Consider the following 57,671-nt stretch of genomic DNA (forward strand, 5'->3'; position numbering starts at 1 on the left):
ATTGCCAACATCCCAGGCTTGGTTGCTGCCAAGTCCATCGGCCAAACGTTTTTCCTAAACCTTACGGAAGCCCAAGCCACTTGTGGGTCTGCAGACTCAGTCGCCACTGCGGATGAGCCATGCAGTAGTCGATCGCTAGTGCGGTGTTGCGCTCCCGGTCCGGCCCGTCCATCGGTTGCAGCAGGAAGTGGTCGAAGTCCAGGTCAACGAAGTGCTCGGGTTCGGCATCGGGCTGCGGATAGACCAGCTTCAACTCGTTGCCGGCGCTCAGCTTGAGCGGTGCCGACGCCTTTGGGCTCACGCAAACCCAGTCAATACCTGCTGGAGCCGGCTGGGTGCCGTTGGTCTCAACGGCGATCTCGAAACCCTGCGCGTGTAAGGCTTCGACCAACGCTTCGTCAAGCTGCAGTAGGGGCTCACCACCCGTGCACACGACAAATCGTTGAGCCCGCTGACGCCCAGCGGCCTGGGGCCAGATGGCGGCAATCTTTGCGGCTAACTCAGCCGCTGTTCGATAGCGTCCACCACCCTCCCCGTCGGTGCCACGGAAATCGGTATCGCAGAACGGGCAGATCGCCTTGCTGCGGTCCTGCTCACGCCCTGACCAGAGGTTGCAGCCAGCGAAGCGACAAAAGACGGCAGGACGGCCGGCCTGTATCCCTTCGCCCTGCAGCGTGTAGAAGATCTCCTTGACGCTATAGGTCATGTCGGCAAGGCCGGTCCCTCGTCACCCCAGCAGAGCACCGCGCCACAGCCGGGTGTCTGCTGCAGATCGATGCGATCCAGCGGCGGCAGCAGCGGGGCGACCTGCTCGCGCAGCCATAGCGCCAGGTTGGCCGGATCAGCGCCGTTGAGCTGAGGCAGGTCGTTGAGGAGATGATGGTCCAACTGCTGGTAGATCGGCTTAAAGGCTTCCTTGACATCGCCGTAGTCGACGGTCCAGCCGAGCACCTCATCGAGCGGTGCGCTGAGGTGCAGCCGCACCAGATAGCTATGACCATGCAACTGTCGGCGTGGGTCGCCGTCAGGTGCCGTCAATAACCGCAGCGCACTCTCGAAGCGCTGCTCTTTCCAGATGCGGTACTGCGCCCCGTTGTAGTGGCAACCGGCGGTCAGGGTCTCGTAGACGGTCACCCAAGACAACGCTGGTAGCTCCGGCTTGATCCGGCGCCAGAGCCAGGCGGCCAGCATCTCGCTGGTGGGGATCTCAAGGCCCGGAATGTCGTTCAAACAACGATAGTGCAGTGCCTCATGCAGGGGTGCCCAGAGCGCCGCGAGCCGGTCGAAGTCGACGCCCATGTCTTGGTCCGCCAGGGTCTGGTTGGCGTGCAGGATGACCTCGAAGCCATGACCGTGCATCCGGCCGCATTGGTGCCCTTCAGGCACATTCGGCAGTTGATGGGCCGCCTCGAAGCGAAACCGACGCCAGACATGCGCCTGCTCCTGGTCGTCCAGGTCGGCGCCCTGATGGCGGGTGCTCTGAATCCCCACGGATTCGATGCCAGGGACGTCGAGACCCGCGCGCACCCAGCGCGCGAGGTTCTCATCGGTCGGCACCGGCAACTGCTCATTCAGATCCCGATAGTCGAGGGTGGAGACGCAGTGGCTCAGCGCTGAGGTCAGCGCATCCGTTTCACCACCTTGGAACGGCGCCCAGCCGGTGGGCAGCTCGGCGCGGACACGGGCCAGGAAGCTGTGCCCGTGCAAGCGTCGGCAGGGATGTCCGTCGGGTAGGATGGCGACGCGCCGAGCGGCCTCGAAAGGCGCCGCGGCAACGTGAAAGAGTCGCTCGCTCATCTGTTCTTCGCGGAGGCGGTCTGGAGTCCATATTTGATGCACAGTGGGTCGTCGAGACCGGCCTCGCGGAAGCCCTTCTCGCGGAGGAGGCAGGAGTCGCACTGGCCGCAGGGGCAGCCATCGGGGCCGGGGTCGTAGCAACTGCTGGTCAGCGCGTAGTCGACTCCGAGTGCAGTGCCCTTGGCAATGATCTCGGCCTTGCTAAGCTGGATCAGTGGGGTGTGGATCTTGAGCCGTTGCCGTCCTTCAACGCCGGCTGCGGTTGCTAGATTGGCCATCCGCTCGTAGGCAGCGATGTATTCGGGGCGGCAGTCTGGGTAGCCGGAGTAGTCGAGGGCGTTGACGCCGATGAAGAGGTCGCTGGCCGCGAGCACCTCGGCCCAGGCCAATGCAAAGGAGAGAAAGATGGTGTTGCGGGCCGGGACGTAGGTGATTGGGATGCCCTCGCCCATCTGTTCGAGCGCGCGCTGTTTGGGCACCGCAATCTCGGCGGTCAGGGCCGAGCCGCCGAAACGGCGCAGATCGATGTCGGCAATGATGTGCTCCGCCACCCCCAGCGACCGCGCAACGCGCGTGGCGGCTTCAAGCTCGACCTGATGGCGTTGACCGTAGCGAAACGAGAGGGCATAGACGGCGTAGCCCTCGGCTTTGGCGATGGCCAGGGCGGTGGTTGAGTCGAGGCCGCCACTCAGTAGAACGACTGCGTTCGCCATGTGTCCCCTCATCAGTCATCATATGGATCGGGCTGGTCCGACGCTGGTGGATCGATCGGTTCGATCCGGTGCGCGAACTGCTGGATCACTCGCACTTCGGCCGGCGTGTGTAGATCACCTACGGCACGTCATTCGATCGGCGCCTGGCGGATGTGCGTTAGCGCTGTCGAAGTCATGCACGCTAGTCTGGAAGAAGCCGTCGGATGGGTCAAATGGCCTAATGAACAGTCTCCATGCCAGCTCGCTGCTCAAAATGGTCTCGACTTCATCGCCTGAAGTTCACCGCCGGCCCATCGGCGAGTAGCTCGCGAATCCGCCAGGGTCGCCCATCCGCGTCCAACTCCACCAGGCCGATGCCGCTGCCATTGAGCAGCCGCCGACCACTCGCCGCGCCCTCGGGCTTACGCGGCAGGATGCGCAGTCGCCGTCGACGGGTGAAGACATTCAGCGGTGAGCTGGGCGCAAAGAGCCAGTGATCGAGCCGATCGAGCACGGCGAGCAGGCGCTCCGGGAAGGCATTACGCACGCCGCTACTGGTGATCTGCCAGACCTCCGGTCCTTGGCGGCGTCCGCGCAGCTCGACATCGTAGACGAAGGAGTAATGCACATCGCCCGAGAGGATGACGAAGTGCTCTGGCGTCTGCGGATGGCGGAAGATGTTCAACAAGGTGTGCGCCGCGCCCGGATGCGCCATCCAGTTCTCGGCATCGACCATCAGCGGATAGCCGAGCCAGGTGAAGACGCGCTGGATGCTCTCGATCAGCTTGACGCCGAAGATCGGCGCCGGCGAGACCAGCAGCACCGCCGGCAGGCCACGCAGGCGTTGCTGCAGATCGGTCAGCGCCTCCCAGTCGAGCAGACCCGAGGGCTTGCTCGCCGCCGACTCCGAGCGCCAACGATGGGTGCGGCTGTCGATCACGACCAATGGCGGCGTGGTCGGCCAGTCATAATGCCAGTCGCCGAAGCGCAACAGGCGCTGCACGCAGGCCTCGTGCTCGGTGCTGCCGGGATCATCGAGGCTGCGTTGCAGGTCTGCGAGCAGGTCATCGCTGAAGGCCTCGGGGCGGTTGCCCCAGCCCTGATGGATCAGATAGCCGATCAGGGCGTTGCCGATCACCCGCCGCGAGAGCGCATGACCATAGGCCACCTCCTCCCAGGCGCGGCTCAGGTTCCAGTCATCGGTGACGTCGTGATCATCGAAGATCATCGCGACTGGAAGATGGGCGAACAGCCGACGCACGGCCGGCAGCGCGGCGATGAAGGCGTCGAGCGTGGCACGCTCCTGCGCGAACCGTGCCCGTTGCGCTTTGGTCAGACTGGCGGGTGGATCAAGATCGAGCCCTTGCCAGGGCGCGGGCGAGAACACCAGCAGGTACATCGCCAGCATCTCGCCGAGGCTGATCAGATGATTGTGGGCATTGGCGCTGGTGAAGATCGGCTTCTCGACGCCGCCGAACAGCACCTCGAGCAGGGCCGCGTTCTGGCGCTGTCGCGGCAGCAGCCGCTCGCGGCGATAGTAGCCGTCTGGATGGGCATAGAGCGAGCGGGCATCGACCACCCCGCTCTGGGTCAGTTCCGGCAGCGCCTCGTCCGGCAGGCCCAGGCGCTCAATCAGCGCATGGATCGCGCGCAGCATCGGGCCGGCAACATCGTCCAGGTAGACCTGATCGCCGGAGAGCATCAGTAGCGATGGCCAGGCGGGCGCGGTGTCTGCCTGCTGCGCTGTAGCTGACGCTTGCGCGCTGCCTGACTCCTGCTCGGTGTCGTTATCTCGTGCGCGGGCGGATGCTGGATTCAGTGCTGCACCCTGAGGCTGCGCTGTCGAAGTCGATGACGCCTCGGTCGCCTCCTCAAGCGTCAATCCAGCTGTGTTCTTTTCCGTCCAGTGTGATCGTTCCGAGATGAGGTCCGCCGCGGGTGGTGCCGTTGGATTCGCTGTGGTCGGGTTTGGCGACCCAGCCAGCAGATCGGCCAGCCACTGATCAGCGCGCGCCAGTCCATCGCCACCGGGATGATGCGGCTTGCGGCAGGACCCATGCAGCAGCGAGCGGACCTGGGCCGGCACCTTGAAGCCAGGCGAGGACTGTCCCGGATAGCAGAGATCCGGCGCCCAGTCGGCGCTGTCCTGCCAGGGTTGTTCGGGTTCCGCGAGCGGCTTCAGGGCCAAGCGATAAGCAATCCAGTGCTCGACGGGCAGCGGTTGCGTCAACCTCAGATCGATGAAGACATAGTGCAGCTCGCTGCCGGCGCGGAGCAGGCGGCAGGATGGATCGCCAGACGCTAGGATGTAGGTCTGCGCTGAAGGCTGACGAGCGTCGGGTTCCAGAAGCGATTCCCGTTCTGCTTGTGGCTCCCAAGCCAGCTCCAGGCGCACAGACACCGGCTCGCGCACCGCGAGCCAGAGACTGATCCGATCAGGGAGCAGACGACGCAGGATGGGCCCGGCCCAGACCAGCGGTAATGCGACAGGATTCGGCATGAACGGCACGTCGTGAGATCGGCGCCGGGCGGATGTGCATTGGCGCTGTGGGAGTGATGCACGCTAGTCTGGAAGACGCCGCCGGATGGGTCAAATGGCCTGATGAACAGGCTCGATGCCAGCTCACACGCGCTTCTGCGTTTGTGTGACTAACGCCGCAAGTCAACCGCGCGACCATCTGGTTCATCGCGGTACATGTAGCCAATTTCCGGAAAGCGTTCTAGAATTTGCGTTTTTTCATATATTCCTTCTATTACGTTCTGAGCAGCAACGGGGTCGTCTTCCGATATGTAGTCGTAGATATTTTGAAGCCACTTTACAGCTTCCTCTGTCCATCTTATTTCTGCCATGCGCTAAGCCTGCGCTTCATTTCGTCATTTGAAATTGTCTTCCCCTCTCTCGAGTCTCTTAATCCCGACGCGATCATTTGCTCAAAGGCGAGCTCTCTGAGGATTTCTTCATACGTTGAATCTTCAGGCTGATTCTGGATCACATCAGCCATTTTTTCTTTCACGGCGGACATGGTTCACCTCTTTGTGTTTCTGGCATAACGCCAAGCTCAGCCGAGCCGGTTGAGCGAGAGCGAAACCGGCTTCGGCTGGAGCGCCGTGTTAGGCTTATTTGACTTCCAAATCAATCGCTTTGACTCCAACTGGCGTCGTGCCGCATCTTCAGCGATGGCGGCAATGCTCCCACCAAATCGTTCAGAAATTTCTTCGCGCGTTTGGTGTATTTGTTCGATTACTGAATCAGAGTCACAAAATGTCATCGCCCAATAACTCCTCTGGAGTACAAATTATGGGTACTGGAATACCCTGCCTTACAAGTAACTCGTGAATACGAGGAAGTATTTTTGCATTTGCGATGTGCTTACAGTTCCAAGTCAGTAAATACTGTATCTCGTGATATGCAACAGTCGCGATGTGAAGAGCGTCAACTTGGGCTTTTTCGGGTAGGACACCAAGCGACATGATTTTATCTGCAAGTGTCACAATTTCAGGTGCATGTGGCAAAAGCGGAATGCCATCAAGCAGCAGCATACGTTCTGCTGCGAGCGTGGAGTTTCCTGCTGAAGCTTCATCAATCACATATTGCGAAATGACAAGCTCGTATTGGCTGCGCTCGTCATTCCACCAGCGATGCGTCAGAAGTTGACGTGCTGCCGTTACGATTTGGCTACTTGGCTTTTGGCGCAAGTAGCTAACAATTGATGTTTCAACGTAAACGGTTTGCATGTTGCTAATCTTTTGCGCCTAACGCCAAGCTCAGCCGAGCCGGTTGAGCGAGAGCGAAACCGGCTTCGGCTGCAGCACTGTGTTAGGGGATTTTTTCACCGTTTTGCCAAAGCTCATATTCGCTAATGTCGATTTCTGAGTTCCATGAAACAGCGTGACCGCCAGGCTCAACGGATACATGTCTAAAGAACGCGGGATTCTTGAGTGGCAGGAACATCTCGCGTTCAGTAAGCTGATTTATGTCGTATTTTTTCCTTTCTCCATTTGAGAAAAGCACAACAAGAAAATGTCCTTCTTGAGGTATCACGCTTTGAATTTTTGGGATATTCATAGCTATTGAAGCGGCGGCAGTTTCTTGAATTCCTGTGATTTCCACATTTCTTGAAGATCAGATTGATACAAATTCGCCCACTCAACTACAAGCTTTCGTGCTCTTGAGGGGAGATCACCCTCTATCATTTCCAAGTTTTCTATATTGAAGACGGCGTTGTGCTCTCCATAAACCGCGTGAAAATGCGGTGGCGGATGATCGCCAAAGAAGAGTTTGATGATGATTCCGTAAAAACGTGTGATTTCGGGCATATTGTCCCGCCATTTACTATGCGGATTAGCAACTTCTTAATATCATCACCAAATCAGCTGGTTGCAAAAATGAGGCTGTCCGGATAATTGTTAAAGGGACAATATATTTTTACTCTCTTTTCGTGTGCCCTAACGTTCGGGCTGGCGCGGCGCCCGTAGCCGCGCCGTCCGCGAAGCGACGGCGTGGCTACGGGCGGTCGGGCCGAGCCGCTTGTTAGCCTTGCTTTAGGCCAAGTTGTGCGGCCACGTCTGCCAAAGACGTCGTGGGTGCGGGACCTTCGGCTTCCTTTGCACGGCGAAGGTCTTGCAAATCCGCGTAGTCTTCCAAGGTCTCGGTCAGTGCCCGAAACTCTTCGATTGGGAGGACCACGTACTCCTCCGAGCCCTCTTGGCCTATGAACTGAGGATGCAGGTTCATCGCTTACCTCTTGGCGTAGACGTGCTTTCGATGCATTACACGGTAGACCACGACTGTATCCTCCTCTACCTCAAAGAGTACCCTGTAGTTGCCGACGCGAAGCCGATACTCAGGTGTGAAATTCGTGAGCCGCTTGATGTCGCCCTTAAGCCCGTCTTCCAGTTCGCTGAGCCGTCTTGCGATTCTGGCCCCATCCTGCTTCTGGAGAGATTGCAGGTCCTTTACTGCTTGTGGCTTGAGTTCGACCTTCATGCGGCTACTGGGCAACCACGGATCTGTTCTTGGCTAACCGTTGATTAGACAGAATGTGGTTCGGGTGTACTAGGCAGATTCTGTCTATCTCGGTTAGCATAGAATCCGCCTAGTTGACCCAGAGCCTGTCATGAACCGTGCCCTGCACAGGCTCCGCCGAGCCTTCCGTTCGCCAACCTAAAGCTATCAATCGTTACTTCTGACAGCAAAGAAAAAGTCGCCCTTGATCACTTTTGAGTTCAGTTTATTGACCAGGCGCAGATGAATGGCGTTAAACGGCCTACCTGACGCTGGCACGCTCATCATGCTGAGGCCAACCTGAAAGCATTTCCTGACGAACGCCTCGCCGCTACAACCTTCAGGATGTGACGGCTAGCTGGAACAGCTAATCAGACTAGATGGAATCGTTGACTGACAGTCGCATCTGGGGTCGACCGAGGCGACATCAGCAACTCGAAGATCGCAAGCTTGCGAAGCCGACAGGATTGTCTCGCAGGCGCTCGCTTCATGCGCTTGTGGCTGAGTCCAAGCAGGCGGCATGGATTCGCCCTGATCACGCAGTTCGCGGTGCGATCCGACATCAGGAGCGAACGATGTAAACGCCTCAGCCGCCGATGGATACACCACCGAGATCGCAAACGGCTCGGCGGGATCTGAGGTCAGGCTCACCCAAACGCCACCCAGGAATGGGGAGCCCGGGACCTCGAGACGCCACAAACGCTCGGCGCCTTTCACCGTCGACCGATTGCGCAGCAGCGGCTGATTGAACTGAAAGCGATGGGTGTCGCCATGGATGGCCAGCACCGGCCCTGAATAGCTGCTAAGCAACACCTCCAGATCGGCCATGAACGGCGCGAAGCCTGGCGATGCCGGTGAGCGCTCGAACAACGGATTGGCATGAAACAGCAGCACCATCGCCCGCGCCTGTGACTGCTGCGCAACCTCAGTCGCCTCGCGCAGGAGGCGGCGATTGGCCTCCGAGCGTTGCCGCCATTCGGCCATCGCGGCACTGTTCTTCGCGCGATGATTGTTGTCGCTACCGACCACATGCAGCAACACCAGCATCACACCATCCTTGAGGGTATAGGCGTTCTCTGGATAGGCCGGATCTGGCACCCGCAGTTCAAGCGCCGCGTTGTGCAGCACCTCGGGGTCGGCAAAGAAGCGCGCGCGCAGCGCTGCCAGGCGCTCGAGCGGATCGAGCCCGCCGGCCGCTTGGCGATGACAGTCGGTCCACTCGTTATCGCCGGGGGTGTAGAGCATGGGCACCGGTTGGGCTTGGAACAGCCCGGCGATGCGGCGATTGCGCGCCTCGGTACAGGGCTCGCCGCCACCTTTGATATCGCCGACATGGACGATGAATGGCGGACCTTGCTCAGCGGCCTCTTGCAACAGGCGTTCGAAGGGCGCGTACTCGGCATTGCCATAGGGCGCATCGCCAACCGCGAAGAAGCGTAGCCCCGTCTCGGGCTGCTCCGAACTCTCCCGGGACAGCGCCGCGCCGTGCCCCCAAAACAGACTGACTAGCAGCGTCAGCAGCGCGAGACGCCACAACCGAGGCAACGGCCTGCGGGGTTCAGTAACGGCCATGCGACCGGGTCACATAGTTGCGCAGTGCATCGGACTCCTGATTCGCCCGCATCAGGTTGCTGTGGGTGATCCGGAACAGCGCCCGCATCACCTTCAGCACCAGCAGCGGATGCTGCGCGAGCAAGGCCTCGAAGTCATCCGGCTCCAGCGTCAGCACCACGCAGTCACCGGCCGCGCGTAACCCCGCCTTGCGCGGCGAGCCGTCGACAAAGGCGCGGGTTCCGGCACATTCGCCCGGTGACATGCGATAGACCGCCGAGTCCGTGCCCTGATGGTCATGGAGCACATCGAGACGGCCCTCGACCAGCACAAACAGGGTGCGCCTGGCGTCGCCCTCCACCACCAGGGACTCTTGCCCCGCGAGCCGCGCGACGCCCATCGCCCGCGCGAGGGTCGTGACCTCGCTCGCATCCAGCTCGTCGGCCAGTACCGAGGCCTGCAGCCAGGCCGTCTTTTGTTGATCAATGGTTTGATCAGTCATCAGCAGTCTTTACCTTTTGGGATCACGGATCGATGATGTGAGCAGCCTAGCAGACCCCGATGACGCTCCGCTGTCAATGATCCGAGGATGATCAAGTCCTCATCGGGCATTGCTCGCGCGGCGAGGCATGCCAGGGCTTAAACTGGGACGCTTCACTGCCCGTCCCTTGTGCATCGACCAGAGCGATCCTGCCCCATGCCCGATCTCAGCACCCCTGTTCAAGCGCCGTCCTCTCAAGCTGCGGCCGCAGGCCCGCGACCCGTCGCCGAACGCACCGATTTCCGCGAGGAGACCATCTATTTCCTGCTCACCGCCCGCTTCTACGACGGGGACCCTTCCAACAACTTCTTCTGCCGCGATCGCATCCGCTTCGATGACCAAGGCAACGCCATCGACCCACATTGGCGCGGCGACTTCAAGGGCCTGATCCAAAAGCTCGACTACATCCGCGAGCTGGGCTTCAGCGCGATCTGGATCACCCCGCCGGTGGAGAACCGCTCCGGGCTCGACTATCACGGCTACCATCCCTACGACTGGACGCGCATCGATCCCCGGCTGGAATCGCCCGACGCCACCTATCAGGATCTGATCGACGCCGCCCATGCCAAGGGCCTCAAGATCATTCAGGACGTGGTGGTCAACCATTCCTGTCAATACGGCATTCGCGGTCAGGTCCATATCGACCATCTGCCGATCAAATACTATGTGCCGCAAGGCTCGGAACCGGGTCGGGTCGATCATGGCCCCTACCAGGGCAACCTCGGCAACTATGCCTGGCCGAATCGCGATGACATCGATAACCCCGTCGCCCCCGACTGGTATCGCGAGCGCCACGGGCGCGATCCCGAGGGCCTTGAGCCCTTGGTCGACCCCAAGACCGGTGAGACCGTGCCCAAGCCGGGCTATGATCCGGGCCGCTTCTTCGGCATCGACGCCCAGAGCCTGGACCCGAACTGGTACCACCAAGACGGCTTCATCTGCGGCGGCGACTGGGAGAGCGCCCATCCACTGCAGCAGAAGCATCTGGCCGGTGACTGCATCGATCTCGCCACCGAGCGCCAGAACGTCAAGGATTACCTGATCGGCGCCATCAAGCGCTATCTCGACATGGGCGTTGATGCGCTGCGCATCGACACCGTCAAGCACGTCGAGCGCGACAACCTGCTCGAATACGTCAATGCCTGGAAGGCGCACAAGCCGGGCCTGTTCGTGTTCGGCGAGAACCTGGTCAAGGGCTATGGCTGGGGCGATCTCGGCGGCGGCGACAATGGCCCGAGCGAGATCCGACCCTGGTGGTACACCCGCCTCGGCCATGACCCCCGCGATCCGAACAGCGGCGGTGATTCCGGCTTCCCACAGCTCGACTTCGGCCTATTCTCGACCTTCCGCGACTCGGTCAGCAAGGGCACCTTCGCCGGCACCGCGCAGGTGCTGTCGATGGATTGGATCTACGGCGATGTGACCAGCCTGGTCACCTTCCTGCAGAACCACGACGTCGGCCCCGACAACGACTTCAAATACCGCTTCAAGGGCGAGGACTGGATGGCCGCCGCGGCCTACAACCTGCTCTGGACCGCGCGCGGCATCCCCTGCCTCTACTATGGCGAGGAGATCGCCTTCATGCGCGGCGCGCCGCAGGATGTCGAGGGCGAGAAAGACACGCTCGAGAGCACCGGCCGCGCCTACTTCGGCGACCATCTCGAGGACGATCGCATCGCCGCGACCCAGGCCCATCCGCTCTATCGCCACATCCAGCGGCTGAATCTGATCCGGCGCGCCATCCCCGCGCTGCAAAAAGCCCAGATGACGCAGGTGAACGAATGGGGCGGCGGCATGAGTTTCGTCCGCGACCTCTCCGCCGAGGGCTCCTACGCGGTGGTCGGTCTCGCCATCGGCGGCGATCAGCAGGTCGAAATCGGCGGCATCCGCCCTGGTCTCTATCGCGATGCGGTCAGCGGCGCCGAGCGGCACAGCGACGGCCATCTGTCCTTTCGGGTCAAGGGCAGCTCGGCCGGGATCTGGGTGCTGGATGGACCCGGTCAGATCGGCGAGGATGGTCCTTATCTACGATGAGCGCACGTCTGACACCCTCGCCCCGGCGATGCCCATGCTTGCTCCTTCATGTTAGATCTATCGCCGCACCGGGCACCCACTGGTGACCGCAGTTGCTAATGCTCTGGCATTTGCGATTGCCATCACATCAAGCTTCGCGATTGCAGACTAAGATGCTTGAGTTTAAGCCCGGCTCCGATGGAGCTTGTCATCGCCAGAAATCGCATCAGGTGGTGCACCCTGACCCATTGATGCCGATCTCGGCTGTTCTGCGCAGGATCTCTCTCGATGGCCCAGCCCGACCCAACACCGTCTGCCCCAGCGCAGCCTCTCTCCGTAGACCCGATTCCAACTGAGCCGTCCGAGGATAAGGTCATCGTCGACACCAGCGCTGGGCAAGGGCACGCGAAGACGCTGCGCATCCTCCAATTTACCGATCTCCATCTCTACGCCGAACCAGAACGTCGACTACTCGGCCACTGCACTCGCGATCGCTTCGAGGAGGTGCTTACCCAGGCGCAGGCAACCGATTGGCCGCCGGATGCGATCCTGTTCACTGGCGATCTGGTGCACGACGAACGGCCTGAAGCGTACCGCTATCTTCGCCAGCGCATCGAGAGCTTCGGCTGTCCCTGTTTTTGCATCCCTGGCAACCACGACCGCACCGATCTACTCGCCGCAGAGGTCGAGCCGGGCGCTGATCGAGACTTTCGTGTCGAACGCCTTGGCGCCTGGGACCTGATCCTGCTCGACTCGACGCGACCAGGCTCCGAAGCGGGGCAGCTTCAACCTAGAACCCTCTCGGCTCTCGAGCAACACCTGCAATCGGCTCATCAGCGCCCGGCGCTGGTCGCCCTCCACCATCAGCCGATCCCCATTGGCAGCCGCTGGCTCGACACCATGCAGGTTGAGAATGGTCAGGATCTGATCACCCTCGCCGAGCGATACCACCAGCTGAAGGTGATCCTCTGGGGCCATATCCATCAAGCCTTTGACCGCCAGATCCATCAGACCCGACTCCTCGCCACGCCCTCGACCTGCTCACAATTCGCGCCGGGCAGCGATGATTTTGCCCAAGACAGCCTACCTCCCGGCTATCGATGGCTCGAGCTGGAGCCGGATGGCACCCTACGCACTGGAATCGAACGTCTCCGCGAAGGCTCGCTAGCGTCGCGTTAACCTCAAACAATCGTTTCATCTACCGAGTGGGGGTGGCGAGGCGTCATCCATCTTGGCCGGATCTTTAAAGTGGGCATCTTAGCCATTTCTTGGCCATTACCGCAGCAATAGGCAATCTGTCAACGTGTCGAGAAGTCGCTCAGCGGTCGATAGTCTTGCGTCTCGCAGGCCACAGCGGACACCGCCGCCGCCGCGGGGCCGCGGTGCAGCCAGCTCTTGAAGGTGTCGAGCGCAGCAGCGTCGCCGCAGGCGAGCACCTCGACGCGCCCATCGGGCAGGTTGCGGGCGTAGCCGGTAATGCCGAGCGCTTGCGCCTCGTGGGCTGCGGATGCACGAAAAAAGACGCCTTGCACTCGGCCACTGACAAAGCAGCGGATGCAGCGCGCACCGGCCCACCCGGAGCGTTGCTGGGAATCAGTCATCGAGCCCTCCTCTAGGCACGCTCAGATAGACGTGTTTGCCCACCTATCGAATGAGGGCGGCCTGCTGGTCAGCGTCGCGCTTGGCACGCTTGTATTTGGTGAAGGTGGTCTCTTTGTAGGCACCTTCGACGACGTACTGACCCAGCAGCATGAACTCCTCGCTATCACCCGTGGCTCCTGTGTAGCGAGCAACCATGTTGCCGTCGAGGTCGAAGAAGGCAAACACCGGCGTTGCACGAACCCTGAACTGCTTCAACGCAAAATCCTTTTGGATATCAGGATTACCTTCGAAATCAACGATTTCAATGTCGCCCTCGACATCCACTGGAAAGATCAGAAAGTGCTCGCGGAAGTAGTCTTGCACCGCTGGCTGATTGAGCACCCTGGTCTTCATGCGATGGCAGAACGGGCATTCATCCATCTCGAACATCAACAGAATCCCGCTCTTGCCCTCGTCACGCGCGGTCTCGAGCTCTTCGCTGAAATCGCCGAAGGTCTGATTGAAGAAGTACTGGCCCGGATCACGCCCGGGGTCAGCAGCAAGCGCTGATCCGCTGAGTGCAAGCAGGATTAGCGCCAGCAGGCGCAGTGGTGACGAAGGGGACAGGTCAGGCATCAGAAACATGGATGATTCCTCTCAGTGTAGTCGTGACGTGCGAGGGCATTTCACTCAGATTGCAGTAGCGCCCGCCAATCTGGGACTGACGCGATTGTGAGAACAAAGCGGATGCCATTGCAATGGCTCTGTCCTCGAGCCGATTTGCCGCTCAGCCTCCGAGACCCGGCTGAGGTAGACTATGGCCTATGACCATCGCCGTCGGCCAACTACTTCAAGGCACCCTGGGTGTCGCAGTCTTGTTGCTGCTTGCATGGCTCGTCAGCGAGAACCGACGCCGCATCTCGGCCCGAGTGGTGATCACCGGGCTTGGGTTGCAGATTGCGCTGGCCGCACTGCTGCTTGGACTTCCGCAGATGCGCTCGGTCTTCATCGCCGTCAATGGCGTCGTGGTCGGATTGCAGCAGGCTACCGAGGCCGGCACCGGTTTCGTCTTTGGCTATCTGGGCGGCGGGCCGGCGCCGTTCGATCTGGTTGAGCCGGCCAACAGCTTTATCCTCGCATTTCGTGCCCTGCCGCTGATCCTGGTCATCGGCGCGCTCTCGGCGCTGCTCTTCCATTGGCGTGTTCTGCCGGTCGTCGTCAACGCCCTCGCCTGGCTGCTGCGCCGCAGCCTGGGCATCAGCGGCGCCCTTGGGCTGGGCACCGCGGCCAACATCTTCATGGGCATGATCGAGGCTCCGCTGATGATCAAGCCTTATCTCAAGGCGATGAACCGCGGTGAGTTATTCGCGCTGATGACCACCGGCATGGCAACCATCGCCGGCACCGTGATGATCCTGTATGCCTCGCTGATCAGCGAGGCGATCCCGAACGCGCTTGGGAATATCCTCACGGCGTCGCTGATTAGTGCACCGGCGGCGCTGCTGATCGCCGAGATTCTGGTCCCATCGCATCCGCGCGCGAGCGCAACCACACCGCTTCCAGAGATCGAGATCCGCTCAGAGGGCGCCATGGACGCGGTCACCCGCGGCACGCTCGATGCCATCCCTCTCCTGCTGAACATCATCGCCATGCTGATCGTGATGGTGGCGTTGGTAACGCTGGCCAACGAGCTACTCGCGTTTCTGCCGCCGGCGGCAGGTGCACCGCTCACGCTAGAGCGCATCCTTGGCTGGCTGTTCGCGCCCGTGGTCTGGCTGATCGGAATCCCCTGGCACGAAGCCGCAACCGCCGGTGCTTTAATGGGCACCAAGACGGTGCTAAACGAGCTGCTGGCCTACATCGCGCTTGCCGACCTGCCGCCGCAAGCCCTCTCCGAGCGCAGCCGGCTGATCATGACCTATGCGCTCTGCGGCTTCGCCAATCTCGGCAGCCTCGGCATCATGCTCGGCGGTCTGGGATCGATGGTGCCGGAGCGCCGCCCAGAGATCGCCGCACTCGGCTTCAAGGCGATCCTTGCTGGCACCCTGGCGACGCTGATGACCGGCGCGATCGCTGGCCTGATGCTGACGCTGCTGGGCAGCTAAGCATCAACACCCGCTGCTGCGGCTTCCAAATCAGGTCATCTCTTCCGTGAAACAAGTGCTTCGTCACCCGAGGTGACCGCAGGCGATTAATGTTAGCCCAGCAGCCGAAATTGGCACTCGGCCTGGGCCAGATCGACCTCTGCCAGCGCCAGCGGCACACATTGGTCCAACGCCAGCCCCTGCTTGGCGCGAATGCGTGTCTCGAGCGCAAGCTGTGGAATCAGTAGCACCGCCTTGCGCTCCTGCAGCTCGACCACCACGCCCTCGCCTTTCCACCGCGGCTGCTGTTTCAGATACACCAGCTTCCAGTGCAGGTTGGATTGTCGCTCGGCGCGGCGAACGATGATCCCGCCTTGGTCGGCCTCACCGGCACGCTGACTGACCTGCTCGGCACTCAGCGGCTCGCTGCCGCGCAGATACTGACGCAGCTGTTGATGAACCAGCAGATCACCATAACGGCGCAGCGGGCTGGTGGCGCGTGTGTAGGCATCGAGCCCGAGCCCGAAGTGGCGACCCGGCTCGCCGACGACGGTGCGGCTCGGTTTGAACAGGCGCCGATAGGCGTACATGCCGGCCATGCTGCTCGGCTGGTCGATCCGCTCCGGAGTCGGCTGGGTTGCATAAGGGATCGGCAGCTCACGCGCCTGACAGTAGCGGGCCGCCGCCTCGCCCGCCATCAGCATCAGCTCGGTGACCATCGAGCGCGAACCGGTGCGCTCGAGCGGACGGATCAAGACCTGATCCTGGTGTAGCCGGACGCTGACCTCGGGCAGATCGATCTCGGCCGCGCCTTGGGCCAAGCGACGCTGACGGTAGCGATCGGCGATCTGCGCTAGGTCCGCCAGCGGCGCCTGATCGAGCCGGCGGTCAGCCTCGGCATAACTCAGCCGCTGCACCTGCACCAGCGTTGGCTGGATCTCGATATCGCTGATGTCACCCTGCGCATCCAGTCGCAGGCCGAATGAGAGCGCCGGCGATTGGGCCTGCAAGCCAAGCCCGAGCTGCTCGGTGATAGCCATGGGCAGCATGTGGATGATGCCCTCTGGAAGATAGAGGTTGGCGCCGCGCGCCCTGGCCTCGCGATCGAGTTCGGAATCTGGCTGCACCAAGGCGGCGACATCGGCAACATGCACCCAAACGCGATCGCCATCCAGGCTGATCGCATCGTCTGGGTCTTGATTGCCTTCGTCATCGATCGCAAAGGCCGGCAGATGCGTCAGGTCGAGGCGTTCCGGCTCGCCGACGCGCTCTGCCGCCGAAGCCAGGCTCGGGATCGGCAGCTCCGGATTGTGCAGCGCCGCCCCGACGCGGGTCGGATAGGGGTTGTGCGTCGGCGGCCAATAGCCCACCGAAACCAGCAGCCGATAGGCCGCGATCGGTGTCTCCTCATAATTCAGCGCCTTGAGGATACGGCTGTGCTCCCCCTGCAGATTCGCCAGCCGCTCGACCTCGCCGAGTGCGTCTCGGTCCTCAGGCTCGATCCGCCCCTGGCGCAAGCGCTCCAGCATCGCAGCCCAGGCTTGATCCGCCTTGGCCTTGGCCTCGCGCTCGGCGCGATCGCGCTCGATCAGCTCGCCGGCACGCGGTCTTAACGCCTCCGCCGTGCCTTCGAACCAAAGCCCTTCACTGAGTCGCTCCCAAGCACCCCAGGCAGCGCCCGGGCTATGCTCACCGTACAGCAGCTCCGCGAGTTCCTTGAGATCGGTCTCGGTACCCTCGAGCAGCTCCCAGGCCTCTTGCGGATGGACCTCGGGTGGACGCAGCTCGGCGAGACTGGTCACCGGCCCGGGATGCAACGAGAGGATGTCCTTCGGCCGCACACGCTTGGTCTGCCCGCCTTCAATCTCGATCTCGATCTTCTCCGCCGCGGCCAGCACCCGCGCCGGTCGGCTCTTGTAAACGACCAGGCTGCCGGTTCGGGGAATGGCTTGATGGGAAAGCAATGCGTTGTTATCTCCAGTACAGGGCAGTCAGTAAGGGCGTTCATCTGGGTCAAGATGGCGCAGGATTGGCATGCAGCCTAACCGGACACTATATCAGCTGTGCGTACTCAGCTGTGCTCAGGCAGCGGCCCGATCCGTTATCATCGCGGCTTCGCTGCAAGCCACCGATCCGGCACACTGCCCCCAGACCCACGCTCCGGCGGGCCTATTCGCTAGGCCGGACATCGCACGAGATCTTAACTATGAACACTGACTGGCAAGCCTTTATCGACTCACAAGGCGGCCGCATCGGCGATGAGGGCGCGGCGCACTTCGATAGCGCGCCCGCCGAGCCCGCCTGCGCCGTTATCGACCTCTCGCATCTCGGACTCATCGCCGTGAGCGGCCCGGAGGCGCAAGACTTCCTCCAAGGCCAGCTCAGCAATGACCTGCGCGAGCTGACCGCAACCCACACCCAGCTCAGCAGTCATTGCAGTCCCAAGGGTCGGATGCTCGCCAACTTCCGCGTCCTGCGCTTCGATGAGCGCTTCGTTCTCGTCTTGCCGCGGGCTCAGCTGGAGACCTTACTGAAGCGTCTGCGCATGTTCCTGCTGCGCGCCAAGGCCACGATTGACGACGCCAGCGACGCCCTCGTCTGCATGGGGCTCGTTGGCGATTGTGCCAACGCGTCGCTGACCCATGCCTTCGGCAGCCTGCCTGAAGCGCCGAACGCGATGATCCGTGCCGGTGAGACCGCCTTGATTCGAAGCCCCGACCCAAGCCCTCGCTATCTACTCATCGGCCCAGCGGCATCCGCCCGCGCAGCCTGGGAGGCCGCTTGCGCCGCCGGCGCTGTCCCCGCAAACCCCGATCTCTGGGCATTGCGTGATATCCGCGCCGGCATCCCAACCGTCCTCCCTGAGACGAGCGATAGCTTCGTTCCACAGATGGCGAATATGCAGCTCATCGATGGTGTCAGCTTTCACAAGGGCTGCTATACCGGCCAAGAGGTAGTCGCACGGATGCAGTATCTGGGCAAGCTCAAGCGGCGCATGTATGTCGCCCAGACCACGCTGGACACTGACGCCGAGCCGCCCCTGCCAGGCACGTTGCTCAGCTCGGCCAGCAGTACCTCAGAACAGGCCCCAGGCCGGGTCGTCGATGCGCGTGCAACCGGCCCCGGGCAGTGGGAGATGTTGGTCGTCGCCGAGATCAGCGCCGCTGAAGACGGCGAGCTGCGTCTCGGCGACAGTGGAGGTGCCCTGCTCAAGCTCAGCCCGCCGCCTTATGGATTTCCCGTTGAGACTTGAGACCTACACCTTCTCGGAAACCGGGCCTAGGCCTCAGCAAACCTGGCCGAGACCGCTTCGCCAGTGGACTCGGGCGGTCAACCCATAAGCGCCCACCGCACTCGGTTACACTATGACGAACAGCCGCTGACGGCGCTAGTCACTCATCATGGACCCTATGACCGAAACCCTACACAACGTCGATCACGCCGAGGTGAGCAAGTTCGAGGCCCTCGCCTCGCGCTGGTGGGACCCGGAAAGCGAGTTCAAACCACTGCACGAGATCAATCCGCTGCGGCTCGGCTATGTGCAAAGCCGGGTCACGCTCAACGGCCGTGAGGTGCTCGATGTCGGCTGTGGCGGCGGTATCCTCTCCGAGGCCATGGCGCTGGCCGGCGCCAAGGTCACCGGCATCGACATGGGCGAGGAGCCACTCAAGGTCGCCGAGTTGCATACCCTAGAGACCGGCGTCGAGGTCGATTACCGCCAGATGCCGGTCGAGCAGCTCGCCGCCGAGCGTCCGGCCAGCTTCGATGTGGTCACCTGCATGGAGATGCTCGAGCATGTGCCGGACCCGAGTTCAGTGATTAACGCCTGCGCCCAGCTGGTGCGCCCCGGCGGCTTCGTCTTCTTCTCGACCCTGAACCGCAACCCAAAGAGCTATCTGTTCGCCATCATCGGCGCCGAGTACGTGCTCAACCTGCTGCCGCGCGGCACCCATGATTTTGCCCGTTTCATTCGCCCCTCCGAACTCGACCAATGGGTGCGGGCGACGCCGTTGCGCACCACCGACATCACCGGGCTGAGCTACAACCCGGTCACGCGCCACTATCGGCTATCGAAGGACATTGACGTCAACTACCTGGTGTGCTGCCAGATGCCGCGCCGCACTGAGGCCTGAGGCCCCCATGCCTGACTTGACGTCGCCCCAGGCGGTGCTGTTCGACCTCGACGGCACCTTCGCCGATACCGCGCCGGACATGGCCGCGGCACTGAACCGGCTGCTGGCACGCTACGACCGACCACCCGTGCCGCTCAAGCAGGCGCGCTGTCATGTCTCCTCAGGCTCACGCGGGATGCTGGCGGTGGGCTTCGGCCTGATGCCGGGCGACCCCGACTATGAGCTGTTGCGCACCCAGTACCTGGACCTCTACGCGGCCGATATCCATTGCGATACCTGCCTCTTCCCCGGCATCAGCGATCTGCTCGAGGCGCTGGACGCGCAAGGGATCTGCTGGGGCATCGTCACCAATAAGCCGGGCTGGCTGACCGATCCATTGCTCGAGGCGATGGCGCTACCGATCCGGCCCGCCTGCGTGGTCAGCGGTGATACCGCCCCGCGCGCCAAGCCGCATCCAGACCCGCTGTTCCATGCCTGCGGCATGATCGACCGCGATCCGAAGGCTTGCTGGTATGTCGGGGATGATCATCGCGACATCCTCGCCGGACGTGCGGCCGGCATGCGCACGCTGGCGGCACTCTATGGCTATCTCGGCGTCGAACTGCATCCGCGTGACTGGGGCGCGGACGGGCTGCTCGAGCATCCGCTCGAGGTGCTGCGCTTTCTCGACGCCGATGCATTAAACGGCATCCCAGGCTAAGCTGATGTCGGCGGCCAACATGGATCATCAAGCCGGCGCGACCAGCGCAGATCAGGCTGCAAGCGCCGCCAGCCTCGAATGGGGCTTTCCGAATCGCGCCACTCCAGCAGGCTCCAGTGCCTACTACACTGTGCGCATGAGCGAGGCCCCGCATCGAAATGCGCTCGCGGCGCTGTTCGCCCTGCGCGCCGAGCTGCAAGCGATCCCCGATCAGGTCAGCGATCCCGGCATTGCCCGGATCAAGCTCGATTGGTGGCGTACCGAGATCGATCGCCTCTTTGCCGGCGAGCCACGGCATCCGCTGACTGAGCGCCTAGCCCCAGTCGTCGCCCAGCACCGTCTTCCGCAATCCGCCTTCATCGACCTGATCGAGGGCGTCGATCGCGTCTTGCGCGCGCACCGCCACCCTGACCAGGAAACGCAGCGCCAGAGTGACGAACAAGACCTCGGCGCCCTGTTCGAACTCATCGCCCGCTGCGAAGGCGCTGACGCTGACAACGACCAAGGCCAGCTCACCAGGGCGCGGCGCACCGGCGGCTGGTGCGCCCAGGTTCGGCGTATCCGCGACGCTGGCCTCTTGCTGCGCCGCGGTCGCGAGGTGCTCCCGGCCGACCAGCTCACCGCGGCCAGACTCAGCCATGAGCAGCTCGCCAGCGCCGACGGACGCCAACGCCTGCCTGAGCTATTGCGACCGATCGCCGAGCAATTGCGTGCGGCAGGCCCCGACCAGGCCCCGACCAAGGCCAAGCCCGAGCGCGAGCAAACCCAAGCGGGCCATGCGATCCCCAGCCCCCAGCGCAGCCAGTGGTTCGGCGCCTTCGCCGGGCTGACACCGGCCATCCGAGTCCAGCTCCGCTTACACCAAGACCTGCTCAACGTCCTCCACCGCAGCGACTTCAACGTCGCCGATCAACGCATCGGTCTCACCCCGCTGCGGAAATTCTGGCTGGCTTGGAGGGCGGCCGCACAGGGCTCGGCGTCAAGCGAGGTCGCTCAATGAGGTCGCTCAATGAGGTCACTCAATGATAAAGGACGCCCGATCCGCCGACATTGACCTGCTGCTGCCCTATCAGATCGATCTCTGCCAGGTTGAGTCCGTTGAGAATGCGGCTTTGCTCGCGCACATCGAGCGCGTCGGCCAACCGCTCTATCCGACACCCTCGGGATAACCCGACTGCTCGACTGCGATACGGCTGCTAGAATGGTGCCATGTTTGCCTAGCCCGGCCGCAAGGCCCCAGCCCTCCTGATGAACATACTCCTCGCGAATCCCCGCGGCTTCTGCGCCGGCGTCGATCGCGCCATCGAGATCGTCGAGCGCGTGCTCGAGCTCTACGGCGCGCCGATCTATGTGCGCCACGAGGTGGTGCATAACCGCTATGTGGTCGACGACCTGCGCAACCGCGGCGCGATCTTCGTCGATGACATCGGCGCGATCCCGAACGGCGCCACCTGCATCTTCAGCGCTCATGGCGTCTCACAGCAGATTCGCGAGCAGGCCGCCGAGCGCGGACTGCGCATCTTCGACGCCACCTGCCCACTGGTCACCAAGGTCCACCTCGAGGTTGCACGCCACTGCAAGGCTGGCTTCGATGTGGTGTTGATCGGCCATCGCGGTCACCCCGAGGTCGAAGGCACGCTCGGCCAATGCCAGGCCGATGGCGGCCGCATGCACCTGATCGAGACCGCCGCTGAGGTCGCTGACCTCGTGGTCCAAGACCCAGACCGCGTCGCCTATGTGACCCAGACCACCCTCTCGGTCGATGACACGGCCGGCGTCATCGAGGCCTTGCGCACACGCTTCCCGAACCTGACCGGCCCGAAGAAGAGTGACATCTGCTACGCCACGCAGAACCGACAGGATGCAGTGCGCTCACTCGCCGCCGAGGCCGATCTGATGCTGGTGGTCGGCTCGGCCAATAGCTCAAACTCGAACCGGCTGCGCGAGCTGGCCGAGAAGCAAGGCATCCCGGCCTATCTGATCGACGGTGCTGACGATATTCAGCGCGATTGGCTGCGCGACGGCGCCCGAGTCGCGCTCACTGCCGGTGCATCGGCCCCAGAGCTGTTGGTTGAGCAGGTGATCGCCAAGCTCCAGGAATGGGGCGCAGGTGATGTCAAAGAGCAATCCGGTATCCGCGAGCAGGTGGTGTTTGCCCTTCCGAAAGAATTACAGCCGACGAGCGCCGAGCCTCGGATCGAGGCTGATGCCGAGCAGACTAGCGTTTGACTATGAAGAAGATATTGATCATTGGTGGCGGTGTCATCGGCCTGATGACCGCGCGTGAACTCAGCCAAGCCGGGGCCGAGGTCGCCCTGATCGAGATGGGCAGTACGGGCAAGGAGTCGTCCTGGGCTGGCGGCGGCATCCTCTCGCCACTTTATCCTTGGCGCTACCGCGGAGCAGTAACCGCTCTGGCGAGCTGGAGCCAGCGCATCTATCCGGAATTCTGCGAAGCGCTGTTTGAAGAGACGGGGGTCGATCCCGAATACAACCGCTCAGGGTTGATGATCCTGGACCCCGATGCGCCCGATCTGGCGCTGAACTGGGCCGAGACTGAGCAGGCACCGATGGAGATCCTCAATCGTGCCGCGATTGCTGAGCAGGAGCCCGGTCTCGAGGTCGCGACCGACGCCGGGCTCTGGATGCCTGAGGTTGCACAAATCCGCAATCCTCGTCTGACCAAGGCCCTGCACGCGAGCATCAGCAAACGGGTCGAGATGCGTGAGCGCGAGGAGGTACTGGATCTGCAAGTGGAGGATGGTCGCGTGCGCGGCGTCACCACCACCAGCGGCCGCATCGAAGCCGAGCATGTGATCGTCTGTACCGGCGCCTGGACCGCGCAGTTGCTCGAGAAGCTCGGACGCAAGCCGAACATCCGCCCAGTGCGCGGACAGATGATCCTGTTCTATGCCAAGCCTGGGCAGATCCGGCATCTATCGCTCTACCGTGAACGCTATGTGATCCCGCGCAAGGACGGCCGGGTGCTGATTGGCAGCACACTCGAAGAAGCCGGTTTCGAGAAACGCACCACCGCCGAGGCCAAGGAAGAGCTGTATCGGGTCGCGACTGAGATGTTCCCGCTGCTCAAGCGCACGCCGATCGAGGATCACTGGGCCGGGCTGCGGCCGGGCTCCCCGAGTGGCATCCCCTATATCGCTCCATACCCCGGTGCCGAAGGCCTCTATGTGAATGCTGGACACTTCCGTAATGGCTTGGTCACAGGACCCGCATCGGCGCGTTTGATCGCTGATATCGTGCTCGAACGACCGCCGATCCTGCCGCCATCGGCCTACGCCTTGGATAGTCCGCGCACCTAAGGCGCATGGCGCGGCCTCACCCCGGCAGCTGCATCGCGTGAGATTCCGGTTGAGCGCGAGCCGGCAGCGCATGCAAAACCGCGGCTTGTTCAAGCAAGCGCCGAGCGACCCGTTGCGCGCACGGCTGTTCCGCGACCTGGTGCTGCTGATCCTGGTCACGGTCGGCGTGCTCGCCACGGCCAGTGCGCTGCTGATCAACGACATCAAGCGCGACTTCGCGAAAGCCAGGCTCCAAGACGCCTCGGCACTGGTGCGCGACGAGGTCAATGGACTGCTGCTGCCCGTCGCCCAACAGCTGTTGATCCTGCGCGATGGGCTGCGCAATCGTGAGCTGAGGCCGACCGACGTCCAGGCGCTGAATGAGCACTTGATGCCGGCATTGGCACACATGCGCCAGATCGCCGGAGCGGTGGTCGCGGATGACGCCGGGCGCGAGTATTTCCTTCGGCTCGACGGTGAGCGTTGGATCACGCGCGAGCGCCTGTCGGCCTTTGATGCCGCAACCGGCAACGTAGCGGCCTCGGGGGTCCCAGAGCGGATCTCGGAATGGCGCAACGATGATGAGCGCATCAGCGCTCAGCAGCAGCCCAGCACCCACGACCCCAGGCAGCGGCCCTGGTTCCAGGCCGCTATCCAACAGCTGCAAGCCGGTGGCGCAGAAGATGCCGAAACCGGAGGATCAGGCGGACTAGGAGAACCAGGAGAACCAGGAGAAGCCGAAAAAGCTCGAGAAGCTGGAGAATTAGCAGCGGCAGCAGCGGCAGACTCTGTCTCCAGCCAAGATCGGCGAACATTGCTCTCAGCGCCGGTGACCTGGAGCCTACCCTACCAATTCCTCTCCCTCGACGAGCCGGGGATCACCGTCGCCACCGCCTGGCATGAGGATGAAGCGCTGTTGGTCCTCGCGCTCGATGTCACCCTTGCTCGCATCTTGACGACCATCGACCGGCAGCAGGCAAACACCGCCGGTTATGGGTTCCTGTTCGATCGCGAGGGCGGTGTTTATGGCTCCCAGGTCAGCGGCAGCTCAAACCCCACACAGCCCGAAGAACACCTGGGCGCTGGTCTTGCCGCGAGCGGATTCGATAACCCTGAGCAACGCCTTGGCTATTCGTCACCGCCTGGCGCGACGACCTTCGCGGCCATTGCGGCTTGGCGTGCTGCCGGCGAGCCAGAAGATCAGCCGGTACGCTTTGAAAGCGGCGGCAGCCATTGGTGGGCAGGGTTCGTCCCGCTGGAACCGGTGAAGCGCAAGGCCTGGGTCGGAGTTGCCTACCCCAGCGCCGGCCCGCTTGGACTACTGCAGCAGCGCTGGCCGCTGTTTGCAGCCAGCGCGCTGGCAATCTTGGCGCTCGGTATCGGCCTGGCGCTGCTGGTCGTGCGGCGCTATAGCCATCAGCTGCGTGATCTGCCGAAGCTCAGTATCGATCCGAGCCAGTCCGACACTGAACTCTACGACCTCATCGGCCGTGGTGAGAGCGCGCACCTCGAGTTCAAATCGACCATGCGCCTGAATCTGCGCAGCGGCAAGAACGACAAGGCGATCGAGTTGGCTTGGCTCAAGGGTGTTGCCGCCTTCCTCAACAGCGAGGGCGGTATTCTGTTGCTGGGTGTCGCCGACGATGGCGAGGTGCTCGGGCTTGCCGGTGACGGTTTCGCCAATGATGACAAATGCTTACTGCACTTCAAGAATCTCGTCAATCAGCATCTCGGTGCAGAGGCGATGCGCCATCTCCGCTTCAGGCTGTTCAGGCTCGACGACAAGCAGATCGGCGCCATCGAATGCGAGCCCGCCGAGACCCCCGTCTATCTCCGCCCGGGCAACGGCGAGTCGTTCCTGATCCGCACTGGGCCATCGAACAGCGAGCTGCCGATCAGCCGCGCTCTGGGCTACATCGAAAGCCGCTTCTGAGGTCGGTGGCTTCCTTACCACCCGCTAACTAGGCGCCTGGGCGCCTTGCCTCAGCTCGCCTCAGACTCGGATTTCGTCTCGGGCGGGATCTGCTGGCGGTGCGGTGCGATCAGTTCGCCGATCTTGTCGCCAATCCACTGGAACATCACATAGAGACCCGGGATCACCAGGATGCCGAAGATGGTCGCAGCCAGCATGCCGCCCAACACCGTAAAGCCGAGGTGAATCCGTGAATTCGCCCCGGCGCCAGTGGCGAGCACTAGCGGTAGCAGACCGATGATGAAGGCCATCGCCGTCATCAACACCGCCCGGAACCGCATCCGCGCGCCAGCAAGTGCTGCATCGAAGCGGCTCTTACCCTCCTCGCGCTGCTCCTTGGCAAACTCGACGATCAGGATCGCATTCTTGGCCGCAAGACCGATCAGCAACACCAGGCCAATCTGGGTATAGAGATCGTTATCCAGGCCGACCAGCCAGACCGTCAACAGTGCGCCCAGGATCGCGATCGCCACCGAGGTCAGCACCGAGAACGGGATCGCCCAGCTCTCGTAGAGGGCAACCAGGAACAGATAGCCGAAGAGCACCGCCAGGCCAAAGATCGCCGCCTCGCTCCCCGCACTCTGTTGCGCCTCTTGGTAAGACATCCCGGTCCACTCATAGCTGTAACCGTCCGGCAATGCCGTCTTGGCCGCCTCTTCCATCGCCGTCATGGCATCACCGGTCGAATAGCCAGGCGCTGGACTGCCGTTGATCGAGGCCGTCATGAACTGATTGTAATGAAAGACCAGATCAGCACCGAGCTCATTGCGGATCTCGGCCACCTCGGCAATCGGTACCATCTTGCCGGCACTCGAGCGCACATAGGTACTACCAATGTTTTCAGCCGCCTTACGCGCATCCTGCTCGCCTTGTAGATTGACCTGGAAGGTCCGGCCGAGATAGGTGAAGTTGTTGACATAGGTGCTACCAAACACCGCTTGCATGGTGTTGAACAGGGTCGCGACCGGTATCTCCAGGTACTCCGCCTTGGTCCGGTTCAGATCCAGGAACAACCGTGGCGTATCAGCGCTGAAAGTGGAATAAGCCTGCGCAATCCGCGGATCTTGATTGGCGGTGGCGAGCAGCCCTTTCATCACCTGCGTCAGCTCCTCCGGTGACTGACCGCCAAGGGCTTCAAGTTGCATGGTGAAGCCACCGGCATTGCCAAGACCAGGGATCGGCGGGGGCGGAAAGACCAGGATGTTCGCACCTGGAATCGCGTTGTACTGAGCGGTGAGGTTTGCATACAGCGCCCCAAGCTTGGTGTCCGGCGTGGTGCGCTCGTCCCAGGGCTTGAGCACGATGACGCCGAGTCCGCTGTTGGATGACACCGAGTTGGTCAGGATACTGAAACCAACGACCGACAAGACGTTCTCGACACCCGGTGCCTTTTCGGCAATCGCCCGCGCTTGCGCCAACACCTCGGAGGTCCGGGGCAGCGAGGCGCCGCTTGGCAGACTGGCATCCAGATAGAGTACGCCCTGATCTTCGTTGGGTAAGAATCCCGTCGGCAGACGATCGAGCAAGACCGCCGAGCCGACACCAACCGCAATGATAATGAGGCCAGCGACGGCCGAGCGCCGGGCGATCAATGCCACGACCCAGACATAGCCGTTACGCGTGCCTTCAAGCCCCGCGTTAAACCATTTAAAGGGTCCACGTTTGGCGGGCTTCGGCGTGCCCAGGAACAACGAGGTGAGTACCGGCGACAGGGTCAGCGCGTTCAACGCCGAGATCGCCACCGCCGCCGAGATAGTGACCGCAAATTGGCGGAACAGCTCACCGGAGATGCCAGGAATGAAGGCCACTGGCGCAAAGATCGCGAACAGCACCAGGGTGGTCGAGATGATCGGCCCTGTGACCTGCTGCATGGCTTTCAGCGTTGCGGCGCGCCGGTCAAGGCCATCCTCGAGCATGATGCGCTGCACGTTCTCGACCACGACGATCGCATCATCGACCACCAGGCCGATCGCGAGCACCACCGCGAACAGGCTAATCGTATTGGCCGAAAAGCCAACTGCAAGCAAGACGATGAAGACGCCAATCAGCGACACCGGAATCGTCACCGCTGGCACAATGGTCGCCCGCAGATCCTGCAGAAACAAGAACACGACGATCAACACGATGACGGCGGTGATGGCCAGGGTGACGACGATCTCATGGATCGACGCCCTCACGAACAGCGTCGAGTCATACATCACCTCAGCCGCGACGCCATCCGGAAAGCGCGCCTTGAGTGTCTCAAGCTCCGCACGTACCGCATTAGCGACATCCAGGGCGTTGGCACCGGGCGCCTGATAGATGGCGATACCGGCAGCAGGCTTGCCATTGAAGGTGGTGACCGCGTCATAGGCCTCAGAGCCCAGCTCGACCCGAGCGATATCCTTGATGCGTACAATGCCCCCGTCCGTGCTCGTGCGCACGACGATCTCGCCGAACTCCTCCGGCTTGACCAGCTGGCCTTCTGTCACGATGGTGAATTGCGATACCTGATCAGCGGCAATCGGCGGTCCACCGATCTGGCCAAGTGCGGCCTGGATGTTCTGCGCCTGAATTGCCTGCTGCACATCCTGTGGGGTGATGCCGAGCGCCGCCATGCGCTCCGGCTTCAGCCAAATGCGCATCGAGTAGTCTAAGGGTCCAAACTGGTTCGCCTCACCGACCCCGTTGACGCGCGCCAACTCATCTTGGATGTTGATGGTGGCGTAGTTCGACAGGAAGAGCGCATCTTTGCTGTTATCGGGCGAAAAGACCGAGATGACGAGCAGCAGATTGGTTGATTGCGCCTGTACCGTGACACCGAGCTGCTGGACCTCCTGCGGCAGCTTCGCCAGCGCCTGTGAGACCCGATTCTGGGTGTTCACCTGGGCGATATCCGAATCGACTCCGACATCGAAGGTGACCTGAAGGCTGTAGATCCCAGCGCTTGAGGCGGTTGACGACATATAGGTCATGCCCTTGACGCCGTTGACCTGTTCCTCGATAGGGCCACCGACCGTGTCGGCGATGGTCTTGGCATCGGCACCAGGATAACTCGCCGTGACCTGGACCACGGGCGGGGTGATCGGCGGATACTGAGACACCGGAATGGCAAACATCGCCAACAAACCGGCGACCACGATGACAATGGAGACGACGGCCGCCAACCGTGGCCGTTCGACGAAGGTCTTAGAAATCATTTGGAGTCGCTCGCGCCGTTGCTGGTTGCTGACGCAGCAGCCCCGGACTGAGCACTGCCACTGCCGTCAGCGCGATCATCCGTCGTGCTGCTCGATGCGCTCTGTTTGACCGGCTTCACCACGATGCCCGGCTTGACCTTTTGCAACCCTGAGACGATGACGACCTCGCCACTTTGCAGACCCGATGTCACGGCATAACCAGTGCCAACCTGAACCCCGGTCTCAATCGGGCGCTGCTCAACACGATTGCCCTGACCGACCACGTAGACCTGCTCACCATCACGGGTACGCAGGATGGCTGAGGCTGGAACCACCGGCTCGCTTTTGGTCTCGGCCGTGCGCACCAAGGCGGTCACGAACTGACCGGGCAGCAAGATCCGATCGGGATTTGGAAAGTCGGCATAGATCGGGATCGTGCCCGTGGATGGATCGACCTGGTTATCGGCAAACGCGACCTTGCCCTTCTGATCGTAGGTCTTGCCAGTCGGGAGAATCAGCTCTGGTACAAATAGATCCCGCGCCTCTTCAGCACCGTCGCCAGCAACGCGCTCTTGCAGGCGAACGAAATCCGCGCTCGGAATCGAGAACACCGCTCGAATCGGATCGAGCTGCACGACCGTCGCCAAGGTACCGCTGCTCGGATTGACCAGATTCCCCTCCGTGTATTGGGTCGCGCCGATGCGCCCCGCGATCGGACTCGAGATGGTGGTGTAGCCAAGATTGATCTTGGCCTGTTGGATGGCCGCTTGTGCCTGTTTGATACTGGCCTTGGCACTCTCAACGTTCGCCTGCGCCTCATCGCGCTGTGCCTTGGCCCGATCGAAATTGGTCTGCGAGGTATCACCCTTCTTGACCAACACCGCGAAGCGCTCGAAGTCGGCTTGCTTATCTTCCAAGGTCGCCTTCGCGCTCGCGAGTTGGGCCTGCGATGCGGCTAACTGCCCTTCAGCGCTGGCCAGTGCGGCCTGATACTGATCCTGCTCGATCTGATAGAGCAGCTGATCAGCCGTCACCGTCCGCCCTTGCTCGAAGGCAACCTTGTTCAGGAAGCCTTCGACGCGCGCCCGCACCTCGACCGACTGGATCGCTTTGATGGTGCCGATGTAGCGCCGCTCAGCAGCGACGTCCTGCAACTGCACTGCGGAGACGATCACCCCCGGAGGCGGAGTCTGCTCCTGCTGTGCGCTCGACGAATCCCCATTGGTATCCTTGTTCTTGCTCGCCTTGTCGGCGTCAGCATTGGCTCCACTAACCAGAATGGTCCCGAGCAAGAGCATGAAACTGATCAGTAATGCTTTGCCCCCAAGGCGTTGGCTGAGCTTGGTGCATCGGCTGTCGATCTCGCGACCTGACGCGTTCAGGCTGTCGTTCCGGGATGCCCTGAGCGCCTGAACTTGGGGCTGGCCCGGGCGGCGGTTAGGTAACGGCAGCCGAGCTTCGCCGCTGGCCTGCTCGGGCCTGGCTCTGCTGGCGCTCGCGTTGGCTGAGCGCGACCTCGGTTGCGATGGCATCCAACTCATTGGCGATCACTCCTTAATAAGAGAGAAGCTGAAGCAAAATCGATAGCAGGCGACTGAATCAATAGCCTGGCTGCTCGGATGGCGGGGGCATGGGCCTTGGTAACCCCTTTAGCACCGCGGCCACATCACGGCTGAAACGCCCCAGACATCGGCTCATCGCGGCCACGATGGCCTCGGAATCCTGCCCAGCATCGGCCGTTGTCATCAGCCCACCGACGGATGGCGCTTGAGCGCCACCCGCGTCCGCAGGCACGGATTGGATTGGGCAGCGGTAGAGATCGTCGCGCGAGGCCAAGGTCTGCTCTAGGCGCGGGTCCATTACCGCCCAGCGCACATTCAGCACCGCCTCTCCACCCTGGCGCCCTTCGAAGTTGACCACCTCTGCGGTGATGCGGAAATCGAGCGGTGCCCGCGACTCGGAAGGGAAGATCAGGATACGGCTGGTGTCGAGCAGATGGCCCAGGTTCTGGCCCCAAACGCGCAGAAAGTCATCCTGTAAGGTGCCGCCCCAACGGTTGAACTCCTCCAGATCCAAGCGGTTGTAGCCATCGCGCACCACCAGCTGCGGGCGGTCGAGAAACTGCGGGAAGACCACCGGGCCGATCCCAATCGACAGGTTGCCACCTCGGATATCGCTGTTGCGGCTATCCGCCTCAGGCAGCGGCGTCAGCACATAGAAACGCGATGGCGGCGAGCTGGCGCAGGCGCTCAGCAGCCCAAGGCACAGGAGTATGAGCAGCCGGATTGTTATTGAATACTTCATCGCTGCATGCCCCCTTTACCCCGAATCAGGGCCTCTGGATGTCGGTCTAAGTAATCCGCGAAGGTGCGAATCGAGCGCGCCGCGGCGCCAATGTCGCGTATTGTACGCACGCTTTCGACGCTCAGGGGCGCATCTGCCCCGATCAGCCCGTTGATATTCGCGACAACCGCTCGGCTTTGACTCAGGATCGCGATCAGTTCCGGTGCAATACGGCTGTCTAACTGGTTGGCGATCGAGGTCAGATCGGTGATCGCCTGCTCGAGCTCTTTGAGCGCCTGCTTGGTCTCGGTCGACTCAACCAGCTCCCGCGCACTGCCAAGGATGCTGCTGAGGTCGTCTCCAATCTCCGCCAGCGGCAAGGACTCGACCTTGGTGAGGATGTTCTTCACCTTGGTCGTCACCTCCTCAATCGGCGCCGGGACTGTCGGTAGCACAGGATAGCCATTCTGCTCACGCAGGACCGCATCGGGGGCGTCTTGGTGGAAATCCAGGTCCACGTAGAGTTGGCCAGTCAGCAGGCTACCGGTCTTGAGCTGGCCGCGCATGCCCGCCGCGATCAGGTTGTTGAGGATATCCGGGTCATTGACCAGGGCCTTTTCGACCCCACCAGCGACATTGATCCGTTCTGGCTCGATCTCGATCAGCACCGGGATCGAAAACGCGAGCTCGTCGGGATCGAAACGCAATTGGATGTCTAGCACCTGCCCGATCTGGATGCCCTGCAGCACGACCGGCGCGCCGACGCTCAGCCCGCGCACCGAGCCTGTAAAGACCATCAGGTAGCGTTGCTTGTTCAGGTAGATACGCTCATGCGCGTCGGCGCGATTCGCATACAGCGGGAAGAACTGGTCGGCCGTTGCCGGCGCGCCCTTGGTCTCGAGGGTGTCGGGGGTGTCGAAGGCAATACCGCCGAGCAACACCGAGATCAGGGACTCGGTATCCAGATTGACACCATCAGCGGTGAGCGACAGATCGATGCCACTGGCGTTCCAAAACCGCGTGTTCACGAACACCAGGCGGTCGTGTGGCTTGGTGATGAAGATATCGATGGTCACCGCATCGCCGTCCGCATCAAGTTCGTAATTCACCACCTGTCCGACCTGAATGTGTCGGTAATAGACCGGCGAGCCGAGGTTGAGCGAGCCGAGCGTCTGCGAACGTAGCCGAAAGCGCATTCCTGGCTCATCGGTCGTGATCACCGGCGGTTCAGGCAAGCCTTTGAAATGGCGGCTCGACTTGCCGTCGATGACGGGATCGATCGCGATGTAGGCACCGGAGAGCAGCGTCTCCAGACCCGACACCCGGCTCGCGGTAATGCGCGGCCGCGCGACCCAGAAGCGGGTCTGGTCGGTCAGATAGCGCTCGGAGCCGCTGGTCAACTGGGCCGTGACCTTGACGCCTTGCAGGTCTTCGGTGACGCCAATCGCCGTCACCTGGCCGATATTGACGTCCTTGAACTTGACCTTGGTCTTGCCGGCCTGCAGCCCCGAGGCATCCTTAAAGCTGATGGTGATGGTCGGACCCTGCTCGGACCAGGTCTTGTAGGCAAGCCAACCACCCACGATCAAGGCCAGGATCGGCAGCAGCCAAACCAGAGAGAGCCGGTCGGCCTTGACCACCCGAGCCTCAGGGAGTGCCGAGGTGTCGCGATCGCTCAGCACCTCGATCGCTGGCCCCTCTGTGTGTTCTGAATCAGTTGGCATCGGGCAGGGCCTTACCAATCGGGCGCCAGGGACGCGCTTGCTCAGGCTGTACACCGTCTCCTGTCTCATCGCGAGCATCGCCGGTCTGCTGCGCCTGAGCCCGGATTGACGCCTCTTTCCGCCTAGCGGGGTTATCCGGGCTGCCGGGGTTCTCGCCAGCGGCGTCCCAAATCAGCCGCGAATCGAAGGCCATGGCCGCAAACATGGTCAGGATGACCACTGCACAGAAGAACACCGCGCCGGCCTCGGCCTGGATACTGGCCAGATTGCCCAGATGCACCAGCGCCACCAAGATCGTCACCACATAGACATCCACCATCGACCAGCGGCCGATGGCTTCGGTAATCCGGTACAGCCGGGTACGCTCGCGCGGGCGCCAGCGCGAACCGACTTGAACCGAGAGCAGGAGGAAGATCAAGATCAGGAGCTTCAACAGCGGCACGAAGATACTCGCAATGAACAGGATGGCAGCCAAGGGCAGCATACCGTGATTCAGCAGGAAGACGACTCCACTCAAGATCGTATCCGATTGCGTCTGCCCGAGGCTGGTGACGGTCATCACCGGATAGACATTGGCCGGGATGTAGAACGCGAGCGCAGCCAGCACCAGGGCCCAGGTCCGTTGAAGACTCCTCGGCTTACGCTGATGCAGGATATCGCGACAACGCGGGCAGCGCAGGAACTGAGCCCCAAGTGTCGAACTGATCCCGTCGTCGCGCAGCGCCTCCTGCTTCGGGACAACCAATTCACAGACATCGCAGCCGAGCACCGGCTCACCGGCACGCGGCAGCCGCCTCACCCGCTCTGGCAGCGGCACCCGTTCCCAAACGATATCCGGGTCGAGCGAGGCCTGAGCTGCAGCCAGCACGAAGATCAGGATCACGAAGGCGAACAGCGAGGTTCCGGGCACAATGGTCGCCATATCGGCAAGCTTGACCACCGATACCAGGATGCCGATCAGAAACACGTCCATCATGCCCCAGGGCACCATGGTCTTGAACCAGCGAAACAGCGTCGGATAGCCCGGCGGCAGCCCGCGGCCGAGCTTCAATGGCGCCAAGACCATCAGCAACAGCAACAATTGAAGTCCCGGGGCGAGGATGGCGGTGAAGAAGACCACCGCGGCCACTTCCCCTTTACCCTGCTCGGTGAGATCGGCAACACCGCTGAACAGCGTCGTCTCCGTGCGCTGCCCCTGCATCTCGAACGAGAGGAACGGAAAACTGTTCGCGACGATGAACAGAACCAGCCCAGTGAGCGCAAAGGCCAGGGTGCGATCCAAGCTTGCCGGCCGATGTCGATGCAGTTGATGACCACAGCGCACACAACGTGATGATCCACGCGGCGGTAGCGGCGGGCTGCGCTGCAGCAGATCGCACGCCTCGCACAGGCTCAGATGGGTGTCACACATGCGTTTGATGTTAGGTGCTGCTTGCCATCAGTTCGCGATCAGCAGCACAGCCATCAACAACAGTCCGGCTTCGGTCAGCTCGACCAAGGCACCTGCTGTATCACCAGTGAAGCCACCGAGACGCTCGAGCATGCTGCGCCGCCAGACAAACAGCAACAGACCCGCTGTGACAACCAGTGCGACACCAAGCGCCCAATGGCCAGCGATTGCAAACAGCAGCAGGGCGAGCAACCCGCTCAAAGCGAGCACGAGGCTGGCGCCACGGCGTGGAAGGCGTTGCTGCAGTGCAGCGCCCAAACCATCGGGGCGCGCCGAGACCGTGGTCAGGGGTAATGCGAGCAGCTGCGCCCGCGCCAGCGCCGGCGTCAGCAACAAGACCAACGCGCCCGCTAGCCCCAGCGGCAAGGAGGCAAGCGCCGCGAACTTGACCAACAGGATCAGCACCAGCACGACCACGCCCATTGAGCCGGTCAGCGGGTCCTTGAGGATCTTCAGGGTACGTTCGCGGCTGTCGAGCCCACCCACCCAGGCATCGGCACAGTCGCCGAGTCCGTCCAGGTGCAAACCGCCGGTGCTCCAGACCCAGCATGCAAGCAGCAGCGCAGCAGTCGCCAGCGGCGGCGCTCCAGCCGGCAGGCTGCTCACCCCGAGCCAGAGCAGGAGCAAGGATGCGCCCAGCAACAGACCAACGAGCGGATAGCAGAGTGCCGAACGGCCCAGGGTGACCGGGTCCACATCGAGCGGGCTCGCATCACTCGCCACGGGCAACGGGAAGCGCGTCAGAAAGCGCATTGCGACCCAGCAGGGAATCGGGAGATCCCGAAGCCGCTTCACCCCGTGCCCCTCATCATCTGTGGCAAGCAGCACGGCCGGTCAATCCACGCTCAAACCTTCGCCTCCGGTTAGCCTGCTCTCGTTGCCAACCAAGAGCGCTAACAGTGGGAATCACGATCGTTGTCTTGCGCAAGCGCGGCGAATCCTTGTACTAAAGTGAATCTCAGGCGATTCATTATCCGGCGTTGCGCCGCGCCATGAGCCTTAGGACTCAACAAGCACTCAGGCACTGGCGGAACGCCAACGCTGAAACCAAGTCACCACAGCGACAGCCGCAGCGCCAGCGAGGACTCCGACGAGGCCGTTGATGAGCATCGGCGTCAGTGCTCCGAGCATGCCTCCGAATCCCTCCGCCAAGTGCTCGAGCCCATGATGCAGTGCCGGGATGCCGTGCACCAGGATGCCGCCACCGACCAAGAACATCGCGATCATCCCGAGCACCGACAACAATTTCATCAGGTAGGGCGCCACGAACAGGATCGCGCGCCCCAGCGCGCGCTTAGCCCGATCCGCCAACGCCTCGCCTTCGGTCTCGCTTAGGGCCATCCCAGCATCGTCGAGCTTGACGATGCCGGCAACGAGTCCGTACACGCCAACGGTCATCAGCAGCGCGATCCCAGAGAGCACCAGCACGCGGGTCAACAGTGGCGCGCCGGCGACGGTACCGAGCGTGATCGCAACGATCTCGGCTGAAAGGATGAAATCGGTGCGGATGGCACCCTTGATCTTGTCTTTTTCCAGCGTCTTGAGGTCGAGCTGAGGATTGGCCAGGGTCTCGGCGATCGCTTTCTGATGGGCCTGCTCCGCCTCGGCATCGTGGAGGTACTTGTGCGCCAGCTTCTCAAAGCCTTCGTAGCAGAGGAATAGGCCTCCGGCCATCAGCAATGGCGTAATCGCCCAAGGTGCGATCGCGCTGATCAACAGGGCTGCCGGCACCAGGATCAGCTTATTGACGAGTGAGCCCTTGAACACCGCCCAGACTACCGGCAGTTCACGCTCGGCGCGCACGCCAGTCACCTGCTGCGCGTTCAACGCCAGGTCATCACCGAGCACGCCAGCGGTCTTGCGCGCGGCGACCTTAGCGAGTATCGAGACATCGTCAAGGACGCTGGCGACGTCGTCGATCAGAGCAAGCAAACTGGTAGCGATCTCAGGACTCCTTACAAACTGGGGAGCATTCAAACTGGAGAGCAGTCATCATCATGCGCGTCGATTCGCGGGAATCTGCATCCGCAAATTACCAGCATCACCGCCACTCAACAAGCGTCGCAAGCCCATGCGCCGAGCTGTCCTCCGACAATCAAGTTTTGTGTGCAGTGCGGCAAACTCATGGCGCGTTGGTCTGAAGCACGGCCTCGAACTGCTCCAGAGCGTCGATCGGTGCCTCGCACTGAGTGCCGCGACAGCGATAGGCTCGCACACGATCGCCTGGATGCATGGTCGCCAAGGCTGGCGGTAGCTCGCTGAGGTCAGCTGGAATTGCCAAGGTTAACCGACGCGGCGCGTAGTCGCGTTGCGCGAGCTGTTGCCATCTGTCGAACTCGTCGCAGCCGCCGGTCGCCTGCGTATCGATTGCCCGCGCGTCGGTCGCCTGCGTATCGGTCACTCCGGATAAGGCTCCAGGCTCAGTACCCAAGAGACCGCCACGAATCACGATCATCTCTGGCGGACTCAGCTGCTCCTCCAGCGCCATCAGCAGGGTGCCATGCGCATAAGGCAGGCGCCGAATCGCATCCGCGGCCGCGCCGAGGGTGCGCGCCGCGGCATCGAGATACCTCGGCTCGCCGAGCAGATGCCCGAGCCTTTGCAGGCTGAGCGCGGCGATGCCATTACCGGAGGGCGTCGACTCGTCGGCCAGCGGCTTTGGCCGCAGCAGGAGCGCCTCATGATCGGCCGCGGTGAAATAGAAACCGCCGTTGACCTCATCCTGAAACTGGCTCAGCAGCAGCTCGGCCAGGGCTTGGGCCCAGTCCAGATCAGCCGGCTGGAAGCGCGTCTGCAGGCGCTCTAGCAGTGCATCGAGCAGGAAAGCATAATCGTCCAGATAGGCGTTCAGATGCGCCCTGCCGTCCTTGTAGACGGCGAGCAAGCGTCCTTCGCGCCAGAGCGTCGCCTTGATGAAGGCAAGCGCGCGATCCGCCGAGTCCAGATAGTCCTCCCGACCCAGCAGCCGGCCAGCGCGCAGCATGCCCTTGATCATCAGCGCGTTCCAAGCCGTCAGCACCTTCTCGTCGCGCCCAGGACGCACACGCTCCGCGCGCGCCGCGAGCAGCTTGGCCTTGGCGCTGGCCAACAGCGCTTTGGCGACCTCGAGATCCTGCTGTTCCCGCTCGGCCGCGACCTCCTCCAAACGGCGATAGCCATGCAGATGCCAGCGGCCCTCGAAATTGGGCGCCCGGTCCAGCCCGAACAGCGGACGGATCAAGGCCAGCTCCTCGGCGTTCAGCCGCGCACCGATCTCCTCAAGATCCCAGACGTAGAAGCGGCCCTCCTCGCCTTCACTGTCGGCGTCAAGCGCCGAGAAGTAGCCCCCCTCCTCCGACTGCATCTCGGCGATGACCCAATCGGCGGTGCCGAGGGCCGCGTCGCGAAACACCTGATCGCCGCTCAGCTGCCAGGCATCGCAGCAGAGCGTCAGCAACGGGCCGTTGTCGTAGAGCATCTTCTCGAAGTGCGGGATCATCCACTGATCATCGACCGAGTAGCGACAGAAACCGCCGGCGAGCTGGTCGTTCATGCCACCTCGAACCATCCGCTCCAAGGTAAACAAGGCCATCTCCCGTGCCTGCTGATCCGGGCTGCCGGCCGCCGCCGTCGCCGCGTGATGGCGCAGCAAGAGTTCGAGATTCGTCGGATGCGGGAATTTCGGCGCGCGCCCAAAGCCACCATTGACCTTGTCGAAGCTGCCGGCCAGCTGCCGACGCGCCTGATCAAGCGGTGTCAGGTCAGAGATCATCACGCCCGGCGCTGGATCAAGCTGCGACAGGGCCTCGCGGAGCGACGCATTTTGCTCGCGGATCGCCTCCGGTTTCTCGCGGTAGGCGCGCTCGACGCCAATCAGCAGCTCTTGGAACGACGGCAGGCCATGGCGCTGCGTCTTCGGAAAATAGGTGCCAGCAAAGAACGGCGCCAGGTCATCGGGCGTCAGGAACACCGTTAGCGGCCAACCGCCGGTGCGCTGGGCCAGCAGTTGATGCGCGGTCTGGTAGATCTTGTCGAGATCCGGTCGCTCCTCACGATCGACCTTGATATTGACGAAGAGCCGATTCATCAATTTCGCCGTGGTCTCATCCTCGAACGACTCGTGCGCCATCACGTGGCACCAATGGCAGGCCGAGTAGCCGATCGAGAGCAGGATCGGCTTCTGCTCGGAGCGCGCCAGCGCCAACGCCTCCTCGCACCAAGGCCACCAATCGACTGGATTCTCCGCATGCTGCTGCAGATAGGGGCTGGTAGTCTCGGCAAGCCGGTTGCGCGGCTTAGGTTGGCAAGCAGCAGCGCTGTGGTCGGTCTCGGACATCAGAGGGCCTCGGGCGGTCATCAGGTTCAGTTGACCACTGACAGTGGCCCCACAAGCGACGATATCCAGCCGAAGCCGCTCTCCCCCGAGTCACCGAGCGCCTCATCGTCCAGAGGTGGAGACACGCCATGCGTCTTAGAACCGGTCCCGCCGTGGGCGCTACGGACCACCTCGCTCGTCGAGGCGCAAGATTTCAAAGAGGTGGTAGCGCCGGCCCCTTCAGCACCAATGGCAGACCGGCAACCGTCAGCACCACCTGATCAGCCTGGGCAGCAATCCGCTGATGCAGGCTGCCGGCGAGGTCGCCATAGCGCCGGGCCAGATCGTTGACGGGTATCACGCCCATATTGACCTCGTTGCCAACGAAGATGACCTGACCCGGCAGTCTGGGCAGCAACGCATCCAAGGCCGCTAGCTCGGCGTCTAGGCGTCCTGGCTCCTCGGTCCAGAGCAGATTGGCGAGCCAGAGCGTCAAACACTCGACCAGCACGCAGTGGCCCACAGCGCAGGCCGATTCCAACACCGCCGGCAACGCCAGCGGCTCTTCGATCAGCGCCCAGTCAGCGGGCCGTCGTTGGCGATGCGCGGCGATGCGCGCATGCATCTCCTCATCGCTCGCGGTGGCCGTGGCGACATAGGTCACCGGCAGTCCCGAGTCTCGCGCCAGCTGTTCGGCCAGGCGGCTCTTGCCCGAGCGCACCCCGCCGAGGATCAGGACGCGGTGGGGCTTACTGAATCGGTCGTTGGACTCTTGCTTTGGCATCGCCGACTCCGGTGGGCAAGATCAGTCTCGCCGTTGTGCTCAAGGACGAATAGGACGCGCGGGCCAAGCAAAGGGCCAACCTCTAATGGCTGGCATTAGGGCTGATACAGCAGCGTCAGCAGCAGGGTGCGGCCCGGCTGATTGTAGTAGGCAACGGTCTCGTACTCTTCATCGAACAGGTTTTCGACGCGCGCCTGCAACCGCAGCGCGTTGCTGAAGGCGTAATCGGCGCGCAGATCGATCAGGCTGAAGCCATCGAGCCGGGTGCGATTGGCGGCATCATCGAAGCGACGCCCGGAGACGAACAGCGAAGCGCCAACCCCGATGCGACCAAACTGGCGATCGGCATCAAACCGAAAGGTCTGCTCCGGGCGACGCGGTAGCAGCTTGTCCTGGTTTGGCCCGTTGGACTCATTGCGCGGATCGAGCAGGGTCAGGTTGGCATCCATGATCCAGCCCCCCAGCTCAGCGGTGGTCCAGAGCTCGAGGCCGCGGATACGCGAGCGATCGACGTTCTCGGGCAGGTACAGGTTCGGCGCCACCAGCGTGGTCGAGATCAGATCATCGATGTCGGTCTGGTACAGATTGGCCGCCCAACGCCCCCAAGGATGGGCGCCCGAGAGGCCAAGCTCGGCGCTCCAGGACTGCTCGGGCTCGAGATCCGGATTGCCAAACCCGGGATAGTAGAGTTCGTTGAAGGTCGGTGCCTTGAACGCCGTTCCATAGCTCGCGGTGAGTCGTAGCCCATTGGCGAGCGTGTAGCCGAGGGCGGCATTGCCGGTGCCATGACCACCGAACTGCGAATCATCGTCCTGACGCAGACTCAGCTGCAGGTCAGCCGGGCCGAAGCGACCCAGATACTGACCATAGACGCCGGTATTATCGCGCGAATCCTCGGCAAAGGTCGGTTTGGTCGTCACCTCATCGCGCTGATAATCGATGCCCAGCGTCAGCTGCTGGGCGCCCCCGAGCTGGATGTCGTTCTGCCAGCCGAGACGATCACGCCGCGTATCGAAGCGATTCAAAAACTGGTCGTTGAAAAAGACCCGTGACTTGTCCCAGCTGCGGCCGATATCGAAGGTACTGGTCCAGGCATCGACTGGTTGCGCCTTCGCCTGCAGCCGCGCGACCTGAAGGAGCGTCTCGTTGTGATTGCCAGCGAAGAGACTGCCGTCGTAGTCGACGCTGCCCTCAGAGCGTAAGAAGTCGGCCTCCAGCGAGAACTGATCGGAGAAACGCCAACCGCCGCTGACGCCACCGTTCTTGTTCGTGTAGCCGTCGTCGTCCGGCTCATCGACAAAGCAGCCGCCGACGAACGGCTCGCCGTTGCAAGCGTTGAAACCCGCCGTCTGCTCGAAGCCGAGATGGGCATCGAGCCAGCCGCGCTCGTTGCCGACCGACAGGCCACCGTTGGTACGAATCGTCTTGTAGGAGCCGGCCCCCAGGCTCAGCCGCGGCGTCAGCGGCCCGACTCGACCGCGCCGTGTGAAGATCTGGATCACGCCGCCGATCGCCTCCGAGCCATACAGACTGGAGCGTGGGCCACGCACCACCTCGATGCGCTCGATCTGATCGGTCGGAATGTTCTGCCAGGGCGTCGAGCCGATGGTCGCTGAGCCGACCTTGATGCCATCGATCAGCACCAGCGTATGATCGGACTCGGTGCCGCGTAAGAAGACGGAGGTCGGCTGGCCAGGTCCACCGCTGCTGGAGGTGGCGACACCAGGGAGTCCACGCAGGATATCGACCATTGTCTTCGACTGGCGCCGGTCGATCTCGGCACGGTCGATGACGGTCACCGAGGCCAGCGTCTGATCCGCGGTCTGAGCGGTTCGATTCGCGGTGATCACGATCGGGTCCAGGTTGGCGACAGCTTCAACCTGAGCGGAGAGTGGAGCCGTCCATAACAGGGCCATGGCGCAGGGCAGCAGTGGCTGCCACGCCATCTTGGAAGTCAAGCAAGTCATTGTTTGTCCTTGTTGGTCTCACCACCCGTGAGACACGTTGAGCGAAAGGCCCGCTCGAGGACAAAAAACGGCAAAGCGCTGTGCGCGGCAACAACCCTTTCACCGCCCCCGCCCTCCGCGGCACCCGCGTGTTACAGAAGGCCGGTCTCCGGGCTCACGAGCTGGCGTCGATCGCTTCGACACCGAGAGGCGACGCCTTCCCATGACCCATTCGGGCCACAGTGGCATCCAGTCGTCTCTCAGACTCGCCTACCGTTGCGGGGGCAGCGTCGGCTTGACGGGGATATTGAGCATCCGCCTGACCGACTTCCCGTTTAACCTCGCACTCGTCGAGAGCCGCGAGGCACCTCCTGCATTGCGCAGCGACACTAGGTCTAGGCGAGCGCCGGGTCAATCAGGAAAGGCTGGACGAATGACTTATGTCAGACCCCTGACGACGATTCGATGGCATGACTGAAGAAGTCAGATAAGATTCAGCTGATCGCCTTGTGCTCTTGTGCATCTATCGCTTTTCGCTTCTATCGCTTTTCGTATCTTAAAAGCAACAGACCGCCATGCTCGATCAAGAACAAAACGCCAATGAACTCCCCGCGGCCAGCGAACATGAGGGAACCCAACTGCCTTATGTGATCGCCGTCGGTGCCTCAGCAGGCGGGCTCGATGCGCTCGAGCGGTTCTTCCAGTCGCTGCCGGTGCAAACCGGTGCCGCCTTCATCGTGATTCAGCATCTCTCACCGGATCACAAGAGCATGATGGGCAACCTGCTCGGCCGCTATACCTCGATGCCGGTGCTCACGGTCGAGGATGGGATGCTGATCGAGCCGAACCGGATCTACCTCATCCCCCCAGCGAGCATGATGAGCGTCTCCGCGAACGAGTTGCATCTGCGGCCCAAAAGCCCGCGCGGCCTCGCCCTGCCGATCGACTTCTTCTTCAGCTCACTGGCCCGTTCGCATGGCAACCGCGCCATTGGCGTTGTGCTGTCCGGGACCGGCTCCGATGGCACCCGCGGTGCTGTCGCGATCAACGATGCCGGCGGTCTGCTGCTGTCGCAAGACCCGGAATCAGCGAAGTTCGATGGCATGCCGCGCAGCGTCATTGCCACCGGGCTGGTTGATGCCATCCTGCCGCCCGAGGAGCTTGGGCCACGCATCCTCGATCACATCAGCCATGCGCCCATCGAGCGCGGCCCGCGCCGTAGCGCGTCGGTCAGCTATGATCGCGAGAGTGCGCTCGAAGAGGCTTTGCACCTGCTGCATCATCAAGGCGGCATCAACTTTCGCGACTACAAGCCCGCCACCGTCTTGCGTCGCATCGAGCGGCGGATGCAGGTCCGGCACGTACCGGACCTTGAGAACTACGTTCGGCTGCTCGATGGCGACACCAGCGAGCTGTATGCGTTGCGCCGAGAACTGCTGATCCCGGTGACCAATTTCTTCCGCGACCCGGAGGCCTTCGAGACCCTGGCGGAAAAGGTCATCTTGCCCATCGTTAGGGATCACAGCGAGAACCAGCCGATCCGCGCTTGGGTTCCCGGAGTGTCGACCGGCGAAGAGGCCTACTCGATCGCCATCCTGTTCTCCGAGGCCTTCGACAAGCTCCGTCGCTGGCCCGATTTCAAGCTGTTCGCGACCGATGTCGAACAACACAACGTCGATACCGGCAGCGCCGGCATGTTCTCGGAGTCGATCGCCGCCGAGGTCTCGCCCGAGCGCCTCGAGCGCTTCTTCTACCGGCGCGGCAACCACTTTGTAGTCAAGAATGACATCCGCCATAACATCGTCTTCGCCAAACATAACCTGCTCGAAGACCCCCCTTTCACTCGCATGGACCTGGTGTCCTGCCGCAATCTGTTGATCTATTTTCGCAACGATGCGCAGGAACGGGTCATGCGGCGCTTGCAGTATGCCCTGGCACCGGGCGGTTACCTGTTCCTAGGGTCGAGCGAGACCGTGTCCAGCGTGCAACAGGACTTCAGCGCGGTCAGCTCCAAATATAAGCTGTATCGCATCCTGCGCCATGGCACACCGCCTCTGGAGCCGCATTCGCCGGTCAGCGCTACCAGGACCACTGGCAACCGCAGCGGCTTGAGGCGGCTGCGTGCCCATAGCGACGCGGCGGCCATCGATGCCGGCCAAGCGGTGCTCCTGCGCAGTTATTCACCGGTCAGCCTGCTACTGAACTCACAGCAGGAGCTGATGCATGTGTTTGGCGATGTCTCGCGCTACCTGAGCATCGGCGAGGGCAGCGCAACCCTTGACATCAACAAGCTGCTACCAGGCTCGATTGCGCCCGTTGCGCAGGCACTACTGCACAAGGTCTCGGTCAGTAAGGAGGCGATGCGCTCCGATATCTTGCGCATCAAGCTCAGCAACGGAGAGACCGAGCGACTGCGTCTCGTTGTCCGTCACGTGCCGCAAGATGGCGGCGATGCCTGCCTGATGCTCTCGTTCGAACTCGAGCCGGCGCTGAATAGCCCGTCTGGCGACGAGTCAGTCCAGACCATGGACATGAGCGCCGAATCGGCGGACCGGCTTGAAACCCTAGAGCGCGAGCTTGCGGTGACGCGCGAGAGCTTGCAAGCCACCATCGAAGAGCTCGAGACCGCGAACGAAGAGCTACAGGCCACCAACGAAGAGCTGATGGCCTCGAACGAAGAGCTGCAGAGTTCAAACGAAGAGCTGCAGTCGGTCAACGAAGAGCTTTATACGGTCAACTCCGAGAACCAGGAGAAGATCGAGATCCTCAACCGCCTCAATGCCGATCTCGACGGCATGGCCAAGGCCGCGGCGATCGCGACCGTGTTTGTCGATCATGACCTCAAGCTGACCCGGTTTACACCCGAGGCTACCAAGCTGTTCAAGATCCGCGAGGCCGACCTCGGGCGTCGGATCGATGACTTTACCAACCTGCTCGACTACCCAGACTTTTTCGCCGAGCTAAAAAAGACGATCCACGACGGTGATATGCTGCAGCGCGAAGTGCCTGCCGCCAACGGCCGTGTGTATCTCGCGCGCGTGCTCCCCTACGCGGTCCGTCCCGGCACCCCGCGGGGCGCCGTCGCCACCTTCATCGACGTGACAACACTGCGCGATATCGAGCGCATGCAAGCGGTGTTGGATTCGCTGCCGGAGCATATTGCCGTGCTTGACAACAGCGGGCGTATTACAATGATCAATCATGCCTGGCGCGATTTCGCCTGCAGCAACGGCGACTCGGAGCTCACTAACAGCGGCCTCGGCAGCAGTTATCTCGATGCCTGCCAATCCAGCGCCGGCACCAAAGATGCCAAATACGCCACGGCGGCGGCCGATGGCATTCAGGCATTGATCAACGGCGAGCGGTCGCAGTTTTCGCTCGAATACCCTTGCCACTCACCCGAGGTGGAGCGTTGGTTCGTGATGCATGCGGCACCAATCCAGCATCCCTCCGGAGGCGTGGTGGTGAGTCACATCGACATCAGCGCTTGGAATCGACAGCCCGCGCCCAGCGACAAGGAAACCTAGACTCGATGTCTGCTGGCTGCTGCGGCTGAAGCAAGCAGCCAAGGCGCAGACAGCGATTGAGTAACCATGCACGAGTCCCAAACCCCTCCATCCGACGCCCCAGACGCTGTTGACTCTGACGACCAGCGCGCGCAGCGCGCCGAGTTTCGCGAGCGCGCGCTGGTTGCTCTGCGCCAGGGCCGCTTCGATCTGGCAGAAGATCTGATCGCCAGCGGCGACGTCAATCTGAGCACGCTGATCGAGAACGTCCGCATCTACCAGGCCGAGCTCGAGATCCAGAACGAAGAGCTGATCCGCAGCCAAGAGACCACCCATGAGGCGCTAGAGCGCTTTACCGCGTTGTTCCAGAGTGCTCCGGTCGCCGTCCTCGTGATCGACCGTCATGGTTTGGTGATTTCGGCCAACCCGTCCGCCAGTCGACTGTTTGGACTGCGTGATCTGCGCGTGCATCACCATTTTCTGTTGCGCCTGGTCAGCGAGCGTGACCGCAACGGCTTCCTATCAATCTTAAGGCAGCTCACACTCGGTGAAGAGCAAGAGATCGGACGACCAGAGCTGCGCTTCGAGACCACCGATGGGCGAGAGTTCATCGGTGATCTGCATGGCGCCAAGCTACCGCCAACACCCGATGGCGAGCCACGCCTGCTCTGCGTTGTCGTCGACCGTACCGCGACAGTTCATCAACAACGCGAGCTGCGCCATGCCTATGACCGCTTGGCCAGCAGCCAGGAGGCCTATCATGTCCTGGCCGAATATAGCCTGGACTGGGACTACTGGATCAACCCTGAAGGACATTTCGTGCATGTCTCCCCGGGCTGCCGGCAGATCACGGGCTACAGCGCGAGCGCGTTCCTCGATGATCCGAGCCTGGTTGGCCAGCTGATCCATCCTGAAGACCGGGAGCAATGGCGCCAGCATCTTGGTGGGATTCAGGGGCACGAATCAGACGATGAGGGGGTCCTGCTGCTGCGCATTCAGCATCGTGATGGCCACTGGCGCTGGATCGAGCACGAATGCCGCGCGGTAATGGCCGATGACGGACGCTATCTCGGCCGACGCGGGGTCAATCGGGATGTCACCACGCGACGCAACATGGAGGAATCGGTTCGGGAGCTGCGCAATATGCTCGTCGATGCCGAGCGTATCGCCAAGGCCGGAGCCTGGTCCTGGAAGCTCGGTGACGACCTGATCCAGGTTTCACCAGGCTGGCAACGCATCCACGGCGCCGACCAGTCTGCTTACTCCAGAGCCGAGCTGGGCCGCATATTCGCCCATCCCGAGGATCGCGAGCAACTCGACCGGTTGTTTGAACGGGCGCGCACCGACGGCAAAGGCGATCAACTCGACCATCGCATTCGGCGCGGCGATGATGGTGAAACACGCTGGGTGCGCACCCAAGCCGAGCCGATCAAGAACGAGGCCGGAACGGTCGAAGCCATCCGCGGCACGAGCGCGGACATCACCGCTGAGATTGAAGCAACGTTCCGGCTTGAGGAGAGCGAGAGACGCTTTCGCGCACTGTTCGAATCAGCAGCGGAAGGCATGCTCGTGATGCAAGCTTGGCGCTTCACCGAGATCAATCAGGCCGCCCTGCGCATGCTCGGTCATGCCGATCCTGCTGCGGTGGTCGGTAAACAGCCCCATCAGCTCTCCCCCGCGGTGCAGCCCGACGGTGAAGACTCCGAAGCCAAGTCCAAACGCCTGATGACAGAGGCGGCAGGCAATACCCAGCGCTTCGAATGGCTGCATCAGCAAGCGGACGGCTCGCCGCTTCCGGTCGAAGTGACGCTCGTGCCGGTTTTCCTCGATGGGGATTCCGCCTATTTCGTGCACTGGCGCGATCGGACTGAGGAGGCCAAGGCTCGCCATCGCGAGCGTCAGGCCTCGACCGTGTTCGAGAACTCCAGTGAGGCGATCATGGTCACCGATGCTCAGCAGTTGGTGCTCGCGGTCAATCGCGCCTTCACCGACATCTCTGGCTACGAGGAGTCCGAGGTGATTGGGCGTCGACCCGACCTGCTCAGCTCGGGTCATCATGACGCGGCCTTCTTCAAGAGCATGTGGCTTGCGATCAAGAACACCGGCTCGTGGCGCGGCGAGATCTGGAACCGACGCAAAAACGGCGAGATCTATCCAGCGCGGATGACGATCACCGGCGTTCGGGACGATCACGGACAACTCACCAACTACATCGGCATCTTCAACGATATCAGCGATGCCAAGCGCTCTGAGGAAGAGCTCTACCGGGTCGCCCATAGCGATGCCTTGACCGGACTCCCGAACCGCGCCCTATTGCGCGCACGCATGGAGCAATCGCTAAAGCGTGCCAAGCGTGAGAATCGCATGCTGGCACTGCTGTTCATCGACCTGGATCTGTTCAAGAACGTGAACGACAGTTTGGGCCACTCGGTTGGCGACGAACTGCTCCAAGATGTGGCAACAGCGATCCAAGCCGAGGTCCGAGAGGCGGACACCTTAGCCCGCCTCGGTGGCGACGAGTTCGTGATCCTGACCGAGGAGATCGATGATCCTGGCACCGTCGCGCACTTGGCCCAACGGCTCTGCGAGAGGATCTCGCAACCCTTCCAAGTCGGCGATCGTGAGTTGCGCGTGACAGCCAGCGTCGGCGTCAGCCTGTTCCCGAACGATGGCGAGAGCATGGACATCCTGCTCAGTAATGCCGACATGGCCATGTACCGGGCCAAGGATCACGGCCGCAACACCTATCGGTTCTTCGAGGCCGAAATGACGGAGCGCGCAATGCAGCGTCTCCACCACGAGACGGCGCTGCGCGGTGCACTCACCCGCGGTGAGCTGAGCCTGCTCTACCAGCCACAAGTCGAGCTGAGCACAGGTCGAATCCAAGGCGCCGAGGCCTTGCTGCGCTGGACCCATCCCGAGCTCGGTGCGGTTTCACCGTTTGAGTTCATCCCAATCGCTGAAGAGATCGGTCTCATCAGTGAGTTCGGTAAGTGGGTTCTCGAGCAAGCATGCTTACAGCTGCTGGCCTGGGATGCCGAGGGGCTTAGGGTCCACCGACTGGCCGTGAACATCTCGGTGCAGCAGGCCGAGCGCATCGATCTCGTCGATGAGATCCGTGAGATCTTTCAGCGCACCGGCGTCGCACCTGAACGCTTCGAGCTCGAGGTGACGGAATCCATGCTGATGCGCAACGTCGATCGGGTTATCGCGAATCTCAGCGCCCTGCGCGACCTCGGCATCACCATTGCCGTCGATGATTTCGGCTCGGGATTCTCGTCGCTCGGCTATCTCAAGACGCTCCCGATCAGCCGCCTGAAGATCGATAAGACCTTCGTCGACGGCGTGACCATTGACGACAACGACGATGCGATTGCGCGTGCCATCATCGCCTTGGGTAAGGCGCTTGGCCTAGAGGTCATCGCCGAGGGCGTCGAAACCCCAGAGCAGGCCGCGTTTTTGCAACAGGAGGGCTGCAATGAGGCACAGGGCTATCTGTTTGGTCGCCCGATGAAGCCCGATGCGCTGCGCCAATTATCCTTGGAACGGGGATAACGGGAGCGGCAATAAGTCGTTCAAAGCCTTGCCGACGATTCGTTCAGGCCACCGGCACTGCTGCCGACCAAATCAGGAAGCCGAAATGGATGAGCACGGACCCCTAAGGCAACAACAAACGTCCAGCCTCGAGCAGTTTCAGCAGATGCTCGATGCGGCTGAACGGATTGCCCATCTCGGCCATTGGTGCCTGAATCTCGAGACTCAACGGGTGGAGTGGTCGCCTCAGATCTTCCGTATCTTCCGCCGTGAGCCTTCGCTCGGAGAGCCGACATTCTCCGAGCACGAGCACTATCTGTACCCAGAAGACTGGTCAAGACTGCAACGCGCAGTCACAGACTGTGCCACTGATGGCACATCCTACGAATTGACCCTGCACATTCACCGCGACGACGGCACCGATGGCCATGCTCAGGTCTACGGCACGGCGCTCACCAAGCCCGACGGGTCGATCTCTGAGCTGGTCGGCTTCGTGCAGGATGTGACCGAGAAGCTGACGCTTGATGCGGCCCTGTGTCAGCGCGAGGCCGATTATCGGCTCTTGGTCGAGCGGCAGAACGACCTGATCGTCAAGGTCGATGCCGAAGGCCGCTTCCTGTTTGTCAGTCCGGGCTATTGTCGAACCTTTGGCAAGCGCCAAGAGGAGTTGATCGGGCAACGCTTCATGCCACTGGTGCACCCAGATGACCGCGCCTCCACCGAAGCCGCCATGGCGGCGCTCTATCAACCACCCTATCGCTGCTATCTGGAGCAGCGAGCCATGACCAGCCAAGGTTGGCGCTGGTTTGGCTGGTCGGATTCGGCGCTGCTCGATGGCAAGGGGCAGGTCATCGGTATCATTGGCTCTGGCCGCGACATCCACGTGCGCAAGCTCGCCGAGCTTGAACTCTTGCGCACGCAACGCATGCTCGAGCTCGCGCTCGAATCCGGCAACATCGCCACCTACACCGCCGATTTCACGACCGGAGAGGTCTGCGTTGACGAACGCTATATGGCCCAGCTCGGCTATGAATCCTGTGAACTCGCGGTCACCTATGACTGGTGGAAAACGCAGGTGCACCCACAAGATCTAGCCGCCTTCGGCGAGCAAAGCCAGCAGGTACTGCATGGCGAGCTGGACGACTTCAAGGCCGAATACCGTTTTCGTCACCACGACGGACACTGGATCTGGCTGCAAGACCATGCACGCGTCTATGACCGCGATCCACAGGGCATGGCGCTGGCCGCCAGTGGCCTACGCATCGACGTTACCCAGCGCAAAGAGGCCGAGCTGAAGCTCGCTTACCATGCCGAGCACGACCCCCTGACGAACCTCCTCAACCGGCGCGGCATGTGGCGCGCCATCAGGCGCGTCCATGCACAGAGCTTGCGCACGAGACGGCCCTACTGCGTCGCCATCTTCGACCTGGATTGGTTCAAGAGCATCAACGACCAGTACGGGCATCTGGTGGGCGATGGCCTGCTCCGAGAGGTAGCCCGTCTGTTCCGTGACAACACCCGCGAGTCCGACTGGATTGCGCGTTGGGGCGGCGAAGAGTTCTTGGTCCTGATGCCGGATACTGATCTCGAACCGGCGGTCGGCTTTGTCGAACGGCTGCGGCATCGAATCGAGGCCACCGACTTTTGCATCGAACAACAGTCCGTGCGCATCACCACCAGCGCTGGCATTGCTCGCTGCCAGTTCAACGCTGAGCGCCATGACAAGCACGATCAAGACAAGCCCGGTCAAGATAAGAACACTCAAGACGAGATCGTCAATCGTGCGGACCGAGCCCTGTATGCTGCCAAGCACACTGGCCGTAATCGGGTCTGCACCGACAGTGGCGAACTCTGCACCGACAGCGACGGAGATTGATGGCCGCTACGTTTTGACAAGCCACGCCTGCGCATCTGCACATCATTGACAGCAAATGGCATGGATGGCCGCTACGCCGCGGACGTTAATAGCCCTGATCTCCCGTCAAGGCTCGACAAGCGAGACCTGCTACCGCGAACGCATTGAGATGAGAAAAATCATGAGAACAATTATGAGAACGATTGCATGAGCCACATCCGCGAAGACGACCTTATCAGCAGCATCGCCGACGCGTTGCAATACATCTCCTACTACCATCCGCCGGACTATATCCGCGCGCTGAGCGCGGCCTATGAGGCCGAGGAATCGCCCGCGGCGAAATCGGCGATGGCCCAGATCCTGATCAACTCCAGGCTTTGCGCCGAGGGCCATCGGCCGATCTGCCAGGATACCGGCATCGTCATCGCCTTCTTCAAGGTTGGCATGGCGCTGCGCTGGGAGACCAACCGCAGCCTGCAGGAACTGGTCGATGAGGGGGTGCGCCGCGCCTATACACATCCGGATAACATCCTGCGCGCCTCGATCGTCGACCCGCCCATCGGCGCGCGTCGTAACACCGGCGACAATACCCCGGCCATCGTTCACACCGAGCTGGTCCCAGGCGATAAGCTCGAGGTGCGTCTGGCGGCCAAGGGCGGCGGCTCCGAGAACAAGTCCCGCTTCGCGATCTTGAACCCGAGCGCCAGTGTCGTCGATTGGGTGCTCGAGCAAGTTCCGAGCATGGGCGCCGGCTGGTGTCCGCCCGGCATCCTCGGGCTCGGCATCGGCGGCTCCGCCGAGAAGGCCATGCAGATGGCCAAGGCCGCGCTCGCCGAGCCGATCGACATCCATGAGCTTAGGGCACGCGGACCGGCGAACGCCATTGAGGAGATGCGCCTCGAGCTGTTTGAGAAGGTCAACGCCCTCGGCATCGGTGCCCAGGGCCTCGGTGGTCTCACCACCGTGCTCGATGTGCAGATCAAGACCTTTCCGACCCACGCCGCTTCGTTGCCGGTCGCGCTGATCCCGAACTGCGCCGCCACCCGCCACTGCCATTTCACCCTCGACGGCTCCGGCCCTGCTCAGCTCGAGCCACCCGCACTCGACAGCTGGCCTAAGATCGCCTGGGACCCCGCCGCAGGCGCCCGCCGGGTTGATCTCAACCGCATTACGCGCGAGCAGATCGCCAGCTGGCAACCCGGTGAGCGTCTGCTGCTCTCCGGCAAGCTGCTAACCGGCCGCGATGCCGCCCACAAGCGCATCGTCGACCTGCTCAACCGCGGCGAGCCCTTACCCGAGGGCGTCGACCTGAGCAATCGCTTCCTCTACTATGTCGGCCCTGTCGACCCGGTGCGTGAGGAGGTCGTTGGTCCTGCCGGGCCGACCACCGCCACCCGCATGGATCGTTTCACCGACCAGATCCTCGAGCAGACCGGCCTGATCGGCATGATCGGCAAGGCCGAGCGCGGACCCGCGGCGATCGACGCCATCCGTCGCCACCGCGCGGTCTATCTGATCGCCATCGGTGGTGCCGCCTACCTGGTCTCGAAGGCGATCAAGTCGTCACGGCTGGTCGCCTTCGAGGACCTCGGCATGGAAGCGATCCGCGAATTCGAGGTCGAAGACATGCCGGTCACCGTCGCCGTTGACAGCCGCGGTGTCTCGGTCCACGAGACCGGCCCGCAGCAATGGCGCTCGCGGATTGCCGAGATCCCGATTAAGGTTGAGTAAGTTCGACGACATCGTTTCGTCGTCGAGGCCGCATGATCCAGCAGCAGCCAAACGATAGGAGCTCCAGTTGACACAGCAACAGGCCTTCCGGATTCATCAGGACGACGACGGGCATCGCGCCGGCGTTGAAGCGGTCGCGATCGCGCAACCGACGCAGGGCGAGGTCCTAGTGCGGGTGAGCGCCTCTGGCGTCAACTATAAAGACGCCCTCGCCGGCACTGGAAAAGGCAAGGTGATCAAGCGTTTCCCGATCACCGGCGGCATCGATGCCGCGGGCATCGTCGAGCAGTCCGAGCATCCCTGCTGGAAACCCGGCGATGCCGTCATCGCCACCGGCTTTGGCATGGCCTTCGACCAGGACGGCGGCTACGCCGAGACCCTCTGTGTCCCCGGCGACTGGCTCGCGCCGATGCCGCAGGGGCTCGACCCGCGCCAGGCGATGATCCTCGGCACCGCTGGTTTCACCGCGGCATTGGCCGTACATCGCTTGCTGGTCAACGGTCAGCATCCCGGACTCGGCCCGATCCTGGTCACCGGCGCCAGCGGTGGCGTTGGCAGCATCGCCATCAACATCCTCGCCAGGCTTGGCTTCGAGGTCGTCGCCGTCTCCAACAAACAGGCACTGCACGACTGGCTCACCCAACTTGGCGCCAGCCGCATCATTGGCCGTGATGAGCTTCCCGGCGGTGACCGTCCGCTCGAGAAGGCGGTCTGGGGTGGCGCCGTCGATAATGTCGGTGGGTCGATGCTCGCGCAGATCACGCGCACCCTGGCCCCCAACGGCAACATTGCCAGCATCGGTCTCGCCGGCGGCACCACACTCGAGACCACGGTCATGCCCTTTATCCTGCGCGGGATCGGCCTACTCGGCTGCAACTCGGTCGATGTCCCCTTCCCGCTGCGCGCTGACCTCTGGCGCCGCCTGGCGACTGACTGGCGGCCCAGCGATCTTGAAGCCTTGGTCAGCGACCAGGTCGATCTGCATGGCTTGCCCGCGGTGTTCGAGTCTATGCTCGCTGGCAAGACCCATGGTCGCGTCCTGGTCACGCCAGAATAGCGTCCAAGATACTCGGTCCGGTTGCCGACCTTGACCGCGTCTCCGTCAGGCGCCGACATCATCCATCAAATCGAACAGACAAAGTACCCGAACGTGCCCCAAAAAATCCCCATCACTGATCACCAACGCCGCTGGCTCAAGAAGCAAGCCCATCATCTCAAGCCCGTCGTCCTGCTCGGTGCCGCAGGCCTCAGCGACGCCGTGCTCGCCGAGATCGAGCTTGCGCTTGAGCATCATGAGCTGATCAAGGTCAAGGTGCCCGGCGGCGACCATGACGAGCGCGACGCCATCGTCGACGCCATCGCCGAGCGCGCCCAAGCCGATCTCGTGCAACGCATCGGCAACACCGCCAGCTACTTCCGCGCCAACCCCGAGCGTCGCGAACGCATCCTGCTGCCGCTCTGAACATGACCGCTCCAGCGAATCAGGATGCAACGACAACCGACACCGATGGAACAGGCGCCGCGCCTCCAGTCAGCGCGCTGAATCGACAATCAATGGAATCATGCCAAATGCAACAACAGACAACGAAGCCAGTCGCGCCGCGCCCAGCCGCCCTGCTCATGAGCATGCTCATCGGCGGCAGCACACTCCTAGGCTGCGCCAACCCAGGCGAAGACGTTCGCGTGCGACTCTGTAAAGACCTGGTCGTCGGGCAGTTAGGGACCAGTCAGCTGACCTGGACCCAGGTCAGCACCCGCACTCCCGGCTATAGCGACGCCACCGTGAACCTGCGTTGGTCAGCGGCAGCAGGCGACGGCAGCGCCAGCTGTGCCTATCGCTACAACGCCGTTGACGACACCGCGCAACAGCTGGCTGACCCGCTCAGCGCCTACGCCACCTCGCCGAGCCAGGTCGTCATCAACGGCGCAGCCCTGAGCGGACAAGCCCTTGCGACTGCCATTGCCCAGGCAATGCAACGACAAGGTCGCGAGCTGATCGACGCAGCAGGCAAGGCAATCGGGCAGTAAGACGGCTTGCCGAACATGCGCTAAGGCGAAGCGCCCTTACTCGAGAGTAACGTCAATTGTCCCTACGGCCGATGAAGCGATAGTAAGGCACCCGCAAGCCAGGCAGATAGGGAACCGGCGCCATCGCCTCGGTCAAGCGATGATCGGGCAGAGATTGGCGCAGATAGGCCAACCGCTCGGACTCCAGATGCACGCCGTCGTGGCGGAACCAGCGCGGCCAGAACGCCCGCGTTAATGGTGAGTGGCGCACCAGGCCAGGCGCTGGCTCTGGCGCTGAAACGTAAAAGTCGACGACACCGAGATGACCACCTGGCTTCAGCATCGCGATCGCGTTGTCGATCGCCGCGCGCCAGTCCGGAATCATGGTCAGTGAATAGGCCAGATAGACCGTATCCACCGGCGCCTCGGGCTGCCAGCGGCAGGCATCGGCCTCATAGATCTGGACATTTGCCATGGCTGCGGTCCGCCGCCGCGCTTCGCTGACCAAGGATGGGCATAGATCGACCGCATCGATCCGTGCCAGCGCCGCGAGTCGGTCACCGAAGAACAGCAGATTGCGCCCAGTGCCCGCCCCGAGTTCGACCAGATGACCGCCGGCCGGAACCGCCTGCGCCTCAATGAGATCGGCCACCAGCTCGCCCCGCCCATGCAGCAGGCGCTCGCGAAAGGCATCGTAGCGACCCGCTTGCGGCGCATAGAAGGCCTCCAGTCGCTCGGCATGAGAGCCGGCGCGCGGCTGCCCGCGCAACAGCGCCAGCAGCACCTTCAGCTCCGCGGTGACGGCAGCAACCGCCATGCTCAGACCGCCAGGTCAGCGATATGGAAGCCGGCATAGGTGTGCACCCGATCCAACGGCTGCAGCTGCGCCGCCAGTTCGGGATGAAACTGCAGACAATCACGCAAACGCCCGCGCTCGGGACTCACCTCAAGCGCCTCTAAGTAGCTCGGCGCGGCATGCGCGCTGCGGAAGATGATGCGCGCATCGGCGCGCGCGCGCTCAAGGATCAGGGCCCATTCCTCGGCCAAGGCCTGAGGCGCATAGCTGCTCATCCAGTCCATGTGGTCGAGAAGCACATACTTCGAGAAACGCTGCCGGGTGCTGGCGAGGAGCTCTGAGACCGTCGAGGTATGCAGCTCGATACAGTCGGCCCTGCCCTGCTTCAGCGCGGTGAAGTTATCTGGCTTCAGGTATTCCGGGCAACAGTCTGGCGTATAGCGACCGTTCACATAGACCGCCCAGAAATAGTTGGTCCAGACTGGCAGTTGCCGGAACACGTAGTCGATCGACTCGCGCACAAAGCCGGCGACACCACGCTCATGCTGCTCCTGCACCTCCTTGCGCTGCGGATGCGGCACACCGAGCATGCTCATGGTCAGCTGTCTGGAGAGCGTCCAGTTGATGGTCGGCGACCAGATCAGCGGCTGCACCCGAGTGTCATAGACGTGGCGCTGATCGTCGAGCGAGCGCGTTTCGAACAGCTCGCAGATGCTCGCCGCGAGCCTTGGCCGCACCCGCAGATAGGCGTGGAAGCTCTTCGCAACGACGCCCGACAGACCATGGAAATAGAAGCTGCCGCGCGGATGGCCAAACCAGCGCACACGCTTGTCCCAGAACGACTGCGCGAACGGGCTCAGCTCAGCGCGTAGCTCAGCCCGGTAGAGGCGCTCGAAACCGGGGTGGTGGCCATGGCCAAAGGCGGCGAAGAAGTCGTCGAACTCGAGCCGCCGAATGCCTGCCAGCTTCAGCTCCAGCAGCGCATTCTGGCGCGGATTGGCGTCGACCGCATGAATCGCGGCTGGTCCTACCAAGGCATAGTCGAGCACATTACATCCGGCACTGGTGATCACCAGGATACGGTCATCAGGGCCGATGTTGAGCACCAAACGATCGACGGCAGGGTCTTCCCAGCAGGTGTTGTAGACCAGTGCGCGCGAATAGATGGCGTCGAACACCTTCTGATCAAAACGATCGGCGAGGCTGGGTTTGGTCGTCACGAGCATGGCAGGGTCGCCTCGGTGGCAATGAAGCCGAACAAGATTATCAAGCCAAGGTGACGATACCGTTGCAGCCTCAAGACGATGCGATTGCAGTCGCTTGGCAGGCCAGCGTCGAAATGCTGCTCGAGTCCGATCAGCAAGACTGCCCGCCACTTCGCTTCTAATCAGCGCGCTGAAGGCGCCCATAGAGCGTGATCAGATGCTTGATCCGCTGCGCGAGCTGCGCATCGAGCTGATCCCACTGAAAGCGCCAACGCCAGTTACCCGTCGGCACCCCAGGCCGGTTCATCCGATGATCGCCATCAAGCCCCATCAGATCCTGCATCGGCACCACCGCCAGGTCAGACCGCGAGGCAAAAGCGGCGCGGGTCATCGGCCATGGCATCGGCTCCTGAGAATGCCCGAGGTAGTCATCGACATGCTGACGCAGACCCTCATCAAGGGCTTCATACCAACCTAATGAGGTGTCGTTATCGTGAGTCCCGGTGTAGCAGACTGAATCGCGCCCGTGATGGAAGGGCAGATAAGGGTTGGCAGCCCCCCCTTCGAAGGCGAACTGGAGCACCTTCATGCCGGGCATCCGGTACCGTCGCCTCAAGGCATCGACCTCATCGGTGATCACCCCAAGGTCCTCGGCAATCAGCGGCAAGACCCCAAATTCGTCTCGCAAGCGCATGAACAGCGCATCGCCCTTCGCCTTGACCCAGGTTCCGTTCATCGCCGTCTCTTCCTCGGCGGGCACCTCCCAGTAGGCCTCAAAGCCGCGGAAATGATCGATGCGGATCATGTCGAACAAGCGCAGCTGAGTGCGCATCCGATCCAGCCAGAAGCGAAAGCCGTTCTTCTCCAGCTGCTCCCAGCGATAGAGCGGGTTGCCCCAACGCTGGCCAGTTGCCGAGAAGTAATCCGGTGGCACGCCGGCGACCACGCGGCAGGTGCCGTCGGCATTAAGGTCAAAGTCCCCTGGACGGGCCCAGACCTCGGCGCTGTCATGGGCAACAAAGATCGGCATGTCACCAAATAGACGCACCCCGCGCTCATTCGCGTGCGCGCGCAGCGCGTCCCATTGGCGAAAGAAGACGAACTGCTCGAAACGGATGTAATCGATGGTCTTTCCCAGCCGCCGACGGGCTTGGCCAAGGCTTCGTCCGTCGCGGTTACGCAGCCCTTTCGGCCATTGCCACCAAGGCGCCTCGCGCTCCTCGTGAATGGCGCGATAGAGCGCATAGTCGTCAAGCCAGAAGCGCTGCGAATCACAGAATTGGTCGAGTTCCGCGCGTTCTTCCGCGGAAGCCGCTCCCAAGAAGCCCTGATGCGCTTGACGCAGACGCTCAAGCTTGGCCGCGTCGCTATCGGCCAGGCCCCGATCAGCAGGCAGCCAACCCCGCGCCACCAACGGCTCGAGGCCGATCAGCCGCGCGCTGCCGGCATGCGCCGAGCTGGTTTGATAAGGCGAATCGCCGGCCTGCGGCGGACCGATCGGCAGCATCTGCCAGACACTGACGCCGGCATCGGCGAGGAAATTGACAAAATTAAAGGCCTCCGAGCCAAGGTCACCGCAGGGTCCCCCGCCAGGTAGCGAGGTTAGGTGCAACAAGACGCCGGCACGGCGCTGGTCGAGGCAGTCGGTCGCAGGGGCTTCGTGCATAGAAATACAGCTTGGTCGAGATGACGAGTGTGAAGGAAACCGCTAGCGCGCCCGCCGCATCAGCTCTTATAGCCAGCAGCGACCAGCCGCGCGATAAACTTAAGGTCAGCGTATTCGGTTGATGCTTTGGCCGAGCATCTCCGGTGTCACCAGGGTAACGCCACCTTCGGACACATAGAGTCCGGCCGCCATGTCCTCAGCGCGATCGCAACCGATGCGCATGCCTTCCGGAAGCCGGCACCAGTGGTCGACGATGGCGCGACGGACCACACAACCGCGCCCGATATCCGCATTCGGTAGGATCACACTGTCCTCGACATGTGCGAACGAGTGCACCCGCACATTTGAGAACAACAGCGAGTGG

The 57,671-nt window shown here is 62.2% G+C and carries 48 protein-coding genes and 1 riboswitch (1 of these 49 cut by a window edge); of the genes, 17 read left to right on the forward strand and 31 right to left on the reverse strand.

Going from position 1 to position 57,671, the window contains the following annotated elements:
* Positions 1-61: 61 nt before the first annotated feature.
* The 13 genes from queE to CCR96_RS12950 all read right to left on the reverse strand — a co-directional run bounded on the left by queE (position 62) and on the right by CCR96_RS12950 (position 9,547).
* Positions 62-706, reverse strand: a complete 645-nt coding sequence (gene queE / locus CCR96_RS12890; protein WP_201220512.1) for a 7-carboxy-7-deazaguanine synthase — start codon at positions 704-706, stop codon at positions 62-64.
* Positions 703-1,797: a 6-carboxytetrahydropterin synthase gene (locus CCR96_RS12895; protein WP_201220513.1), complete on the reverse strand. Its 1,095-nt coding sequence runs from the start codon at positions 1,795-1,797 to the stop codon at positions 703-705. Before CCR96_RS12895 ends, queE begins: the two co-directional genes overlap by 4 nt.
* Positions 1,794-2,510, reverse strand: a complete 717-nt coding sequence (gene queC, locus CCR96_RS12900) for a 7-cyano-7-deazaguanine synthase QueC (RefSeq protein ID WP_201220514.1) — start codon at positions 2,508-2,510, stop codon at positions 1,794-1,796. The genes CCR96_RS12895 and queC overlap by 4 nt, the downstream gene beginning before the upstream one ends.
* A 265-nt stretch (positions 2,511-2,775) precedes the next feature.
* Entirely contained in the window at positions 2,776-4,989 is a 2,214-nt protein-coding gene (locus tag CCR96_RS24625) for an alkaline phosphatase D family protein (RefSeq protein ID WP_242519016.1), read from the reverse strand.
* Between the two features lie 149 nt (positions 4,990-5,138).
* Positions 5,139-5,339, reverse strand: a complete 201-nt coding sequence (locus CCR96_RS12910) for a type II toxin-antitoxin system RelE/ParE family toxin (protein WP_201220515.1) — start codon at positions 5,337-5,339, stop codon at positions 5,139-5,141.
* Positions 5,327-5,512, reverse strand: a complete 186-nt coding sequence (locus CCR96_RS12915; protein WP_201220516.1) for a hypothetical protein — start codon at positions 5,510-5,512, stop codon at positions 5,327-5,329. Before CCR96_RS12915 ends, CCR96_RS12910 begins: the two co-directional genes overlap by 13 nt.
* A gap of 36 nt (positions 5,513-5,548) precedes the next feature.
* Positions 5,549-5,758 carry a hypothetical protein gene (locus CCR96_RS12920; RefSeq protein ID WP_201220517.1) on the reverse strand — a complete coding sequence of 70 codons (210 nt, stop codon included), beginning with the start codon at positions 5,756-5,758 and terminating at the stop codon, positions 5,549-5,551.
* Positions 5,745-6,224 carry a type II toxin-antitoxin system VapC family toxin gene (locus CCR96_RS12925; protein ID WP_201220518.1) on the reverse strand — a complete coding sequence of 160 codons (480 nt, stop codon included), beginning with the start codon at positions 6,222-6,224 and terminating at the stop codon, positions 5,745-5,747. Before CCR96_RS12925 ends, CCR96_RS12920 begins: the two co-directional genes overlap by 14 nt.
* An 82-nt stretch (positions 6,225-6,306) precedes the next feature.
* Positions 6,307-6,600, reverse strand: coding sequence for a DUF2442 domain-containing protein (locus CCR96_RS12930; protein ID WP_338035875.1), 294 nt, complete (start codon positions 6,598-6,600; stop codon positions 6,307-6,309).
* On the reverse strand, positions 6,558-6,806 hold the full coding sequence (locus CCR96_RS12935) for a DUF4160 domain-containing protein (protein WP_201220519.1): 249 nt from the start codon (positions 6,804-6,806) through the stop codon (positions 6,558-6,560). Before CCR96_RS12935 ends, CCR96_RS12930 begins: the two co-directional genes overlap by 43 nt.
* A gap of 421 nt (positions 6,807-7,227) precedes the next feature.
* On the reverse strand, positions 7,228-7,476 hold the full coding sequence (locus CCR96_RS12940; RefSeq protein ID WP_201220520.1) for a type II toxin-antitoxin system RelE family toxin: 249 nt from the start codon (positions 7,474-7,476) through the stop codon (positions 7,228-7,230).
* Between the two features lie 372 nt (positions 7,477-7,848).
* The gene (locus CCR96_RS12945) at positions 7,849-9,066 is read right to left on the reverse strand and encodes a metallophosphoesterase family protein (protein ID WP_201220521.1); all 1,218 of its coding nucleotides are present in this window, start codon (positions 9,064-9,066) and stop codon (positions 7,849-7,851) included.
* Positions 9,053-9,547, reverse strand: a complete 495-nt coding sequence (locus CCR96_RS12950; protein ID WP_201220522.1) for a cyclic nucleotide-binding domain-containing protein — start codon at positions 9,545-9,547, stop codon at positions 9,053-9,055. Before CCR96_RS12950 ends, CCR96_RS12945 begins: the two co-directional genes overlap by 14 nt.
* Positions 9,548-9,742: 195 nt before the next feature.
* Here CCR96_RS12950 and CCR96_RS12955 point away from each other — a divergent pair, with 195 nt between their 5' ends.
* Together CCR96_RS12955 and cpdA are read left to right on the forward strand one after the other, a co-directional pair.
* Positions 9,743-11,620, forward strand: coding sequence for an alpha-amylase family glycosyl hydrolase (locus tag CCR96_RS12955; RefSeq protein WP_242519024.1), 1,878 nt, complete (start codon positions 9,743-9,745; stop codon positions 11,618-11,620).
* Positions 11,621-11,887: 267 nt separating this feature from the next.
* A complete protein-coding gene (gene cpdA, locus CCR96_RS12960; RefSeq protein WP_201220523.1) occupies positions 11,888-12,778 on the forward strand; it encodes a 3',5'-cyclic-AMP phosphodiesterase in 891 nt (296 codons plus the stop codon).
* 119 nt (positions 12,779-12,897) lie between these two features.
* Here the strand turns inward: cpdA and CCR96_RS12965 are convergent, their stop codons facing one another.
* A complete protein-coding gene (locus CCR96_RS12965) occupies positions 12,898-13,200 on the reverse strand; it encodes an acylphosphatase (protein WP_201220524.1) in 303 nt (100 codons plus the stop codon).
* 43 nt (positions 13,201-13,243) lie between these two features.
* Complete coding sequence (locus CCR96_RS12970; RefSeq protein ID WP_201220525.1) at positions 13,244-13,816, reverse strand: thioredoxin family protein; 573 nt, start codon at positions 13,814-13,816, stop codon at positions 13,244-13,246.
* Between the two features lie 188 nt (positions 13,817-14,004).
* On the opposite strand from CCR96_RS12970, the gene CCR96_RS12975 reads away from it, so the two are divergent.
* Entirely contained in the window at positions 14,005-15,285 is a 1,281-nt protein-coding gene (locus CCR96_RS12975) for a NupC/NupG family nucleoside CNT transporter (RefSeq protein WP_201220526.1), read from the forward strand.
* A 92-nt stretch (positions 15,286-15,377) separates the two neighbouring features.
* Here CCR96_RS12975 and CCR96_RS12980 read toward each other — a convergent pair whose 3' ends face one another.
* On the reverse strand, positions 15,378-17,228 hold the full coding sequence (locus CCR96_RS12980) for a ribonuclease catalytic domain-containing protein (protein WP_201220527.1): 1,851 nt from the start codon (positions 17,226-17,228) through the stop codon (positions 15,378-15,380).
* Between the two features lie 242 nt (positions 17,229-17,470).
* On the opposite strand from CCR96_RS12980, the gene ygfZ reads away from it, so the two are divergent.
* From ygfZ to CCR96_RS13000, 4 genes are all read left to right on the forward strand, one after another.
* Positions 17,471-18,517 carry a CAF17-like 4Fe-4S cluster assembly/insertion protein YgfZ gene (gene ygfZ, locus CCR96_RS12985; protein WP_201220528.1) on the forward strand — a complete coding sequence of 349 codons (1,047 nt, stop codon included), beginning with the start codon at positions 17,471-17,473 and terminating at the stop codon, positions 18,515-18,517.
* Between the two features lie 157 nt (positions 18,518-18,674).
* Positions 18,675-19,397: a bifunctional 2-polyprenyl-6-hydroxyphenol methylase/3-demethylubiquinol 3-O-methyltransferase UbiG gene (ubiG, locus tag CCR96_RS12990; RefSeq protein ID WP_201220529.1), complete on the forward strand. Its 723-nt coding sequence runs from the start codon at positions 18,675-18,677 to the stop codon at positions 19,395-19,397.
* Positions 19,398-19,404: 7 nt separating this feature from the next.
* Positions 19,405-20,097 (forward strand): HAD family hydrolase, encoded by a 693-nt coding sequence (locus tag CCR96_RS12995; RefSeq protein WP_201220530.1) that lies wholly within the window; start codon positions 19,405-19,407, stop codon positions 20,095-20,097.
* A 19-nt stretch (positions 20,098-20,116) separates the two neighbouring features.
* Complete coding sequence (locus CCR96_RS13000) at positions 20,117-21,097, forward strand: squalene/phytoene synthase family protein (RefSeq protein WP_201220531.1); 981 nt, start codon at positions 20,117-20,119, stop codon at positions 21,095-21,097.
* 19 nt (positions 21,098-21,116) lie between these two features.
* On the opposite strand, the gene CCR96_RS25095 is transcribed toward CCR96_RS13000, so the two are convergent.
* Entirely contained in the window at positions 21,117-21,239 is a 123-nt protein-coding gene (locus CCR96_RS25095) for a hypothetical protein (protein ID WP_274601115.1), read from the reverse strand.
* A 106-nt stretch (positions 21,240-21,345) separates the two neighbouring features.
* Between CCR96_RS25095 and ispH the strand changes: the two genes are divergently transcribed.
* From ispH to CCR96_RS13015, 3 genes are all read left to right on the forward strand, one after another.
* The gene (ispH, locus tag CCR96_RS13005) at positions 21,346-22,326 is read left to right on the forward strand and encodes a 4-hydroxy-3-methylbut-2-enyl diphosphate reductase (protein WP_201220532.1); all 981 of its coding nucleotides are present in this window, start codon (positions 21,346-21,348) and stop codon (positions 22,324-22,326) included.
* Between the two features lie 2 nt (positions 22,327-22,328).
* Positions 22,329-23,417 carry a glycine oxidase ThiO gene (gene thiO, locus CCR96_RS13010; protein ID WP_201220533.1) on the forward strand — a complete coding sequence of 363 codons (1,089 nt, stop codon included), beginning with the start codon at positions 22,329-22,331 and terminating at the stop codon, positions 23,415-23,417.
* Between the two features lie 70 nt (positions 23,418-23,487).
* Positions 23,488-25,329, forward strand: coding sequence for an AlbA family DNA-binding domain-containing protein (locus CCR96_RS13015; RefSeq protein ID WP_242519026.1), 1,842 nt, complete (start codon positions 23,488-23,490; stop codon positions 25,327-25,329).
* Positions 25,330-25,379: 50 nt separating this feature from the next.
* Here the strand turns inward: CCR96_RS13015 and CCR96_RS13020 are convergent, their stop codons facing one another.
* The 10 genes from CCR96_RS13020 to btuB form a co-directional block, all read right to left on the reverse strand.
* On the reverse strand, positions 25,380-28,547 hold the full coding sequence (locus CCR96_RS13020; RefSeq protein ID WP_201220534.1) for an efflux RND transporter permease subunit: 3,168 nt from the start codon (positions 28,545-28,547) through the stop codon (positions 25,380-25,382).
* Entirely contained in the window at positions 28,544-29,824 is a 1,281-nt protein-coding gene (locus CCR96_RS13025) for an efflux RND transporter periplasmic adaptor subunit (RefSeq protein WP_201220535.1), read from the reverse strand. Before CCR96_RS13025 ends, CCR96_RS13020 begins: the two co-directional genes overlap by 4 nt.
* A gap of 301 nt (positions 29,825-30,125) precedes the next feature.
* Positions 30,126-30,830, reverse strand: a complete 705-nt coding sequence (locus CCR96_RS13030; protein ID WP_201220536.1) for a PqiC family protein — start codon at positions 30,828-30,830, stop codon at positions 30,126-30,128.
* Positions 30,827-32,533 carry a PqiB family protein gene (locus CCR96_RS13035; RefSeq protein ID WP_201220537.1) on the reverse strand — a complete coding sequence of 569 codons (1,707 nt, stop codon included), beginning with the start codon at positions 32,531-32,533 and terminating at the stop codon, positions 30,827-30,829. Before CCR96_RS13035 ends, CCR96_RS13030 begins: the two co-directional genes overlap by 4 nt.
* Positions 32,523-33,944 carry a paraquat-inducible protein A gene (locus tag CCR96_RS13040; RefSeq protein ID WP_201220538.1) on the reverse strand — a complete coding sequence of 474 codons (1,422 nt, stop codon included), beginning with the start codon at positions 33,942-33,944 and terminating at the stop codon, positions 32,523-32,525. The genes CCR96_RS13035 and CCR96_RS13040 overlap by 11 nt, the downstream gene beginning before the upstream one ends.
* Before the next feature lie 27 nt (positions 33,945-33,971).
* Positions 33,972-34,811, reverse strand: coding sequence for an adenosylcobinamide-GDP ribazoletransferase (cobS, locus tag CCR96_RS13045; protein ID WP_338035876.1), 840 nt, complete (start codon positions 34,809-34,811; stop codon positions 33,972-33,974).
* Between the two features lie 189 nt (positions 34,812-35,000).
* On the reverse strand, positions 35,001-35,927 hold the full coding sequence (locus CCR96_RS13050; protein ID WP_201220599.1) for a DUF808 family protein: 927 nt from the start codon (positions 35,925-35,927) through the stop codon (positions 35,001-35,003).
* Positions 35,928-36,105: 178 nt separating this feature from the next.
* Positions 36,106-38,298 carry a thioredoxin domain-containing protein gene (locus CCR96_RS13055; RefSeq protein ID WP_201220539.1) on the reverse strand — a complete coding sequence of 731 codons (2,193 nt, stop codon included), beginning with the start codon at positions 38,296-38,298 and terminating at the stop codon, positions 36,106-36,108.
* A 193-nt stretch (positions 38,299-38,491) separates the two neighbouring features.
* Positions 38,492-39,061: a bifunctional adenosylcobinamide kinase/adenosylcobinamide-phosphate guanylyltransferase gene (gene cobU, locus CCR96_RS13060; protein ID WP_201220540.1), complete on the reverse strand. Its 570-nt coding sequence runs from the start codon at positions 39,059-39,061 to the stop codon at positions 38,492-38,494.
* Between the two features lie 95 nt (positions 39,062-39,156).
* Complete coding sequence (gene btuB, locus CCR96_RS13065; RefSeq protein WP_201220541.1) at positions 39,157-41,007, reverse strand: TonB-dependent vitamin B12 receptor; 1,851 nt, start codon at positions 41,005-41,007, stop codon at positions 39,157-39,159.
* 143 nt (positions 41,008-41,150) lie between these two features.
* Positions 41,151-41,394, reverse strand: a riboswitch (cobalamin riboswitch).
* Positions 41,395-41,582: 188 nt separating this feature from the next.
* On the opposite strand from btuB, the gene CCR96_RS13070 reads away from it, so the two are divergent.
* The 7 genes from CCR96_RS13070 (at position 41,583) to CCR96_RS13100 (ending at position 53,661) form a co-directional block, all read left to right on the forward strand.
* A complete protein-coding gene (locus CCR96_RS13070) occupies positions 41,583-44,534 on the forward strand; it encodes a chemotaxis protein CheB (protein ID WP_201220542.1) in 2,952 nt (983 codons plus the stop codon).
* A gap of 66 nt (positions 44,535-44,600) precedes the next feature.
* Positions 44,601-48,068 carry a sensor domain-containing protein gene (locus CCR96_RS13075; protein WP_201220543.1) on the forward strand — a complete coding sequence of 1,156 codons (3,468 nt, stop codon included), beginning with the start codon at positions 44,601-44,603 and terminating at the stop codon, positions 48,066-48,068.
* Positions 48,069-48,153: 85 nt separating this feature from the next.
* Positions 48,154-49,923 carry a sensor domain-containing diguanylate cyclase gene (locus tag CCR96_RS13080; RefSeq protein WP_201220544.1) on the forward strand — a complete coding sequence of 590 codons (1,770 nt, stop codon included), beginning with the start codon at positions 48,154-48,156 and terminating at the stop codon, positions 49,921-49,923.
* Between the two features lie 186 nt (positions 49,924-50,109).
* The gene (locus CCR96_RS13085) at positions 50,110-51,633 is read left to right on the forward strand and encodes a fumarate hydratase (protein ID WP_201220545.1); all 1,524 of its coding nucleotides are present in this window, start codon (positions 50,110-50,112) and stop codon (positions 51,631-51,633) included.
* Between the two features lie 67 nt (positions 51,634-51,700).
* Positions 51,701-52,690, forward strand: coding sequence for an acrylyl-CoA reductase family protein (locus CCR96_RS13090; protein WP_201220546.1), 990 nt, complete (start codon positions 51,701-51,703; stop codon positions 52,688-52,690).
* 93 nt (positions 52,691-52,783) lie between these two features.
* Complete coding sequence (yhbY, locus tag CCR96_RS13095; RefSeq protein ID WP_420827268.1) at positions 52,784-53,095, forward strand: ribosome assembly RNA-binding protein YhbY; 312 nt, start codon at positions 52,784-52,786, stop codon at positions 53,093-53,095.
* Between the two features lie 107 nt (positions 53,096-53,202).
* Positions 53,203-53,661: a hypothetical protein gene (locus CCR96_RS13100; RefSeq protein ID WP_201220547.1), complete on the forward strand. Its 459-nt coding sequence runs from the start codon at positions 53,203-53,205 to the stop codon at positions 53,659-53,661.
* A 52-nt stretch (positions 53,662-53,713) separates the two neighbouring features.
* Here the strand turns inward: CCR96_RS13100 and CCR96_RS13105 are convergent, their stop codons facing one another.
* The 4 genes from CCR96_RS13105 to glgC form a co-directional block, all read right to left on the reverse strand.
* Complete coding sequence (locus CCR96_RS13105) at positions 53,714-54,457, reverse strand: class I SAM-dependent methyltransferase (protein WP_201220548.1); 744 nt, start codon at positions 54,455-54,457, stop codon at positions 53,714-53,716.
* A gap of 2 nt (positions 54,458-54,459) precedes the next feature.
* Positions 54,460-55,662, reverse strand: a complete 1,203-nt coding sequence (locus tag CCR96_RS13110; protein WP_201220549.1) for a BtaA family protein — start codon at positions 55,660-55,662, stop codon at positions 54,460-54,462.
* A 157-nt stretch (positions 55,663-55,819) separates the two neighbouring features.
* Positions 55,820-57,307: a 4-alpha-glucanotransferase gene (gene malQ / locus CCR96_RS13115; protein ID WP_201220550.1), complete on the reverse strand. Its 1,488-nt coding sequence runs from the start codon at positions 57,305-57,307 to the stop codon at positions 55,820-55,822.
* 105 nt (positions 57,308-57,412) lie between these two features.
* Positions 57,413-57,671, reverse strand: the 3' end of a protein-coding gene (glgC, locus tag CCR96_RS13120; RefSeq protein WP_201220551.1) for a glucose-1-phosphate adenylyltransferase. The gene runs 1,013 nt beyond the window's last position; only the last 259 of its 1,272 coding nucleotides appear in the window; its start codon lies beyond the right edge, outside the window — the gene reads right to left on this strand; it ends in the stop codon at positions 57,413-57,415.

It is taken from the genome of Halochromatium roseum, assembly GCF_016653315.1.
Classification (GTDB): Bacteria; Pseudomonadota; Gammaproteobacteria; order Chromatiales; family Chromatiaceae; genus Lamprobacter; species Lamprobacter roseus.

Coding starts and splice junctions, on each gene's coding strand:
- queE (WP_201220512.1), bottom strand. CDS start 706: ATGACCTATAGCGTCAAGGAGATCTTCTACACGCTGCAGGGCGAAGGG.
- CCR96_RS12895 (WP_201220513.1), bottom strand. CDS start 1,797: ATGAGCGAGCGACTCTTTCACGTTGCCGCGGCGCCTTTCGAGGCCGCT.
- queC (WP_201220514.1), bottom strand. CDS start 2,510: ATGGCGAACGCAGTCGTTCTACTGAGTGGCGGCCTCGACTCAACCACC.
- CCR96_RS24625 (WP_242519016.1), bottom strand. CDS start 4,989: ATGCCGAATCCTGTCGCATTACCGCTGGTCTGGGCCGGGCCCATCCTG.
- CCR96_RS12910 (WP_201220515.1), bottom strand. CDS start 5,339: ATGGCAGAAATAAGATGGACAGAGGAAGCTGTAAAGTGGCTTCAAAAT.
- CCR96_RS12915 (WP_201220516.1), bottom strand. CDS start 5,512: ATGTCCGCCGTGAAAGAAAAAATGGCTGATGTGATCCAGAATCAGCCT.
- CCR96_RS12920 (WP_201220517.1), bottom strand. CDS start 5,758: ATGACATTTTGTGACTCTGATTCAGTAATCGAACAAATACACCAAACG.
- CCR96_RS12925 (WP_201220518.1), bottom strand. CDS start 6,224: ATGCAAACCGTTTACGTTGAAACATCAATTGTTAGCTACTTGCGCCAA.
- CCR96_RS12935 (WP_201220519.1), bottom strand. CDS start 6,806: ATGCCCGAAATCACACGTTTTTACGGAATCATCATCAAACTCTTCTTT.
- CCR96_RS12940 (WP_201220520.1), bottom strand. CDS start 7,476: ATGAAGGTCGAACTCAAGCCACAAGCAGTAAAGGACCTGCAATCTCTC.
- CCR96_RS12945 (WP_201220521.1), bottom strand. CDS start 9,066: ATGGCCGTTACTGAACCCCGCAGGCCGTTGCCTCGGTTGTGGCGTCTC.
- CCR96_RS12950 (WP_201220522.1), bottom strand. CDS start 9,547: ATGACTGATCAAACCATTGATCAACAAAAGACGGCCTGGCTGCAGGCC.
- CCR96_RS12955 (WP_242519024.1), top strand. CDS start 9,743: ATGCCCGATCTCAGCACCCCTGTTCAAGCGCCGTCCTCTCAAGCTGCG.
- cpdA (WP_201220523.1), top strand. CDS start 11,888: ATGGCCCAGCCCGACCCAACACCGTCTGCCCCAGCGCAGCCTCTCTCC.
- CCR96_RS12965 (WP_201220524.1), bottom strand. CDS start 13,200: ATGACTGATTCCCAGCAACGCTCCGGGTGGGCCGGTGCGCGCTGCATC.
- CCR96_RS12970 (WP_201220525.1), bottom strand. CDS start 13,816: ATGCCTGACCTGTCCCCTTCGTCACCACTGCGCCTGCTGGCGCTAATC.
- CCR96_RS12975 (WP_201220526.1), top strand. CDS start 14,005: ATGACCATCGCCGTCGGCCAACTACTTCAAGGCACCCTGGGTGTCGCA.
- ygfZ (WP_201220528.1), top strand. CDS start 17,471: ATGAACACTGACTGGCAAGCCTTTATCGACTCACAAGGCGGCCGCATC.
- ubiG (WP_201220529.1), top strand. CDS start 18,675: ATGACCGAAACCCTACACAACGTCGATCACGCCGAGGTGAGCAAGTTC.
- CCR96_RS12995 (WP_201220530.1), top strand. CDS start 19,405: ATGCCTGACTTGACGTCGCCCCAGGCGGTGCTGTTCGACCTCGACGGC.
- CCR96_RS13000 (WP_201220531.1), top strand. CDS start 20,117: ATGGATCATCAAGCCGGCGCGACCAGCGCAGATCAGGCTGCAAGCGCC.
- ispH (WP_201220532.1), top strand. CDS start 21,346: ATGAACATACTCCTCGCGAATCCCCGCGGCTTCTGCGCCGGCGTCGAT.
- thiO (WP_201220533.1), top strand. CDS start 22,329: ATGAAGAAGATATTGATCATTGGTGGCGGTGTCATCGGCCTGATGACC.
- CCR96_RS13015 (WP_242519026.1), top strand. CDS start 23,488: ATGCAAAACCGCGGCTTGTTCAAGCAAGCGCCGAGCGACCCGTTGCGC.
- CCR96_RS13020 (WP_201220534.1), bottom strand. CDS start 28,547: ATGATTTCTAAGACCTTCGTCGAACGGCCACGGTTGGCGGCCGTCGTC.
- CCR96_RS13025 (WP_201220535.1), bottom strand. CDS start 29,824: ATGCTCTTGCTCGGGACCATTCTGGTTAGTGGAGCCAATGCTGACGCC.
- CCR96_RS13030 (WP_201220536.1), bottom strand. CDS start 30,830: ATGAAGTATTCAATAACAATCCGGCTGCTCATACTCCTGTGCCTTGGG.
- CCR96_RS13035 (WP_201220537.1), bottom strand. CDS start 32,533: ATGCCAACTGATTCAGAACACACAGAGGGGCCAGCGATCGAGGTGCTG.
- CCR96_RS13040 (WP_201220538.1), bottom strand. CDS start 33,944: ATGTGTGACACCCATCTGAGCCTGTGCGAGGCGTGCGATCTGCTGCAG.
- CCR96_RS13055 (WP_201220539.1), bottom strand. CDS start 38,298: ATGTCCGAGACCGACCACAGCGCTGCTGCTTGCCAACCTAAGCCGCGC.
- cobU (WP_201220540.1), bottom strand. CDS start 39,061: ATGCCAAAGCAAGAGTCCAACGACCGATTCAGTAAGCCCCACCGCGTC.
- btuB (WP_201220541.1), bottom strand. CDS start 41,007: ATGGCGTGGCAGCCACTGCTGCCCTGCGCCATGGCCCTGTTATGGACG.
- CCR96_RS13070 (WP_201220542.1), top strand. CDS start 41,583: ATGCTCGATCAAGAACAAAACGCCAATGAACTCCCCGCGGCCAGCGAA.
- CCR96_RS13075 (WP_201220543.1), top strand. CDS start 44,601: ATGCACGAGTCCCAAACCCCTCCATCCGACGCCCCAGACGCTGTTGAC.
- CCR96_RS13080 (WP_201220544.1), top strand. CDS start 48,154: ATGGATGAGCACGGACCCCTAAGGCAACAACAAACGTCCAGCCTCGAG.
- CCR96_RS13085 (WP_201220545.1), top strand. CDS start 50,110: ATGAGCCACATCCGCGAAGACGACCTTATCAGCAGCATCGCCGACGCG.
- CCR96_RS13100 (WP_201220547.1), top strand. CDS start 53,203: ATGCAACAACAGACAACGAAGCCAGTCGCGCCGCGCCCAGCCGCCCTG.
- CCR96_RS13105 (WP_201220548.1), bottom strand. CDS start 54,457: ATGGCGGTTGCTGCCGTCACCGCGGAGCTGAAGGTGCTGCTGGCGCTG.
- CCR96_RS13110 (WP_201220549.1), bottom strand. CDS start 55,662: ATGCTCGTGACGACCAAACCCAGCCTCGCCGATCGTTTTGATCAGAAG.
- malQ (WP_201220550.1), bottom strand. CDS start 57,307: ATGCACGAAGCCCCTGCGACCGACTGCCTCGACCAGCGCCGTGCCGGC.